The sequence below is a fragment of the Streptomyces sp. NPDC033131 genome, from assembly GCF_055578365.1.
Genome location: NZ_JBVIPA010000045.1, coordinates 12,317 through 60,912 on the forward strand (window position 1 = coordinate 12,317; position 48,596 = coordinate 60,912).

Genomic DNA, 48,596 nt, shown 5'->3' on the forward strand with positions numbered 1-48,596 from the left:
GGGAGTTGGTGGTCTGTGCAACATCTTTTTTCTCTTCTTTCCCCCCCCTCCCCCCCCCCCCCCCCCCCCTCCCCCCCCCCCCCCCCCCCCCCCACGCCCACGGACCGCCAAATTCTGACACTGGAAAGCGAGTCGCAAGTCGTTCTAGCCTTCCGTGCGAAAGGCCGTCATCCGGCGGAGGAAAAATGGGAGGGAAAGGAATATGACGAGCCCCCTGGTCGATTTCGGCATCACGAACTTCGGATACGCATTCGGAGAGGAGCGCGATGTCGCGGCGACGGCGAAGGACTACGTGGACGATCCCGAACGCGTCCTGGGATGGGGCTGCGACACCTACCACAAGGCCCCCGACGACGTGTTCGCCGTCGACCTGGCCACCGAGGCGGCGGAGAAGGCCCTGGCCGACGCCCGCCTCGACGCGGCCGATGTCGACCTCGTCGTCCTCGCCACCTCGGAGATGCCCGAGTACCTCTACTGGGACTCCTCCGCCGCGCTCGCCCGCGATCTCGGCATTCCGCGCACGAAGACGCTGCTCCTCGACAACGAGGGATGCGGCGCCGGCATCACCGCCTTCGGGCACATCGCCGGCGCCATGGCGGTGCACCCGGACATCCGGACGGTGGTGTACGCCGCGGTCAACCGGGTCAGCGAGCACCACCGCAACCGCATGAACATCAACGACTGCGTGCACAGCGACGGCGCGGCCGCGGTCGTCCTGCGGCGCGGCCACACCGGCTACCGGTGGCTGGCCACCGAGCACTTCTCCGACCCGGACGTGTGCGACTGGTTCCGCGGCGACTACGGCGGCGCCGTGGCCCCCGTGGCGCCGCCCGGGTGGACCAGCGCCGAGTCGGTGGGCTACGCCAAGCTGCACGCCCACTTCGGCAACGACCCGCGCCGCCTCGAGCGCTTCCTGTCGGCCCGCAACACCAACGTCGTGGAGGCCGTCGACATGGCCCTGGGCCGGGTGGACCTCACCCGCGAGGACATCGACCGGGCCATCTACATCAACGACGCCCGGCCCGGCGCCATCGAGAAGATCACCGGCCCGCTGGGCATCCCCACCGAACGAACCAACGCCCGGTTCGCCCGCGAGCACGGCCACATGGGTGCCGCCGACCAGTTGGTCTCGCTCGCCCTGCACAACGAGCGCGGCGACCTCGCCCCCGGCGACCTGGTGGCCCTGTGCGGCATCTCCACCGGCATGCGCTGGTGCGCCACGCTCCTGCGGGTCTGACCTCTGGGGCCGTCCAGGCGGCGTCCCGCGCTCCTGCGGGCCTGGCCTCCGGGGCCACCCCGGCGGCACCCGTGTGCCCGACCGACACCCCAACCCCCGTGGAGAGAGGACGAGGCGGCGTCACCATGACCAGTTCCCGGCACCCCACGACCATCCGACCGACCCGACCCACCCCCACCGCCCCCGACGACCGGGCCGCGGCCGACCTGATCCCGCGGCTACGGGAGGTGGTCGCCGACGGCACCCCGCCCGGGCCCCGGCTGCGCACCGCGCTCCTGGAGTGCGACGAGCCGGCCCGGCTGCAACGCGCGGGGCGTGTGCTGGCGGAGTTCACCGCGGCACCCGGAAGCACCTCGGCGCGCTCGGCGCACGAGATCGACGTGCTGGTCCTCGCCACCTGCACCCCCGGCTCCTACCCCGACCTGCTGCGCGCGGCCCTCTTCGGCGCCGGCGCGGTCGCGCGCGTGGAGAGCGGCCGGTACGGCTCGTTCGAGCTGACGCTCGGCTCCGGCGAGTACGCCGTGGAGGGCGGACCCGACCTGGTGAGCTGCCTGCTCGACGACGCCTACTTCCTGCCGGACGACTGGTCGGCGCAGGACGTGCACGGCGTCGGCGAGTACATCCACGCCCGCCTGGACGAACTGCGCGACCTGGTGCTCGGCGCCACCCGGTGCGGCGGCGCCGACGTGGTGCTGCACACCGTGCCGCTTCCGGCGCAGCTGCGCGACAGCGTGCTGGGCTGGAGGGAGCGCGCCGCGCTCGCAAAGGCGTGGCACCGGCTCAACGCGGGTCTGCTGCACCTGGCCGAGGAGAGCCCCCGCGTCGCGGTCGCCGACCTCGCCGGCGCACTCGCCGACTCCGCCGTCCGGGTGCGCGACGACCGGCTTCACCGGTTCGGCGACCTGCCCTACACCGACGCCGCCCTGGCCCTCCTCGCCGACGAGGTGCGCCGCTACGCCCAGGCCACCCTGGGGCTGTCCCGCAAGGTGCTCGCCCTGGACCTGGACAACACCCTGTGGGGCGGAGTTCTCGGCGAAGTCGGGCCGCACGGCATCGAGTTGGGTGGGCTGTACCCCGGCAACTGCTACCAGGAGCTCCAGCGCACCGCGCTCCGGCTCCGGGAGCAGGGCGTGGTTCTCGTCGCCGTCAGCAAGAACGACGCGGAGCCCGTGGACGAGGTCCTGGCCGAGCACCCCGAGATGCTGCTGCGCCGGGACGCGTTCTCCGCGGCGGCCGTCAACTGGTCCTCCAAGGCCGCCAACCTGCGCGAGATCGCCGAGACGCTCTCCCTGTCGACCGACTCCTTCGTCTTCGTGGACGACTCGCCCTTCGAGTGCGGCCTCGTCGCCGACGAGCTGCCCGGCACGACCGTCGTCCCGGCCGCCGGCGACCCCGCCCACCTGGTGCGGTCCCTGCTCAGCCGCGGTCTCTTCGATGTCGCCGAGCTGACCGGCACCGACCGGGCCCGCCCGGATCTGTACCGCACCCGGGCCGAACGGCATGCCTTCTCCGGCGGCTTCGGCTCGCCCGAGGAGTACCTGCGCGCCCTGGACATCGCCCTCACCCCGGCGCCCGCGAACCCCTACTCGGCGGCGCGCATGGCCCAGCTCTCGCAGCGCACCAACCAGTTCAACCTGACCGGTGAGCGCTTCGACGAGGCGGGCACCCGGGCCGCAGCGGAGGCCGACGACCGGTTCGCGGCCTCGTTCGCGGTGCGGGACCGCTTCGGCGACGAGGGCATCGTCGGCGCCGCCTGGGTCCGCCGGGTCGAGGAGGACACCGGTACCGGGCCGGTGTGGTCCGTGGAGAATTTCGTGCTCAGCTGCCGGGTGCTGGGCCGCGATGTAGAACTGGCGGCCGTGGCCTGGCTCGCAGAGCGCGCCCGGGAAGCGGGCGCCGTCGCCCTGGAGGGCCGCCATCGCGACACCGGACGCAACGGTGTCGCCGCCGACCTGTGGGAGCGCGCCGGCTTCGCCCGGACCAGCACCCCCGGCGTCCACCGCCTCGACCTCACCGGCGAACTCCCCGCGCCCCCGGCCTGGATCGGCCTGGCCGCGGCCGACGGGCCGGACGCCGGCACCCGCTGACCCGTACACACCCAGGGAGGAGAAACCGACCATGACCGATTCCCCCGGCATACGCGACCACGTCCTGGAGACCCTGAGCGAGGTGCTCGACACCACCGAGGGCGAGCTGCGGCTCCAGCCCCGGCTCGCCGCCCACCAGTGGGACAGCCTCAGCTCGCTGCGGGCCTTCGTCCAGTTGGAGGAGCGCCTCGGCGTCACCCTCGACCTGCGGACCTTCAACACCGCCCGCTCCGTGGACGACATCGTCCGCCTCGTCGACGCCTGAGCGACACCCCGACCCCACCTGAGGAGCAAGCACCACCATGACCGACACCGCGAACACGCCCCGTACCTTCGCCGACAACACCGCGGCCGACGCCGAACTGCGGCGCCGCCACCGGGCGGTCGTCGAGGACTACCTCAGCCGCAAGGGCGAGACCCGGCTGACCCGTTACCAGCTCTTCGCCGAGGACGGCGAGGCCGGCCTGTGGACCGGCGACACCAAGGAGCCGATCGCGTCCCGGGGCCGGGACAAGCTCAAGGCGCACGGCGAATGGTCGCTCCAGTGCTTCCCGGACTGGGAGTGGAAGAACATCGAAGTGTACGAGACGCAGGACCCGAACCGGTTCTGGGTCGAGTGCGACGGCGAGGGCCAGATCCTCTTCCCGGGCTATCCCCCCGGCCACTACCGCAACCACTTCCTGCACTTCTTCCACCTGGAGGACGGGAAGATCAAGCAGGAGCGGGAGTTCATGAACCCGTACCAGCAACTGCGGGCACTGGGTATCGAGGTGCCGCAGATCCGGCGCGAGGGCATCCCGACCTGAGAGCGTCCCCGACGACGAAGTGGCCCCCGGATCCGGTGGGCCGGCACGCGCGAGACGACCCGAGGGGTGACGCGGATGAACCAGCAGTACAGCATCGGCCGGACGGGCGCGGCGGGGACGGTCACCGCGCCACCGGCGCCCGGCGACACCGCGGAGGCGGCCGGCGCGTCGCTGGCCGGCGTGTGGCGGCTGGCCTCGTTCCACGACGTGGGCGAAGGGGGCGAGCGACTGCCCGGACCACTGGGCCCGGACCCGGAGGGCCTGCTCGTCTACTCGGCCCTGGGCCATCTGTCGGTGACGATGATGCGCACCGGCGAAGCCCCCGACGCCGCCCCGGGCGCCCGCCCGCCCGCCACGTACATGAGCTACGCGGGCGAGTGGCACCGCGAGGGCGACCGGGTGCACCACCGCATCACGCTCGCCCCCGACCCGGCCTGGCTGGACACCGTGCAGACGCGCGACCTGCGCCTGGACGGCGACACCCTCACCCTGTACGGACACGCCCTCGTCGGACGTCCGCAGCTACGTGTCCTGGAATGGCACCGCGCCGGCGCCGCCCGGACCGGCGGTGACCGCTCCCAGGGACTCACCGGGACGGCGGAAGGAGGCCGGCGGTGACCACGCCGACCCGGACCTCGTCCCCCGCGCCCCGTCCGCCCCAACAGGACGGGGCGCGGCCCTGGGCCGCCCTGGCCGCACTGTGCGTCGGTTTCTTCCTGCTGATGATGGACACCACCATCACCAACGTGGCCGTCCCGGCGCTCATGTCCGACCTCGACATCGACCTCAATCAGGTGAGCTGGGTCAACAGCGTCTACCTGCTGGCCTATGCCGTCCCGCTGCTGCTCTCCGGCCGGCTCGGCGACCGCCTCGGCCGTAAGCCGATGTACGTGACCGGGCTGGTGCTCTTCACCGTCGCGTCGCTGCTCTGCGGCCTCGCGACCGGGCCGGTGCTGCTCATCGCCGGCCGGGCCCTCCAGGGCATCGGGGCGGCCACCATGGCGCCGCAGACGATGGCGTTCATCGCGCAGCTCTTCCCGACGGACCGGCGCGGCGCGGCCCTCGGCATCTGGGCCGCGGTCGGCGGCGTCGCCACCGCCATCGGCCCGCTGCTGGGCGGCCTGTTCGTGGACACCGCGGGCTGGGAGTGGATCTTCTGGGTGAACGTGCCGATCGGCGTGGCCGGCCTGTTCCTCGCCGCGGTCCTGGTGCCCGGGGGGGTGCGCGGCGCGCCGCGCGGCGAGCGCGAGCGGTTCGACGTGCTCGGCACCCTGCTGTCCTGCCTCGGCCTGCTCGCTCTGGTCTTCGCCGTGCAGAACGGCGAGTACTACCACTGGTCCACAGTGGCGGGCCCGCTGACCGTGACCCACCTGATCGTTCTCGGCGCACTCCTCCTGGTGGCGTTCGTCGTCCGCCAGCACTTCTTCGGGCAGCCGCTGATCCCGCTCTCGCTCTTCAAGCACCGGGACTTCTCCGCGGCCTGCGTCGGCGGACTCGCCGTCGGCTTCGCCCTCACCGGTCTGTATCTGCCGCTGACGCTGTACCTCCAGACGGCCCGCGGCTACTCGCCGTTCGTGTTCGGCCTGATCACGCTGCCGCTCGCGGTGGCGGCGGGCGTGGTGGGCCCGTTCTCCGGCCGGCTCTCGGACCGGGTGAGCGGCGCGCGGGTGGCGATGGGCGGGTTCCTCGCCTTCGGCTGCGGCATCGCCGCCCTCGCCCTCACGGCGCGGGCCGCGACCCCGGTGTGGGCGTGGGTCCTGGCGCTCACGCTGTGCGGCGTCGGCACCGGCTCGCTGTTCTCGCCCCTCGCCAACGTGGCGACCCGCGAGATCCCCGGCCCGGTGATGGGCGCCGCGTCCGGCGTCTACAACACCGCGCGCCAGGTGGGCAGCGTCTTCGGCAGCGCCGCGGTGAGCGTCCTGCTCCAGCGCGGGATGGCCTCCGCCGGGGACGGCTCCGACACCGGGGCGGTGGCCGACGCCGTCTCCGGCGCCCTGTGGCTGCCGGTGGGCATGCTGGTCGTCGGCATGCTCGCCTGCCTCGCGATGCGCGACGGGACGGTGCGGGTCCGGCGGAGCGAGACCTGAGGAGCCGGGTGCGAAGAGACGTCCGGCGCGCGGTATGAAGACCGCGCGCCGGACGTGTCGTCGCTCAACCGCTCAACCGCTCGGCGGCTCCGCCGACTCCAGCTCGGGATCCAGGCGTTGGGCGAACTCCTGCCACGCCTGCGCGCAGCCGAGGGCTGCCTGCACGGTCATCCGCCTGCGGTGCGCGGGCACGCTCGCCGCGATCCGCCGCCAGCCGTCCTCGTCGATCGCCTGGGCGTCGAGCAGCCGGAGCAGGGCCCGGCCCGGTTCGCTGAGCCGCAGCGCCGGGTCGTTGCGCAGCCGCCTGAGCAGGCTGCGGCCGTGGGCGCCGCGCCGGGGCGGCACAGGCACGCGGCGGACGCCGCCTGCGCGGCGGGTCTGCCCGTCCCGGCCTGACCCGCCCTCCGTCCGTTGCGGCTCGACGTCGGAGCGGTTCACGGTCGCCCGGGGCGGCGCCGGGTCCTCGCCGCGCCGGACCCGGCTGCGCACGTCGCGCACCGTCTCCGGTGAGATGCCGGCCTCCCGGGCCACCGCGCGCAGTGACAGCTCCGGGTCCTCGGCGATCAACTCCCCGGCGATGCGGCGCCCTTCGGCGCTGCTGACCGGCCGCTCCTTGCCATCCTGGCCGATCCGCCGGGCGCCGTCGGCGGTCCCGTCCACGCCGGCCTCCCGGCGCAGCGAGGCCACCGTGCGGGCGGCGAGGCCGGTGGCGGCCGCTATCCGGCGGTCGGACCAGCGGGGATGGCTGGCGACGATGCGCGCCGCGGCGGCGCGGCGGTCGTTCAAGGAGAGCGGCAGACCGTGCGAGACGTTGGCGCGCACCGCGAGGACGAACGCGTCCGCCTCGTCGCCCTCGAAGTACCGGCCCCGGATGCGCCGCGCTCCGCGCAGCTTGGCGGCGCGCAGCCGGTGCATGCCGTCGATGACCCGCATGGTGGGACGGTGCACGATGATCGGCGGCAGCCGGTCCTCCACGTCGGTGAGCGCCTTGACGTGCTCGTCGTCCTCGCCGCCGCTGCGGGGCGTGCCCGCGTCCCGTAAATCCTCCACCTCGATGAGGGTCTCTGCGGTCAAGGGCGTTTCTGCGGTCAAGGGCGTTTCTGGGGTCAAGGGCGTTTCTGGAGTCAAGGGCTTCTCTGGGGTGGGGGTGTTCAGGGGCGGTTGGGGCTTTTGGGCCAGGTGGGACGAGCCATCGTCGTGGCACATCGTGCGTCTCCGTGGTCTCGATGAGGCTGTGAACAAGGGTGGCTGGGAACGTGGTCTCCGTGGCCGCGTCATGCCGGGCCGAAATCCACCGGACGGCATGTGCCGCCATTTCGCCCACGTCGCGTCCTCGGGCGCACCCGTCCAGCGCACCCTCAGCTGCGTCCCCCGCACACGGTTGGGTAGTCCGCGGGTCTTCTCACAGTGCGCGCGAGAAGGCCCCGGGGCCCCGCGAGCCGCACCGTAGGCAGGTCGCTCACAGCCCGGGGGCCTCACCACTCCTCGCTTGTCTCCTGAGTCGTCCCCGCCGGTCCGCTCAGCCGGTCGGCGTGACGAATTCCGGCTGGTCGAGCACGCGCAGCCAGCTTCCGTCCGGCTGCCGCCGCACCACTTGGGCGCGGGCGCCGGCCCCGTCCTTCGGCGGGCTCGAGGTGAGCGCGAGGTCGCCGCTGAGCAGGGTGGGCAGGGGTGTCTCCGGGGTGAACTCGGCCCCGCTGGACAGCACCTTCTCCCACAGCGCGCGGATCGCCTCGCGGCCCACCGTCTGCTCGCCCGGCGGGTAGGCCAGCACGGCGTCTTCCTCGTAGAGGGCGGCGACACCGTCCGCGTCGCCCGCATTGGCCCGCGCGACGAAGAGGCGGGTGATGTCCTCGGGGCGCATGGCCTTCTCGTGGTTCGACACAAAATCCTCCTCGGTTCCGTTCGTGACTTCCTCCATGGTGGTCAAACGATGCGCCAGAAGTCCAACAGCTGAAAATTCTGCGATCTACAATTACTGCTCATGAACCTGAGGCAGCTGGAGTACTTCGTCGCGGTGGCCGAAGAGGAGAGCTTCACCCGGGCCGCCGACCGGGTGGGCATCAGTCAGTCCGGCGTGAGCGCGCAGATCCGCCAGCTCGAACGCGAACTGGGCGCCGACCTCTTCGAACGCTCCGCCCGCAGCGTCACCCTGAGCGTGGCCGGACGGGCGGCCATGGGGCGCGCCCGTGCCGTCCTCGCTGCAGCCGAGGGCGTCGGACAGGCGGTGGACGAAGTGACCGGCCTGATCCGGGGCCGGCTGGTGGTGGGCATGGTCGTGGGGTGCACCGTCACGCCGCTCTTCGACGCGCTGGCCGCCTTCCACAACGAGCACCCCGGCGTCGAGATCTCCCTCTTGGAGGACCGTTCCGACCGGCTGTTCGACGCTGTGCGCGCCGGAAGCATCGACCTGGCCCTGGCCGGAACGACCGGACCCGCCGCACAGGACCTCCAGACGTTGGCCGTCGTCAGCGAGCGGCTGGTCGTCGCTGTCCCGCCCGGGCACCCCCTCGCAGTGTTGCCCCGGCCGACCCTGCGTGACGTCGTCGGCTACCCGGTCGTGTGCATGCCGCCCGGCACCGGGGTGCGCGCGGCGTTCGACGACGCCTGCGCCGCCCAGGGGCTCACCCCCACGATCACGCTCCAGGCGAGCGCCGCGAACGCCGTCGCCGACCTCGCCGCCCGCGGCCTCGCCGTCGCCCTCCTGACCGAGTCGATGGCCGCCCCGCAGCACGAACGCCTGGTGTCCCGCCCCATCGACGACGCCACGGACCCGGCCCTGCTCGTCCTCGCCTGGAAGGACACCGGCAACCCGGCAGTCCACGCCCTCCTCCGACACGCCGGACCCGCCTTCACCGGCAGCGCCGAGCGGCAGCCGGTGAAGGCAGGGGGGTGAGCGGAGGACGTGTCCGCACGGAAAAGTGGGAGCGTAACCAGATCGAAGGCACGCAGTACGGCGACGTACCGCCCTGACCGGCGCGGTCCAGATGGCCTTGCCGCTGACTGGGGCGCTATCGCGAGGCCGGTCGCCTCGCCACTGCCGTACCGGTCGTCCACAGCCGTACCGCTCGCCGGAACACCCCCGCGAAGCCCCCCTCATGACGATCGTCTGGCCCACCCCGCAGTCCCCTGTCAACGTGGGCATTCCACGTGGAGAGTGGAGAGGGGCGGGCACGCGTGCACAGCACCGTGATCGTCGCCAGGCTGGAACCGGGCGCGAGCGCGAACGTGGCCGATCCATCCGCAACGGCATGAAGGGCCCCAGCGGCGTCGTCGTCAGCGACCAGGCCGGCGGCGTCGACGCCTCCCTGTGCCCCTGGGGCCGGGTTGCGCAGCTCGCTGGCGGCCGGCTCAGCACCAGCGAGGACCCCGCCCGCGCCTACCTTCCCTTCGACCGCGACGCCTGCGGCTATGTGCCCGGAGAGGGCGGCACGATCCTGATCCTGGAGGCCGCCGAGTCCGCCCGCGAACGCGGCGCCCACTCCTTGCGCGGGTGAGGACGGGGTAGACGAGCAGGTCGGCGGCGTGCAGTACCGGGTCGTCGAGGTCGAGGTGCTCAGCGAGTTCCAGGGTGTTGAGTGCCTCTTCGTAGGAGTGGACTACGCCGCCGGGGCCGGGCTGGGGCCGGCCGATGGCGACCCGGCCGCCGTCGGTGGCGGCGTGCGCCTGCCTGGCGAAGTAGGTGAGCACTTCGTCCTGGGGGCCGGGGGCGATGCACAGCAGGCGGCCGTCCTTGGTGGTGAGCAGGATGCTGCGGTCGTCGAAGCGGGAGATGAGCGCACGCTCCAGCTGGCGGGGCACGGGGTCGCCCTCGTCGTAGGCGTCCGGGCCTTGTGCGACGGCGACCGCGTGCGCGTGGGACAGGCGCAGACCGAAGCGCTCAACGCGTTCGGCGAGGCGGCCCGGATCGCTGCGGCCGTAGAGGAGGTCGTCGATGAACTCGCGCCGGGCGGCCTCTTCCTGACGCACTGGGCGGCGAGCGAGGGGATCAGGCGCCCCCAGGTGTCCTCGCGCGCGACGGCGGGGCCGCGCGCGACGCCTCCGCCGACGCGCCACTCGACGGCGCAGCATGGCGGCCGGTGAGCGGGGCACTGGCACGGTCGCCCCATAGCGGTTCTTCCCGCTGCGGGCTGTGCGGTGGCGGGTGCCGCGGTCATCCCCGAGTCGGCTGCGGCACCCGTCCTGGCTGCCCGTCCTCGCCTGCTCGACCCGTCAGGTGAGGACGCGGGAACGTGGGTCACCCGATGGGCCAGGGGTTGAGCAGACAGCCCTTGCGGCTCTTCGCCGCCCGGTTAGGCCGGCGAAGAGCCGACTTGAGACACAGGCGCGTTCATGACCGACGCCGAAGCCGCCGACGGGCACTGCCAGGACGGCCGGAGAGATCCTGCCACGAGTCGGACACCTACGGGTCCCGGGGGGATCAGCCATGACATTCCCGGGACCCGGCTGTATGGAGTCGCGCTGTCCAACGACAGCGCGGCCCCGGTGTCACCCTGGGCAGCTGTGGCTCCTCCAGCACCCGACCCGGTCTGTGCCGGTGACAACGGGCGTCAACGCGGCGCCGCGGGACTCACTCGCGAGAATGGCGACGGGGAAGCGATCAGCACTGATTTCCCGTCGTTGTGGAGTGCCGCGAAGTCGTGAACCAACGTACGGAGGACGGTTTCTGCGCGCTGCGCCCCCCTTGCAACCGGGCCGCGAGGGCCAGATAAACCCGCGCCGCCGAAGTGGCCTGTGTGTCCTCCTGCCGTCTACCGCCCGCGCCTGTGCCGCCGCTCTCATGAGGCCGTGCCGACGGCATGTATGCCCGGCACAGTCAGTGCGATCTCCGGCGGCGAAGGAAGACACATGGCGAACGAGCTCAAGTACGGCGACAAGATCCACCTGCAGAACGGGTATGACGACTTCAAGGGCGGCTACCTCGACACCCTCAACCACCACACCTCGGCAGGGCTCAAGCACTACGTGGCCACTGCGGACTCGCCGACCCGCGCCACGGGCGCGGGCGCGGGCACGGGCACGTGGGAGGTCCTCTCCGCCTCGGGCAAGGCAGCCGGCAATCCGGTCGTGAGCGGGGACCTGATCCACCTGCGCAACCTCTACTCCGGCGACGGCGGCTACCTCGACACCGCCAACCACGCCAGCACCGACCAGAAGAACGCCGGCGGCAAGTACGACGTGGCCACCGCGGAGTCCAACGACCGCGCCCAGGGCAGCGGTAAGTGGCGGTTCTTCGCCCAGACCTCCACACCCGGCGACCAGAACGTCCGAGTGGGGGACGTCGTCCATCTGTGGAACACCTACGACGGCAACGGCGGCTTCCTGGAGACCAACCAGCACGCCGGGGGCGACACGCAGGGCGGCAAACTCGACGTCTGCACCAACGCCTACTTCAACCGCGCTTCCAGCGTCGCCGACTGGAAGATCCACAAGGCCTGACCACACCAGCGCCCTGCCCGCCCTGGTGAAGCGATATCTGGGCGAAGCCGTCGTGCGCTACGAACACAACTGAGACTCGAGCGGAGAGGGCCCCGGCAGCCGGTGGTGTGATGCGGTTGCCGGGAGCTTCGGGGGCCGCCCGGAGCCGACGGGGGAGGCGGCGCCGGGCGACGATCAGGGGGAGGCCGCCGTGGTGGTGTCCTGCGCGAGGTGGCGGTCGGCTGTGCCCGGACCAGAGCGTGACGTATGAGCCAGTCGCATAACCGGCCTGCTCGGCCCGCCGCCTGGAGGCGGCGTGCGGGTGTGAACAGTTCCTGCGGTGAAGCCCGTGGGCCGTGTGGGTGAGCTCAGCCGCCGCTGTCCCCCGGGGCGTGTGAGGGCGGGTAGAACGCGGGGGGTTGTTCCGTCGTGATGAAGGGTGGTCATGGTGAACCGAGGCTTGATCGTCGTGGATGTGCAGAACGACTTCTGTGAGGGAGGCAGTATCCCCGTACCGGGCGGCGCGCGGATCGCGGCCAGGATCGCTGACCTGGTGGAACAGACCGCGGGACGTGAGTACCAGTACATCGTGGCCACCCGCGACCACCACATCGACCCGGGGGGTCACTTCTCCGAGTCCCCGGACTTCAAGGACAGTTTTCCCGTCCACTGCGTGGCCGGAGGCGAGGGCAGCGAATTCCACCCCCACTTCGTCCCCGCCGTCGCCGGCGGAAAGGTCGATGCCGTCTTCTACAAAGGCGCTCACAGCGCCTCCAAGAGCGGCTTCGAAGGAGCCGACGAAGAAGGAACCCTCCTCGCGGACTGGCTGCGCGCCCGCGGGGTCGAGAAGGTCGATGTGGTGGGCATCGCGACGGACCACTGCGTACGTGCGACCGCACTGGACGCCGTCGCGGCGGGATTTCGTACGCGCGTACGCCTGGACTACTCGGTCGGAGTTGCCCCGCACACGACAGCGGCCGCAGTGAACGACTTCCACCAGGCCGGTATTGCGGTATCCGGCAAGGCACCGGCAACGGAACAGTCCTGACATCGGACCACGTCGTCTAGGACCAGCAGTTACTGGCAGGCCCCACAGGGCCTGCCAGTAACCTCTGCTGGCCTCTGGCCCGCAGGGCTAAAGGGGCGGACCATTTCTGCTTGCCTCGAACTCCACCCGCTGGTTCTCTTCCAGACTCCTGTATCCGTTGGTCTGGATGGCCGAGAAAGTACACGAACACGTCCGCGTCGCCATCGTCCTGACTGATGGCGATACCGCCCCCAACTACGCCACCAGACAGGCGCAGACCCTGCTGGCCCCGGTCCTGGCCGCCCACCCGACCGTGCGGGTTTCCGCCAAGGCCGGGTGTTTCACCGCGGCGACCGGCGCCGACGCGGTGAACGCCGGGGCTCTCACCGAGGACAAGGCGGTGGCCGGGCACAGCCTCACCCGGGACTATGTGCGCTGGCAGACCGGCCGCAACTAAGCCACTCAGCTCGGGCGGGGTCGGGAAGAGCGGTTAAGTGATCAGTCACGAGCTGTGTGGCCCGAACTTGAATACACCTGCTAGCTGCTCATCCGTGCGCTACTGAGATTTTCGGTTCGGGGTGACGTCGTGGGGGTGTCGTGATCAGTCCGGTCTCTGCGATGAACCCGCCGAGTAGGTCCGGCCGGTACTGCCCCGTCTCCATCCCCGTGACACCACGGCCCTGCGCCGCCGTCCAGGAGCGACGGCTGTGCGGAAGGGATCGCCGACGTGCTCCTGTTGAGCATTGCGATGTACGAGGCTGCGGTCTTCCCGCTCACCTTTGATGGGGTGAGCTGTGCCGCGGCAGTTGTGAATTCGGGTCTGCGCGACCGCAGATGGAGACCGGGTCGCGATTGCCGCTGTGATCAGCATTCCCCCATGAGTCGGGATTGATGAGGTCGGGGTGCATCAGCCGCGGTCGGAAGAGGACCTCGCGCCCGGCCTGTCCTCGGCACGCCGGCCCGGATTTGGCTGACCGGCCTTTGACTGAGGGCCGCCCAGCCGGAAGGCTGACGGTGTGGACAGCGGCTGCGCGTGGGCAGCACGACAGCCGACGGCCGGACGGTGGTGGTCGTGGCGGGCGAGGTGGACCTCCAGAGCGCGGCCCGGCTGGGAGACGAACTGGAGACCGCGGTGATCAGCGGTGCCCGATGCGTCGAGGCGGACTTGCTGCGGGTAGACTTCTGCGACTGCGCCGGGCTGAACGTCCTGCTGGCAGCCCGCAGCCGCAGCCGCAGCCGCGATGCCGGCGTGCGCTTCGCGGTCTCCGGACCGGTGAGGCCCGCTGTCGCGCGCTTGTTCCAGCTCACCGGTACGGACTCTGTGCTGCTGGAGCATGAGGCTGCCTGACGGAGATCGAGTAGGCGGTTGGCGCAGGCAGCGCTGGGGGAGTGAGACTTGCGGCGGCCGGTGCGCTGTCACCGGTGGGGCCGTGGTTACGGCCCCACAAGGCCTGCTTCCCCCCATGAGCGGGCCGCGCCCCACGGGGCGGGCAGGTGCCCCCCTGTCGCCTGCCGGCCCCGTGGCCCGCGCCCCGCCCGTCTTGTCATGACTCGACCCCCGGTCACCGGGCCTGGGCGGCAGTGCGGCCACGAGCGGACTACGGCAGGGCGGTGACGCTCCGCGACCGCTGCCCAAGATCTGTGCCAGAACCCAGGACTGACCGAGAAACCTACGACCCGGTAGCCGGGCGGCATCGGGCATACGGGCCCGCCGACCGCATCGAGGTCCTGGCCGAGGTCCGCCGGCACCTGGCGTGGGCGGAAGCCGGGTGCGCCCTGTGGCCGGGCGACGGCCTGCTGGCTCCTTTATCAGCCATGTCGCTCTGAAGCCGTGAAGGCGGTGCCGTCGTAGTCTTCCCGGCGGTGGCCATGGGCTCCTGGTCTCACTCCTCTACTCCAAGCGCCTGGGGGTGGTGATTGTTTCCGGGTCTGGCCAGATACCTTCGACGAGCGATGGTCCGATGACGTCGTTCAGTCGCTCGACAAAAGAATCCTGGTGGTTCGTGACACGCGAAGACGGACCTTAGCTAGCACCTGGTCATGCTCGCGGGCCCATAGCCAGGCCGCGCCCGCGGTGCGGGCGTATCCGGGCTTGAGGCGGCTTTGTCAGGACCGGCGGGAGGGCGGTGTACGTCCTCGGGCTGGTCATCGCGGTCGTCATCCTCTCCGCGAACACGCACGACAGCGCCGCGGGCATCATCCTGCAGGACCAGGTCGCGAGCATGCCGGCGGAACCGTCCGCAAAGCCCTCGTTGACCAGGGCTTCAAGAACCAGGTCGTCGTACACGGCGTCGGCCTGGGAATTGACGTCGAGGCCGTCGCCATTCGCCATCACCTCAGCGACCATCCACATCCGTAACTCCAAGACCTCCAGCACCCCTCACCTCACCGTCGTTTCAGCTTCTTGGACCGTTTCTCCGTATGCGCGGCCGACCTGGGGGGCGTGACGGTACCATCACTAAGTGGCAGACCTGATATGCGAGTTGAGACAGTAAAGATCAACGGACACGTGCCCGGCAGATCGGCAACAGGTCAGGTCAGTCCGTATCGCTGGCCGATTGTTCGGGCGAACTGCGCGTCACCGCACGACGCAACTCGTCGCTTGATGTGGCAGCCTATTGAGCAGGTTCAGTATCGTGTTGGTTTTAAACGGCCGAAGGAGCGCCATGCCGGAGCCGGTCACGATAGCCGTGTTGGGAGCAGCCGCTCTCACTCAGGGCATCAACTTCCTTTACGGTCAGGCCACCGAGCTCCTCAAACGTCGACGCGATCGCCGGGATGCGGCTTCGGATGCCGCAGTCCTCGACGGTGAGCTCGCCACCGATGTGGACGAGCAGGTCGTAGAGGAACGCAGCGAGCAGTTGCAAATTCTTACTGAGCAACTGCAGCCGTACGTCAACGGAGACAGCCGGGTGGGCGAGCCGCCGGATGCCGAGTTGATCGCTCGGGTCGAGGCGCTTCGGGGGATCCTGGAGCTGGCCTACCGGCAGCGGATCACGTTCGACGGTGAGGATCGGGAACCCACCGGGACCAGCATCGACGCGAAGGTGATCGCAGGCCGAGTCGATGGTGAACTCGCCGTTGTCGACGTCGATCAGCTGCACCCTGGCACCCAGGTCAAGGCGCTGGGAACCGTGGGTGACGTGGGGCCTGGCGGCAAGGTGACTGGTTTCCGCGGAAACGTGGCCCGCGGGTAACGGACGAGCGTTGGGTCGGCCGATGAGTGATAAGCAGACACGTCTGATCAAAACCGGACTGTTTACCGACTGTGGGTTGCGCATAGTCGACGACTTCACCGGTCGGCAGTGGCTGTTTGATGCCATCGAGAGCTGGCATGAGGCCGGGGTCGATCGCGTTCTGGCGGTTGTCGCCCCGCCCGGCATGGGTAAGACCTCGGCGTTTGCCGAGCTTGCCTACCGGCAGGCGATGACGCCTGCGGACCAGCGCTGGCTGTCCGCTGTGTGGAACTGTTCGGGGTACCGGTCCAGTCCGCTGTCCGCTGTGGCCGCGGTGGCCGAACAGTTCTGTGTGTCGGTCCCCGGATTTCGCGATGCCCTGCTGAATCCGGCTGGCGAGCCGCCAGGCAGCCCTTCGCGGATCGAAGTGCGAACTGATGTCCGCGTAGATCGGGCCGCAAGCGGCTCGAAGATCGTCGGTGTGCAGATTGAACTGCACGATTCATCCGTGCTGGACGCCGTGGACCGATTGCTGCGCCGGCCGCTGAGAGAGCTTGCGCCGTCTCGTCCCCTGACTGTCGCCTTCGATTCCCTCGACGAGACGGTGACGTGGGGCGGCACGCCGACATTGGTGGAGGTTCTCTTCCGGCACGCGGTTGACCTGCCGCTTCGCTTGCTCATTAGCAGCCGTAAAGATCCGCGCATTTGGCAGTCGCGCGTCGGGGTGGAAAGCGCTCACATCGATTTAGTGGAGGATGCGCCGCCAGGTACGGCTGAGGTGTCTGAGTATGTGGAAGCGCGCCTCGCCGATGTCGACGCTGCGCTACGCGAGGAGATCGCACGGCTTGTTCAAGAGGCGTCCGCAGGGAATTTCTTGTATGCCTACTACGCGGTCGAATCCCTCCGCCGTAACGAGGCGTCAGCTGCCGACCTCACCGACCTTCCCGCCGGGCTCACCGAATGGTACGAGAGGTTCCTTGAACGTGAGCTGCGGCCGCCGGGCAATGCCGCAGCGGAGACCCGGTGGTCCACCGTCATCCGTCCGTGTCTTGAGCTGATCCTGGCGTGCCGGTCTGAAGGATTCCGCGCAGGTGAGATCGCGAAGATCGTTTCCCTGCCTACCTCGGTGGTTGACGACTTTTACCGCGTCGCAGGGCAGTACTTGCACGGGGAACGCGACGGCGTATGGTCCATCTACCACCAGTCGTTCGCCCAATTCCTGAGTGAGGGACCGCACCCTCTGGTCGAGCGACGAGGAGGCGATGCCCGAATCGTCGGCGCAGCCTACCGGGCATGGCAGGGGGCGTGGGACAGGTGCACTGACTACTACGTGCTGGAACATCTTCCTTATCACCTGGTCGCGTCAGCCGCTGACAGCGCGGAGCGCCGCCGGCTCTACGAGCTGATGGCCGAGCCCGGCTTCCCTACCCGTCAGGTGTGGATGTCCACATCCAGGCCGGAGGCTGCCCTCCTGTCGGCGAGGACTTTTCATACAGTGGTACGGATCGCGGTGACGCATGCCGATTATGCGGCAGCGGCACGCCTCCTGCTGCGCTGGAGCGCTGTCCGACGACTCATAGCACTACGCACGCCAGCCGACGTCGCTCTCATCCTCGGCGCTGATGACGCACTGGAGGCGACCAAGGCTCTGCCACCGCACGACGCGGTTGTCTGGCACCTCCTCATCGGTGTTTACCTGCTCGGCTCGGGTCGCGAGGCCGAGGCTCGCCAAATCGTCCGTGCAGTGCTCGCTGGACCCCGGCATGTGCTCCCCGGTGATCGTCCGGAGTTGGCTGCCTGGTCCCTTGCCCGCCTGTCGGCCGTGCTGGACGCCGACGAGCTCAATCGCCTGATCTTGCAGACGCTTCACAGCGGCTACCAGCGTCAGTGCGTCGTGCTCCATCTGATGCGCCATGGGGAGCACAGCCGGGCGGTCCAGGTGCTGGACTCGATTCACGGAATGTTCGAGCAAGAGCGGCCGGAACGAGACATCCTCTACGACGCCCTGGCCGTTAGGGGGTGGAAAGAGTCTCGGTACCTCGCCCGGCAGATTCTCGACAGGCATCGCGGTGGCAGCTTCGTCGACAGCTTCCGGCACGAGCCGGACCCCTCCTCCGGGTACGACGAGCTGGGGGGATATCAGCACGGGGATGCCAACGAGACCATCCGGCTCTGCCAAGCGATTCTCGGTATCCGCGCGGCAACGCGGGTCGCGTTGGACGAGGATGGCGACGACGAGGACAGCTGGGACCGAAGTCCGGCGCGGCGCGCCTGGTTGCTGGCGGTTCTCGCTGCGACTCAACGGGATCTCCAGTACCGTGACGCTCTGCTTGAGTTAGTGCACGCGGCCAGAAAGCACCGTGCGTCGCAGCGCCTGGCGACCAGCGCCGGCGACCACCCATCGAACTCTGGTCTCGACCGTGAGCAGAGCAGCCAGATCCTCTACGAGTACGGGCGCTACCTGCTCTGGTCCGGACGAACCACCGAGGCCCGCCAGGTGTTCGAGGAGGTTGCCCCCAGCCTTCTGGGATCCGGCCCGGGGAGCGGGTGGCTTCACCACGACATTTTCCACGGCCAATGCCAGCAGCGATTCGAGATTGAAGCAGTCGTCCACATGGGTGCGGCAGGCTTCCTGGAGCCGGCGATCACCCTGGCCGAGCGCTACGCCGCGGAGGGCCTCGAAGACGGCGTGCGCGCTCTGTTCCGCATCCTGACCTGGACCCGGCCAGCCACCGGTAGCGAACGATGGCGCATCAGATGCGCCATCACGACCGCGTTGGACGCACTACCTAGCCATTCAGACTCCAGCATGCTGCGGGCCCTGGCGCTCTACGAGATGTACACACCCGCACCGGGTGAAACCTTGCGCGCCCTGGGGTCGGTGATGTCGGGCCGCGACGAGGTCTCACGTCAGCTACTCAAGGCGACTACTCAGACCCTGACCTATGCCGCCAAAGCGGCCACAGAAAGATCTCTGGCAGTCAATGTTTTTCGTCAGAGCTACGAAGTCGCAAGCGCCGACGTGCCGCAACTTTCCGATGGGCTTTCCGCTCTGCTCCGAAGCATCGCTCCTGCGGAGGGAGTCGAGCTGAGGGCGGCCGTACAAGCGGCGAACGGCAGCCTGGACCGCGAGCAGGCATCGGAAATCGTCCACCGGTGGCTCTGCTCGGGCAAAGTGACCGAGGCCTGCATACTCCTCGACGGGCTGTCCCTGGGCCCGGATGACGCTCCGCTACCGCAACTGAGGAATATGCTCCAGCGGCTGCGGAACGAAGAACTTCCCAGCGTGACGGAGCTGAGTCACGTACCCACCACCACGGTGGTCGAAGTGGTTGTGGCCGCCGCGCATGTACAGGCGACCGGCGCGGCGCATGACGATCTACGCCGATACGCCGCCGAACGGGTGGAACGGGAAATCGACACCTTGGAGCGGGAACACCAAGGTGAGGCCTACGGCATCATGAGCGCCCAGGAGTATTTCCGTGCAGCTGCCTTGGTGAGGTGGCACGCCGCCCTCCTCGCCGTTCTGGGGGAGGTCCGTGAAGCAAATCACGCACTCGGCGCCGCTCAATGGATGGTCCTCATGGGTGAAGGCGGCATGTCCACCGCGCTGGCGATGGGCTGGGGTGACAGCCGTGCGGATTCGCAATCCCGTGATGAAGCGGAGTCCGAATTCGGTCGCATCCGCGACACCCTCAGGGTAGCCGAACACCTGGTATGGGGTGACAGGGCAGCCGAGGCGCGAGAGCTGCTCGCGGACAGTCTCGAAGCGATCTTCGGCTTCGCGCACGCCGACCTGGCATCCGAACTCGCGGTCATGGCGGCGCAGGTTGCCGCCGGCGCAGGATGGCTACCGGAAGCTACGCAGGCCTCTGAATTCATCGTCAACGAAACCGCGTTCCATCTTGCCGCAGTGGCTGCAGAGATCGCCTGCGCGAACGAGGGCGATGAGGTGAACTCCACGCTGGCCGACCTCATCGGGCGGATAGCCTCTGACGGGCAGTACGCCCTCGCAGCCATCGGACCGATGCTTCTCGCCACCGGAACCTTGACAGTCACCTCCGACGAGATCGTTCGGGAGTTTGAAAACTGGCTCGGTCAGCTGCGCGGAACCACACCGGCCCTTCCGCACACTCCTGGGCAGGGCGAAGCAGTGGACTCCGCGACCGACTGGGGCCTGGACGCGGAGCTTCAGGAGCGGTGGAGTGACCTCGCCACGGCCAGGGCCGCCGCTCTTGAGGACGCCGAGGCGGCAATCGAGCCGGATACCGACCTGATCGTCCATCGGTGCCAGGAGCTTGCATGGGCATACCAACGTGCCGGAATGTGGGACGCGGAGGTGCAACTGTGGACGGAAGCCCTTCGGGAGGCGTCGGAGTCCGGCTGGGCGTCGATTTCTCAGCTCGACGACCTTCGCGACGAGCTGTCCGAGTCCTTGGTGGGCGCAGGACGTCACGACGAGGCCACAGCGATCTGGCGCGAAGCTCTGGAGCAGAGCCTTGGCTACGATGCCGCTGACATCGGGCGTGCCGAACACTACTTCTGGCAACTCCGATGGATATATCGCCTACAGCAGCGATGGGACGATCTGGCTGAGATGTGGCGTGATGCGCTCGCCCGATGGCGCACGCTGTGTGACTCGGAAACGGTCCGATGGTTCGAGCGGGAGCTGGTCTGGACGTATGACAGGGTCGGACAGCCGGAGGAAGGTGCTCAGGTGTGGGCGGCCGCGCTGGAGTTAGCGCTCGCCCAGGGCGATATCAATCGAGCGGACACGCTACGGCAGAAACTTGCCCGTGCTCACCACAGGGCGAACCGGCCCGACGCCGAGGCACAGGTGTGGCTGGACGCTCTGGCCAGTGCCATCGGCGCGGAGCCAGACGCAGCTGTGCGCGTCGACAAATACCGGAGTGAACTCGTTTCCGCCTACAAGCTCGCCGACGCCCACGACAAGATTGTCGATGTGTGGGCGCAGATGCTCACCGAGGCGATCGCTGCCGGGGATCTCGAAGTAGCTGACGATTACCGCGAAAAGTTGGCGAAGGCGTATCGAGACATCAGCTATGCAGACGGCAGCTATAAAGAGGTGAATGGCTCAGATTCTGAGGCTGGTGTTTGGTTGGTAGCGCTCGCCGACGCACTGTCGGCATCTCAGCCCGACCGCCGGAGAATAGTCCGATACCGGGACAAGCTGAACAGGATCTATAGCTGGAACGAGCAGGGCAGCAATCTGGTGGCGCTCTGGGAGCCGGTGCTGGCGGAGGCGCGCAACGCGCCCGACCCGAACCCGGCAGAGCTGCGATCTGCCCAGATCCATATCGCGAACGCATACGCCATCGCCGAGCGTTTCGAAGACGAGATCTCAATTTGGAGTGACTGTCTTGCCGACATTCAGCAGGACCCGGATTACTACGCTCTCGAGGCGGACAATATCCGGCGACGACTTGCCAAAGCATGCCGGAATGCTGGGCTCCCCGACCAAGAGGCGGACGTCTGGCGTGAGGCGATCGCCAAGGTACAGACTGGAACGGACAATCGCGACGAAGACCGGATCCGCCGTTACTGCGATGAACTGGCCACCGCCTACGAGCATGCGGAGCAGTGGGACAACCTGGTTGAGCTGTGGAGAACGCGGTATGACGAGATACTGAGTACCGAGAACGCGGATCCACAAGCCGCGCGTGATGCTCATCAACAGCTTCGCGCCGCGCTGCGACGGGCGCAACGATGGGACGACCTGGTCGCGTTGTGCGAGCGGCGAGTCGGTGAGTCCACCTCAAGTCCCGACGAAACCGGCCGGGACAGCGTACGTGCCGAACTCGCTGATGCGTACCGGCAGGCGGGTCGTGTCGACGATGCAGCCCAGGTGTGGAGGGAAGCTATAGCCGATGCTCCCCGGGACTCCGACGCGGACGAGAAACGTGCCCATTGGTACCGCGAACAACTCGATCAGACGCTGGTTCAAGCAGGCGCGTGGGACGAACTGCTCCAGCAGGCGGAGACGGACCTCGTCAACGCGCGTACGTCGCCCGATCAGCAGGCAGTCCACAAAGCCCGCTCACATCTTGCCGAGATGTTCCGACGTGCGGGCCGTCCTACTGAACAGGCCCGTGTGCTGGTGGGAGGCCTCGCGGAAACTGGATGGCCTGGCAACACCAGCAGCCAATGGGCCCGATCGTTCCGTGACCAGCTGATCCACCTCTACGAAAAGGAGAACCGCTGGGAAGATCTGGTTCAGCTCAGGGAGGTTGAGTTCGACTCCGCAACACCGACCGACCCGGACCAGCTTGCCACCGCGCTCCGCAATCTGGCCGCTGCCTACCGCCAGGCGAGCCGCCACGCTGACGAAGCGCGCATCTGGCGGGAGGCGCTGGCGGAAGCAGGGCCGGACGAAGAGAAGGCCGCCTACTACCGCCTGGAGCTGGCGGAGGCATATCAACACGGCGGCCTCTGGGACGAACTCGTCACCCTATGGCAGCAGCACCTGGTCGAGATACGTGCCGAGGCAGAGCCGGACGCTGCCCTGGTGGACGACGTCCGGAGCCGGATTGCCCTGGCGCACTCCGACGCCGGACACCACGCAACGGCGGCGGATCTCTGGAGCGCGGCGCTGGCGGAAGCACAGGAGGAGCCTTCGCCGGACCCCGAGCGTCTCGACCGGCTCGCAGCCGGACTGGCTGACAGCTACGGCCGCGCCCGCCTCTGGAATGGCCAACTAGAGGTCCTGCGCTCTCACACCCAGATGTTTCAAGCCCAGTTGGGTGAAGCATCGCCACTGACTCTTCGAGCGGCGGAACGCCTCGCGATCGCCGCCTTCGAGGACAGGAGGTATGCCGAAGCCGACACGCTGCTCAGGGATCTGATCGGCCGTACGCCACGCCGCCGCGCTGCCGGCGCTCTGCATTTGCGCCGCGGCTACGTCCTGATGTTCGCCGACGAGGTGAGCGACGCCGCGGCGGAGTTCAGTATGGCCGCCGAGAGCGGTGATTGGCAGATCAGCGCTACGGCCTGGGGCTATCTGGGTTTCATGCAGCTGTGGCTGGGAAAATTCGACGACGCAGCGCAGGCTTATGCAAAAGCGGGATACGGCGTGTTTCCTGGCAGCCCGACCCTTGTCAGCCTCATGCGGGGTGACTTCGAAGAGGCTCGGCGCCAGTCTGAATTCCGACAAGATCCTTCAGATGCGTGGGTACGGTTGCTGACCACCGCAGGCTCCCCACAGCTGGATACCGCGCTCGCAGAGTTGCGGAACCGGGCAGTGGACGGCCCCTGGGATGTTTACGATCTTGTTGCTTGCGCTCTTGACGGCAGGCCAATGCCGTTCGACGCAACCTCCACAGAGGCTGTCACGGCCGCAGTTCGCCCCGATCCCCGGCTCGCGCCACTCGTCTACAGTCCCCCGTTCAGTAGAGCCGAGGTCATCGCGCTGACCCTGTGCGTGGCCGGAAGGCCCACGGAGGGAGCCGGTATCCTGGCGAGTGCTTCACCGCGACGACTCCCCGGCGAGCGCTTCCGGTATCCGCTGTACGAACTACTCGGCTCGCATGCCGGCACAGACCTCGATCCCCTACTGACCGTCTGGGCGGACGTTTGCACCGACGATCCTGACGCAGCAGGCCCGTGGGAAAACGCAGACCCCTCGGGCCACCCGATAGGAAGCGATCCCATCGCGTAGGCCGATGTGGCTTCACCCTCGCTGAGCAGGCCGGTCCAGGAGCCGTCCGGCAGACCCAGCTTATGAGCACCGCTTCTAAGTAGTACAGGGCGGTGAGCCTGGGGCCCTGCCGACGGGCAGGTCCCCTCGTGCAGGGGCGGTGAGCCCCTCAGGTCGCCGTCGGATCGGTGTCGGGACGTCTGGGATACGGCCTTCGAGCAGGAAGCCCGAGCTTGATCTGCTCTCGCTCGCGACGGTTTCTGCCGAGCCGGAACACGTAGCGGTGGGCTCCGCGGTGCCGTACGTTGCGGGCGCCGACCGCGGCCAGGGCCTCGCGGAGCCAGAGCGCCGGGCTGCAGCCGGCCCGCGGCACCGGTGCTCCGAGCACGACCAGCTGGGCTTCGGCGTACCGGTGGCCCTGCTCATGGCGACGGATCTTCTGCGCTGTCCGGTCGGAAGCGCGCGAGTTCGCGGATTCTGGGAGGGGCCAACCGTTGAACCCGCGCGTTGTCGCCTGGTTGGGGACAGGAATGAGGGTGGGTTCGTCTGTGCCTGCAGGGGATGAGGCTCCGGTCAGAGCAGTGAGGATCGGCGTCGTGCGGCAGCAATGGCTGTTCACGGTGCGCTGCGCGCGGCGGCCACGCAGACGGTGGCCGAGAGGACGAAGAGTGGCTCGTAACCGCCGAGCTGAACGGCGAGGGCGACTGTGCCTGATGTCGACGACGGAGTGGTTCCCGCCTGCGTTGGCCGTGGTGATGCCGGGCGGCGTCCCCTGCGCCGATCCGCGCACCATGATCCTCGCAGGCAAGGCCCTCCGCGCCGCCGACGAGATGCTGCCCCAGGCCGACCGTGAACGCCTGCCCGGCTCACGCCGGGAAGCCGTCGCCGGCTGCCACCGCTACCTCACCTGTCACCTCGGCCAACTCCACTACGACACAGCACTCGAGGCCGCTGGCCCATCGCCACCGGCGCCGCCGAAGGCACCTGCCGCCACCTCATCGGCGACCGCCTCGACATCACCGGCGCCCGCTGGGGTCTCGAAGGAGCCGAAGCCGTCCTCCGCCTCCGCGCCCTCACCGCCAACAACAAGGCGCTCGCCGAGGGCAGCGCTCGGATCGGTGTGGTGGACGGCGCGGGCAGCCTGCAGGTGGCCGAGGGCGGGCCGCGGGTGCTCGACGCCGTCGATTTCCCGGAGGTCTACAAGGCCGAGGCAACCACGCACGCGCTATTCCTGGACGCACTGCGGGCCGCCGACACCGACGCGGACTGGTTCTACCTCAGCCCGGCCGCCGAGTTCGGCGCCTGGGTCCCCGGTGAGCGCACCGGCACCTTCCGCGTCGGCGGCGACGTGCTGCTCACTGACGCCGAGGGCAAGTCCTTCATCTCCGGCGCCGACTACGCCATCGCCTTCGTCGACGAGATCGACAAGCCGGCCCACCCCCAGGCCCGGTTCAGCGTCGCTTACTGAGCCGGGGGGTCCAGGTTCCCGGGCAGCGGCCCAGAACCCGGGCCGTCCGACGCTCGGTTCGACGGGGCGTTTTCCTCCGGCGTCGCCCGGTTTACAGAGGCGCAGTTTGAGGTGTCGCGCTTTCCAGCGGCCCAAGGGCCGCTGGTGTGCGGTAAGCAGGTGGAGTTGGACCGTGCGATGTTCCAGCAGCCGGTGACGGTGGAGATGTGGACGATCACGCAATTCCCCAGGGCCCTGATTATCCCCTGTCGCCCTCGCTGGTCCACCACAACATCGAGTGGTGGCTGGACGCCGAGGAGTACCGCGCCGCCCTTGCCGACCCGGATGTGCGGGAGTCGGCCGCGGAACTGGCCGGGATCGCCGACGTGACGACATTGCGGGCCCGCAACTTCGCAAGCGGAGCGCCGATCTCGTAGCCCCCGCAAGGCGCCGCCCCTTCCCGCCCTCCGACCCCTTCTCCACGTCGATGGAGCCTCAGTGGAACCACTCGACGAGCGCGTCACCTCGGTCACCCGTATCGAATTGCACAACGGCTTCCCTGGGTGACGAGCGGGAGTTCGCCGCGCGGTACGACGACTACCTCGCCGTCCTGGAGAAGCAGGACGGCATGTCGCGCAGGAACAGCACGCTGATCACGGCGCCCACCAGGCAGGCGAGGGCGCTCACCAGGAACCCGAGGTTGTAGCCATGTGTCAGCGCCTCCGTCACCAGAGCGCCGACCCGCGGCCCCATGGGCGCCGAGGCCAGGGCGAGCGGGCCTCCCTCGGCGGCGACGGCCTGCACCGCGTGCTGCTGCGCGGCGGCCAGACCGGCGTCGGGCAGGGCCTGGGCCAGCACGGTTCCGGCCGAGGTCAGCGCCACGGTGCCGATGATGGCCGGGCCGAGAGCCTGGCCGAAGCCGCGCATCACCGTCGTGACGGCGCTTGCCATCCCGCCGAGTTCGATCGGCACGGTGTTCACCGCGGCGGCGGTCATCGCTCCGATCAGGAGGCCGAAGCCCATGCCGATGAGGATGAGCGCCGGGAGCATGGTCAGCAGGCTGGTGTCGCTCACGGGCAGCGACATCAGCCACAGCTGCCCCGCCGCGGTCAGCACCAGACCGGCGGCGAGCAACACCCGCGGAGCGACCTTGCGGAGCAGGCGCACCAGCAGCGGTCCCATGAGCGGTGTGACGCCCTGCATCACCAGGAACGGCCATGCCGACTCCAATGGGCTCCGGTGCTGGATCACCCCCAGCCGGACGCTCAGCCCGTACGCTCCGCCGAGAGAGCCGAACATCCCTATCACCGCGACGACAGCCGCGGCGGAGAAGGCAGGGATCCGGAACACGTCCAGCTTCAGCATCGCGGACGTCGACCTGGCCTCGATGACCAGGAACGCGGCCAGAAACACGACGCCGAGCAGGAAGGCGGTGACCACAGCAGGTGATCCCCAGCCCGACGTCGGACCCTGGATGACTCCGAAGAGCAGGGCCGGGATGGCCACGGTGATGGTCGCCTGCCCGGGCAGGTCCAGCGATCTGCCCTGCGGCGCACGGGAGTCAGCGGCGAACACCAGGCTGAGTGCGACACTGACGACGGCGAACAGGCCCACCGCCACGAAGGCCCAGCGGAACGAGGTGAACTCCACGACGGCGCCGGACATCACAGGAGCGACCAGCGCGCCGAGGGACAGCGCGGTCGTCCAGGCCGCGAGCCCGCGCGCCCGCTCGGCCGTCCCGGGGGTCGCAGCTGTGATCGACGCGAGTGACGAGGCGAACAGGGCCGCGGCGCCGATACCGGAGAGGGCCTGCCCCACGTACAGGGCGTGCACCGAGACGCCGATCGCGGCGACCGCATAGCCGATCGCCATCAGGGCCGCACCGCCGACGAGAATTTTCTTGCGCCCGTAGAGGTCGCCGAGTACGCCGAACGTCAGGCCCAGCGTCGCGGTCGGCACCAGGAAGGCTGCATTGATCCAGGACAGCTGGGGGCCGGACACCTGCAGTGTCTGTTGCATGACGCCGGTGATCGCGGCAGGCAGGCCCATCCCGACCGTTGCGATGAAGACCGCGGCGCAAGCGGCGACGAGTGTGCCGGTGCTCAGTGCCGCCGGCTTGGATGTTGAGGAACGGGAAGGTGACGACGCGACGTTGGGTATCAACTACATCAGTCCTCGATAGGCCGGTGACGGCATACACCGGCGAGATGGTTCATGCGGCGCCTGCGTCCGCACAATGCAGAGTGGGCCGAGCTCGCACGCGGCCCGCGTCCGCGACGCGCCCGGGGCGGCCTCTGACCGGCCGCCCACGCCTCGGCTGCGGTGCCGCCGGTCAGGTGCCGGACGCGAGGCATGCAGGAGGCCCCCGCCCTCGTAAGTCCAGGAGGCATGCAGGGGCCTCCTGGACTTACGAGGGCGCGCGCCACGGACGTCCGTCGTGGACCTGACGTCCGTCGTGGAGCTGCCGTGTCAGTCCGGCACCGGTGTGGCGGTAACCGGCGGTACTAAGGAAGCAGGGACTCCGAGCCGTCGAGCCAGGCCGCCCCTCGGGCGTACAGTGCCTCGACTTCGGGTCCGGTCAGTCCGGGCATGTCGGGCTTGACCGGGTAGCCGATCCTGCTCTGGAGGTAGGCGAGGTGCCGGTAGCCCTCGGGGAAGGCAGCGAGCAGGTCGGGGTCGAGATCGGGGCTGGTGCCTATGCTGACGGGGTCCAGCCGGTCCTTCTCGTAGATGGGCTGGCGCAGCACGATGGTCCAGCGTCCGTCGTGCTTGGCGAGGAAGTCGTAGAAGCGGCCGGTGCACACCACGTCGCACGCGACACCCTCGACCTCGCCACGCTGGGAGATGGTCATCTTGGTCTGTGCCACCGCCCGGCTGCCGCCGACCTCGACGGTGGTGCCGCCGAGGAAGTGCAGGATGCGCACGCCTCGGTCGAAGCCCTCGCGGCTGACGTGGATGAACTCGTCGCCGGTGCCCTGGAACCAGGTGGCCATCATCCGGCCCGTGGGGTGCCACACCTCTCGGAAGCGGTCCCAGTCGGCCGCGTCCCGCCACAGCACCCAGTTCTCGATCAATTCGCGGATCGCCAGGCGCTCCGCCATCTCAGGACCGATCAGATTCTTCACGTGCGAAATCTCCTTCCTAGATCGGGTAGTGGCGCGGCTGCTGGGAGACGGTGACCCAGCGCAGATCGGTGAACTCGTGCAATGCCGCGCGCGCGCCGAAGCGGCCCCAGCCGCTGTCGCCGACGCCGCCGAAGGGCATCAGCACCTCGTCGTGAACGGTGGCGCCGTTGATGTGGACGACGCCGGTGTGCAGCCTTCCGGCCACGGACGTAGCACGGGATTCGTCCTTGCCGAACACTGCGCTGGACAGGCCGTAGGGGGTGTCGTTCGCGATGCGGACGGCGTCGTCCACGCCGTCCGCGACGACCACACTCACCACGGGGCCGAACGACTCCTCGTGGTACAGACGCATCTCGGGGGTGACGCCGGTGACGACGGTGGGCTGGTGGACCAGGCCGTCGAAGCCGCCACCGGACGCGATCAGCGCACCGCGCTGCACCGCGTCGTCCAGGAGTGCGCGCAGGTGGGCGAGGGACCGGCGGTTGATGACGGGGCCGACCTGGGTGTCCGGGTTCCTCGGGTCGCCGGTGACCAGGGCCTTGGCACGGGCGGCCAGTCGCTCGGTGAAGGCACCGGCCACGGACCGGTCGACGACGATCCGCTCGGTCGACATGCAGATCTGGCCCTGGTACATGAAGGCACCGAAGGAGGCCGCGCCCGCGGCGGCGTCGAGATCCGCGTCGTCGAGGACGATCAGCGGCGCCTTGCCGCCCAGTTCCAGCAGCGTCCGCTTGAAGTGGGTGGCCGCCTTCTGGGCGATGATCCGGCCGACCCGGGTGGAGCCGGTGAAGTTCACGGCGCCGACGCTCGGGTGGACGACCAGCTCTTCGACGATCTCGGCGGCGTCCTCGGGGGCGTTGGTGATCAGGTTCACCACGCCGTCGGGCATGCCGGCGTCACGCAGGACGGCGACGATCGCGCCGTGTGTACGGGGCGACTCCTCGGATCCCTTGAGGACGACGGTGTTGCCGTAGGCCAGGGCCCACGCGATGGCGCGGACACCGAGGATGAGCGGGGCGTTCCACGGCGCGATGCCCACGACCACACCCACGGGCTGGCGCACGGCCGTGGCCCGCAGCCCGGGGACGTCGGAGGGCAGCACCTCGCCGATCAGGCCGTAGGCCTGCACGGCTGCCTCGCGCATGATTCCGACGGCGACGTGGACGTTGAAGTGGCCCCAGGAGGCCGCGGCGCCGTTCTCCTCGGTCATGGTGGCGGCGATCGAGGGAGCGCGTTCCTCCAGCAGGTCCGCCGCGCGCGACAGGATCGCTCGCCGTTCGGCGGGAGATGTGTGCGACCAGCTGTCGAACGCCGCGCGGGCCGCCTCCACCGCTGCGGCGGCATCGGCCCGCGACGCCGCCGCGACGGGTCCCAGCGGCTCCTCGGTGATGGGGCTGAGGGTGAAGGTCGTGCGGCCGCCCTCGGCCGCCCTCCACCGGCCGCCGATCAGCAGCCGTTGGGTGCCGTCGTCCGGCTCCGACGCGACCGCGGCCGGGGTGACGGCTTGAAGTTGGGGGTGGTTGCTCATGGTGTCCATCGGTGCTACTGCTCCTTGATGGTGGTGGGTTGCGAGGGCCGCGACCGTGTCGGGACGAGGCCGTATTCGACCGAGAATTACGGGCCGCAGACGCCGGCGGGACGGCCCGGGCCGTCGGCCGTGCGGGAGATGAAGGTGCGGACCGCAGACGACGTGACCGCGAAGAGCGGTGTCCGAGTCGAGGTGGTCGCCGTCCTCGCCGAAGATGCGCGTGGTCGGCGACTGGTATCCGAAGGCGTCCACCTTCGAGTGGATCAGGGCGGGCCGCCACGGCCGGCGCACCGGTGGCGGCCGGCATCCTGCCGACCGGCCCGTCACGCGGGATGAGGTTCACGGCCAAGAACGCGGAACCGGTTCCTCACAGGCGCGCACGCAAGCGGCCCCGCGGGTAATGCTCGGGTGCGGCGGGTCCTGGACCGCGTGGAGACGGTCGTCGCCGTCCCGCCAGAGTGAAGTCGGCTCCCGCGATGGGGGCGCATGTGGTGTCCGGGACGCGGCCGTCAACACCGGCCGACGGCCACGCCGGACGCCCGCGGACGATGGACCTGGCTGTCAGCTCAGTTGGTGCCTCCTGCTGGAGGTCAGCCGGCCTGGACGAGGTGCTCGGGGACCCAGGTCCCGTGGATGCCGGCGCGCAGGCGGAGGGGGAGGTGGAGGGTGGCCACGGGACCGGCGGCCAGATCGGCGGTGTCGAGGATGAACAGGTCGTTCAGCATCGTGGTCCAGTTGTTGGCCAGGGCCAGGAGATAACCGTCGCCTTCAGGGGCGTCGTCGCCGCGGGGCACGAAGACCGGCTCCTGGAAGGTGAAGTTCTCGGGCGCGACGTACTGGCCGGTGGCCTGCTGCTTGTCGAAGTCATAGCGGATGATCGTGTTGAGGGACTGTATGCCGTCAGCGCTCTTGTACTCGTCACCGATGACACGCGCCCCCGTGAACCCGATGCGGTGCCGGCCCGTTTCCACCCGGTCGTCGATGAGCGGGAATTCGGCGAACTCCGGCTGAAGTACGTGCTCTTCGAAGCCCTTGCCGTCGTCGGCCGCGTAGTCGGCCGTCCAGCGGGTGATCCTGGACACGCCCTTGGTGACGTCATATGGGACCGTGTCGGGGTACAGGAACGGGGCCGGCTGAGCCTCTGCGACACAGCCGTCGATGTGGATCGTGGTGCCTTCGTTGTAGGCGTTGAAGAAGTGGTAGGTGAACCGGGCCGGGCCGCGGTACCAGCGGATCTGGTCCGCGGTGCCGTAGCGCGGCATCACTCCCAGGCAGGTTTCCTTGGACGGGTCCCACTGCCAGTGCGGCCCGCCCGCCTTGATCCGGTCGAGGTCGGCGGCGTTGGGCATCACCGGGAAGATCACATAGTCCTGGGTGACGACGAAGTCGTGGATCATGCTGGTGTACGGGGCCTGGAACCACACCTCGTGCAGGACCTTGCCGTGGGCGTCGAGGACGTAGTACGCGATGTCCCGGCTGGCCAGGCCCTTCGCCTCGAACCCGAAGGCGAACATCTCACCTGTCACGGGATCGACGCGGGGGTGGGCGGTGAAGGTCGGACTGCTGACCCCACCGTCGAAGTCCCATTCCCCGCAGGTCTCCAGGGAGTCGGTGTCGAGTCGCGTGGGGCGGGCGTCCTCCTTCAGGACCAGGAGCTTCCCGGCGTGGAAGACGACGCTGGTGTTCGCCGCCCCCCGGTTCTTGCCCGCCACGGTGACATGGTCGGTGTAGGGGTTGCGGTAGGCGCCGAACAGCGAACGGCGGGCGGCGCGTTCCAGCTTCAGCTTCTCGGTCTGCACGTAGCGGCTGCGGTAGTCGACGTGGCCGTCGGCGAAGGTGAACATGCGCAGCATGCCGTCGCCGTTGAAGGGGAGGTCGTCGCCGGTGCGGTTGGGGAAGGCCGGGTCGGGAGCGATCTGGTAGTAGCGGCCGCGCAGGTCGCGGGGGATCTCCCCGTCGGCCTCGATCTCGAAGATGTCGGCCTCGACGCGCGAGGGGGTCGACCAGCCTGAGTACACCGGCTGGTCGGGGAACCGCATGCCCGTGCGGCTGGGGGAGGGCGTGGACGACGCTGTCATGGAAGACCTCCGGGGAGATTGCTAGGCTTCTAGCGACTTGGTGCAGTAGAAGGCTCCCGAAACCGATATGTCAAGACACTGGCGGGCAGGAAATGAACTGTGAGTCCCTTGTGAGGGCGCTGATGACGAAGGCGGGGTGGTCTCCGTGACACAAGATCCGGCCCCGCGGAACCACGGCGAACGTCTGGCCGCCGCCTCCGGCTTCGACCTGCCCGACGCCGACCCGCACCTGGCTTCCGCGTCCGTGGGCTTCAACCTCGTCCGGGTCGCCAAGAAGCTCGAACGCGACATCGAAACCAACTTCGCCCGCCCCGCCGGGCTGACCTTCGCCGGCTTCCGGCTGATGAGCACGCTCAAGTACGAAGGTCCGACGTCCCCCCGCAGACTCGCCGACCTGCTGAGCATCTCCACCGCGAGCGTCACCTCGGCACTGCACACCCTGGAACGGGCCGGCCTCCTCACCCGAACACCCCAGCCCGACGACGGACGCATGCTCATCGTCACCCTCACCGAGCAGGGCGAGACCGTCATCGACGAGTTCCTGCACTGGTGGACGTCGAACCGCGAGAAGAGCTGGCTGGAACACCTGACCCCCGACGAGGAGTTCACCCTCGCCCGCCTGCTCGCCAAGGTCTCCCGACACGAGCCCCAGCCGCTCGCCGAACGACAGCGACGGCTCGTTCCTCCGCGCTGACCGGCCCGGTGCCCTGCAGGCCTTGGGAACGGGGAACGGGTGCCCTTCGGTCAGGCACTCATTGACTGATAAGTGAACGCGATAGTGCCGCCAGGAATATCGGCGGAGCTGATGATTGGATACGATGCCTGCCGTGAGCCGAAACTTGGATTTCAACCTGCTGAGAGCCCTGCAGGCCTTGCTGGAAGAGCGCAGCGTGACGCGCGCCGCCGGGCGGCTCGATCTCAGCCAGCCGGCCGTAAGTGGCGCCCTGAGCAAACTGCGCCGCCACTACCACGACGAGCTGCTCATCCGGGTCGGCAACACATACCAGCTCACCCCGCTGGCCCACCAGCTGCTGAAACACGTGGCAGGCGCGGTGGCGATGGCAGACAGGGTCTTCTCTCTGCAGGCCGACTTCGACCCGGCGTCCTCCGAGCGCGCTTTCACCGTGGCCGTCTCCGACTACATCGCTACCCTGCTGGGCCAGTCCCTCTCCCAGCTGTTCCGCGACCGCGCCCCCCGAGCGCAGCTGTACCTGCAGCAGCTGACCCCGGATGTCACGGACCGGGCACCGGAGTCGTTGCGCTCCCTGGACGCCGTCGTGCTGCCGCACGGCGTTTTGACCGACGTGCCCTACCAGGACTTGCTGCGCGACGAGTGGGTCTGCGTCACCGCCCGGGACAACACCGCCGTAGGTGAGGAGCTGACGGTGGAAGACCTCAACGAGCTGCCGTGGGTGTTCACCTACCGCCGTCCGGGTGCCCTGACCACCGCCACGCAGGAACTGCGCAGCCATGGCGTTGAGCCGCGGCCGCAGATCGTCCTCGACAGCTTCACCGCACTGCCCTCGTTCCTGATCGGCACCAACCGGATCGCGCTCGTCCAGCGTCGCCTCGCCGAGAGCGCACCCGTGCGTGTTCTGCGCTGTCCCGTTCCTCTGTCGCCCCTGCTGCTGGCCCTGTGGTGGCACCCCTCGCACACCGCCGACGCGGGCCACCAATGGCTGCGCAAGCTCTTCGCCGACGCGGAGGCCGCCGCCGGCCACCAGGCGTGAAGCACATCCGTGCGGTCGATGCGCTCATCGCAAACTGTGATGAACCAAGCGGTTCCCTCCCACGCGGCTCGTCCTCCACAGTGACGGGGCACACCCCGAGCCGAACAGTTGACCTGTTCTGGTGTTGACAGGGGTTCCCTTCCCTTCTACCGCCTGGAGTCGCGCCGTGCCGCATGCCCGCTTCACCCTCCCCACCGCGCTGGGCCTGCCCGAGCTTCGCTCGTCGGGCTCCGTAGCTTCCCTCGTCGCCCGCCTGGCCGCCGGAGTGATCATCCTCGCCCATGGCCTGGACAAGCTCGTCGACCCCCAGGCATTCCTGGTGATAATGCGCGACTACCTCGGCTTCGCCGCACCCGGGCCACTGGGCTGGATGGTCATCGTGGGTGAACCCCTCGCCGGCCTGGCGCTTATCGTGGGTCTGTTCTCGCGCGCCGTAGCCATCGTGATGACCTTCCAGATCGGGATGGCCATCGCCATGGTCGCCCGTTTGACCGGCTTCATGACCCCGCACGACGGGAGCCAGGTCCAGGCCCTGGGCGCCGGGTACGAGTTCCACATCCTGCTCATCGCTGCGCTCTTCATGGTGATGTCGACCGGCCCTGGCCCCGTGTCCCTCGACCGCCTCCTCGGTCTGGAGCCCGCTCCTGGGACAAAGCGTCGGCTCAGCCCCGCGCAGGTCGCCGCCACCTATGCGCTGGCCTGCGCGGCGGTGTGCACGATCGTGGCAAGCCTGGTGGGCGGGCCCCTCATCGGAATGCCGTCGGGGGAGGGTGGCAACGCCCTCCGCCACGCGTTGACCGGCCTGGTCGCCGGACTGCTGGCCGGCTTCACCGCCCTGTTCGTCCACCAGGTGCTCGCCGCCCGGAAGGCGACAGACACCACGCGGGCGAGCCGGCTGCCCGCCGCAGTGAAGGCCGCACTCGCCGGCGGCATCCCGGGGGCCGTCATGAGCGGCCTGGTCAATTACCTGGTCGTCGGCATGCCCACCGCCTCGGACCAGAACACGGCGAACCTCGCCATCACCGCGCTGGTCAGCAGCTTCCTCGCCGCCTTCGGCGGAGTCCTCTCCCACCAGCGCGCCACAGCGCGCGCCGCAGCACCCGCCGCGGCGCCCGCCACAGTGGGCGCCGCAGTGTAGCCGGGGTACGGCGACGGACCGGGCCCCGACCGCCCGCAACGAAGCACGCTGCCACCGCAGACAGGTGTCCTTGGTGCTCTGGGACGACTGCGAGCTGCTGAAATGCGAGAAGGTACGTGACCGTCCCCGACGTCAGCGATGACCATCCGCACATCAGAGGTGGGGAATCTGCCCGGCGCCTGCCCACGAATGTGGGCAGGCGCCGGGACCTCGCCGAAGTGCGCCGCCGTCCACTTCGTGATCCCTGCTCCTCCAGTACGTCCCTGATGAACGTCGGCGAGTCCGACGGGGACAGCGCCAGATCCCGGAGCCGATCGTAGGACTCCGCGTGGACCACGGGCCTGGCGCCCCCCGATGCCAGTCAGGAGCCCAACACGGCCGGGGCCAGGCGCGCGTAATGGTCCGTCACGGCCACCAGGTCTCGGGCCGGTGCCGAGATCACGACATGGTCGGCGCCGGCGTCGAGATATTCGTTGACGCGCTTGGCGATCACGGTCTCGTCGCCGTAGACGGCCAGAGCATCGAGCACCCGGTCGTCCAGGCTTGTGACCTCTTCCTCGGTGAAGCCCAGCCGGCCGAGACTGTGCACGTACTGTGATTCGGCGCGTTTGATGATGGCCCGCACGATCGTGCGGGCGATGTCCCGCGCACGCTGCCGATCGGTGTCGGGCACGGTCGCCAGCATATGGATCAGCAGCTTGTCCGGACCGAGGGTCTCCCTGGCGGCGGCGATCTGTTCGGGCGGTACCGCCGCGGGCAGCGCGCCATCGGCGCGCTCGCCGGCCAGCGCGAGCATCTTTCGGCCCCACCGCCGTCAGTAGCCGGGGGTACCGCGCGTCCGGAGGCGGTGCGATGGTCAAGGGCGGCGCCTCCATCTGGTCGAGGTAGCCGCGCAGTTGAGCCAGCGGCCGATCGTAACGCAGGCCGACCGCGGCCGCCTGATCCGCTTTGCCGGTTCCGATGCCGAGCACGAAACGCCCGGGACAGCCGTCGGCCAGCACGGCCGCGGCGCCGTGCATGGTTCGCCCGGGTCGTGCCCACATGTTGGCGATGCCGGAACCGACCACGATGCGCTCGGTCGACGCGAGCCAGATGCCGAGCTGCGCGAAGACGTACTTGCCGCCGATGGCGCGTTCGTCCACGCCGAGCCTCAGCCCAACTCTTCGATCCTGGCCAGCATCTGCCGCTGGACCTCCGCAGGCGGCAGGGGACCGCCGAGGCGGGTGTCGAGGTATATACGGAGGCGGCCGAGGCGTTGGCGGGTGGAGTGGATCACGTCGGTTGCGGTCATGTCACCTTCTACGGGAAAGGGCGTAATCGCTTCCCATTGGTCCTATGAGACACGCACCCGGCCCTACCGGCCACAGACCAGCGGCAAGGTCGAATGCTTCGACCGCACCCTGCTCGACGCGTGGGCCTACGCCCGCCCGTACCGCTCAGAGACCGAACGACGTGAAGCGTTCCCCGGCTGGCCGCACACCTGCAGTCACCACCGCGGACACAGTGCGCGCGGGGCCAGCCGATCTCGTACTTCTCCCGGGGTGAACGGCCTGGCCAGGGCCGCGTTCACGTCGGCGGCCGGGCGGCCGTCCGGGTAGCGGATGGCGACGGCCACGCCGCGCAGGCCCTGGGCGAGTTCGCCGTCGTTCACGGCGTAGCCGCTTCTGCGGATCTTCGTGATGAGGGACCGCAGCTGTTCGGGATCGGTGACCGTCCGCTCGGTCCGGGAGACGAGATCGGCCGTCGCGAGGAAGGCGTCGAGTTCCTCCGCGGGCAGTTGCGCGAGCATCACGCGTCCCAGGGAGGTGCAGAACGCCGGAAGTCGGCTGCCGACCTGCAGTCGGATTTCGAGCAGGCCGGGACCGCGAAACCGCATGACGTAGACGATGTCGTGACCGTCCGGGATCGCCATGTTGACGGTTTCGTTCAGCTCGGCCTGGAGCCCGAGGAGCGTGGGACCGGAACCCTTCTGGTGCGTCGACTCACCGCTCACCATCAGTCACCCCTCACGAGTGATCCCGGGCGGCCCGCCAAGGGGCAGCAACCGCCCGTCGTTCCGGGTGTCCTGATCCGGGACACCTGGGTCCATGACCCCGGGAGCGGCGACCTTACGACCCTCCGTCGCCTGGTCCGCGGAACACTGTCGGTCCTCACGACCCACCCGCTCGACGACGAGGAAGGCCTTGCCGGTCTGCTCGCCAGGAGCGTCCCGATGCTCCACCGCTTCCTTCACCTCGACGACCTCTTGGCTCCGGAGATCGCCGCGAGGCTGGACATCTCGCGCGACGAGTGCTGGGTCGTACGCCCTCACGGGCACATTGCCGCCATCCTCGACCGGGCCGACAGCGACGGAATCGTGGGTGCCGCGGAACGGGTCCTCGGACGGTGCTGACACACGAGCACCGGGCGGCCTGTGACCAGGCCGGGTAGCGACACACTGCTGGATTACTGGGTGCGCCCCTGGCCTGACCGACGCCCCTCCTCATGGGCGAGGACGGCGTCGAGGGTGTTGGACCGGTGATGGCGGGCGGCGAGCTCGATCGTGAGAGGGTCACTGTCTGTTTCGAGGAGACAGAGGAGCTCCTCATGCTCCCTGACCGAGTCATGGGCCCGGCCGGGCACGAAACCGAAGACGGAGTCGCGTAGCAGGGACAGCCGCTTCCAGCCTCGGTGGACCAGATCGAGCAGGTAGGGGTTCGGGCATTTCTCGAACAGCAGCTCGTGGAACTCGGTGTTGAGCCGGGTGAACCGGTCCGGGTCGAACTCCTTGAGGGTCTCGCGGAGTTGCTCGTTGATCGCCCGGGCCCGGGCGATCTGATCGGCGTCGAGGGCCGGCGCCGCGAGCGCGGTGGCCGCTCCTTCGACAAGGGCGAGTGTCTGCATGGTGTGGGCGTATTCCTGCTCGTGCAGGAAGGCGACCTGGGCACCGACGTTGCGCTCGAAAGTGACCATTTGCTCGGCCTCCAGGAGCCGGACGGCCTCGCGGACGGGCACCGCGCTGACCCCGACTTCCTTGGCGATGCGGTCGAGGACCAACCGATGGCCAGGCGAGTACCGGCCGTCCTCGATCCGGGCCCGGATGAAGCGATAGGCCTTTTCGGTCTTGCTCTCGCTCATCGCGGCGCCTTTCGCCATGCGTCGTAGCGTGCACGCCAGGTGGCGTCCGGAGGGAATAGACCGTCTACCGGATGCCCCTCGGCGACCCGTTCCGCGACCCAGCTGTCCTGTGCCTCCTGCTCGGCGGCGGCGACGGCCACTTCCCCGACCAGGTGGCGGGGTATGACGACCACGCCGTCGTCGTCACCGACGACCACGTCGCCCGGCTGGACGGCCGAACCACCGCACGTGATGGTCGTGTCAACCTCCCACGGCACGTGCCGGCGACCGAGCACGGAGGGATGCGCGGCCTGGACGAAGGCCGGTATGCCGATGTCCATGACCGCGACCGCGTCACGCACCGCTCCGTCGCTGACGATGCCTGCCGCCCCCAGCGTCCTCGCCCGCAGCGCCAGGACGTCGCCGACCGTACCGGCCGAGGCGTCGCCGCGGGCCTCGATCACAAGTACATCACCCGGCCGGAGCGAGTCGAAGGCTCGCTTCTGGGCGTTGTGACCACTGCCGAACTGGTCGAACAGGTCGGGCCGATGTGCGATGAAACGCAGGGTGCGCGCCTGCCCCACCATCCGCGTGCCCGGCTTCAGCGGGTGCACCCCGTCGATCGAGGAGTTCGGGTAGCCACGCTTGCGCAGCTCGGCGCTGATCGTGGCGACCGCCGTCCCGGCAAGCAGGGCACGCACGTCGTCCGTGAGTACGGCAGGCGTGGTGACCGCGACACCGGCGCGCTCGGCGTCACCCCATGCTCTGATCCGTTGGGTGTCGTCGACCTCCGGCTGGGCGCTGTACTCGGGGAAGGGAGCCGTCCCCTGGGTGACGCGGGTGGTGAGCCGCCCGGTGCTGGGCGTGCCCGGTGCGGTCGGGGCGTCGACCTCCACCTCCACCACGTCGCCGGGAACGGCCACGGAGGCGCCCGCCGGAGTTCCGGTGAGAATGATGTCGCCGGGCTCCAGCGTCATCAGTTGGGACAGGTCCGCTACCAGGATGCCGAACGGGAACAGCAGTCCGTCTGTGGTGTCCTCCTGGACGAGCTCCCCGTTGACCCACGTACGCAACCGCAGCGCGGCCGGATCGAGTCCTGACGCCGGGATGAGGTCCGGTCCGAGCGGGGTGAACCCGTCACCCCCCTTGGATCGCACGTTGGAACCCCTGTCGGCCGTCCACAGGTCATGGACCCCGAAGTCGTTCGCGGCGGTCACCGAGGCCACGGCGGCCCAGCCCTGATCGGGCGGGACCCGGCGCACCCGCTCACCGATGACCAGGGCGATCTCCCCCTCATAGGCCAGCAGTTCGGTGCCGGCCGGCCGCTCCAGCGCGTCCCCGCTCGCGGCCACCGAGCTGGAGGGTTTGAGGAAGTACGACGGCTTGGCCGGCTTCCGGCCGCGCTGTGCGACGCGTGAGGCGTAGTTCAGGTGGACAGCGATGATCTTTCCCGGGCGCTGCATCCTGGTCACGGGACCTCCTCGGGGTCGGGCCGGGGGATGAATTCTGCGGCGAGGCGCTCACTGCCCCGCGCCAGGAGCTGGACATCCGCGCCCACGCAGACGAAGTCCGCACCCGCCTCCAAGTAGCGCCGGGCGAGGGCGGGAGCGAAGGCATTGAGACCGACCACGGCCTCGGCGCGGGCGGCCGCGTCGACGCAGTGCAGTACCGCCGCCACCACGTCCGGATGGTCCTGCTGCCCGAGCAGGCCCATCGACGCGGCCAGATCCGAGGGGCCGACGAAGATGCCGTCAATACCCGTAGTGGCCAGGATCGCGTCGACATTGCCGACGGCTTCGGCGCTCTCGATCTGGACGTAGACCGAGAGCGTCTCGCCGGCCCGGCGCAGGTAATCCTCCACGCGGTTCCAACGGGAACCGCGTGCGAGGGCACTGCCCACGCCACGGACACCGGCCGGCGGGTAGGCGACGGCCCTGGCGACTGCCGCGGCCTGCGCCGGCGTGTCCACCATCGGTATCAGCAGGTTCTGTACGCCGAGATCGAGGTACTGCTTGATCAGGACGGGGTCGGCGACAGGAGGCCGTACCAGCGGGATCGCCGGACAGCCGTGGATCGCCTGCAACTGCGCGAGAAGCGACTCCAGACCGTTCGGGCTGTGCTCGGCGTCGACCAGCAGCCAGTCCACGCCGCTGCCGGCGCAGATCTCCGCGACCAGCGGGCTGCCGCTGCAGACCCACATGCCGACGAGCGGCCGGTCGCTCCCTGCGAGCGCGTCCCGGAGTGTGCGATCTAGGTGAAGCGGCATGTGACAGCCCCCAAGGTTCCGTAGTCCGCGTGGACGGTGTCGCCCCGCTCGACCCACATCGGTCGCGTGAAGGACCCCGCCAGGACGATCTGGCCGGCCTCAAGGGCCCCGCTGTGCCGAGCAAGCTTGTTGGCCAGCCAGGCCACGCCGTTCGCGGGATGATTGAGGACGCCGCCCGCAAGACCTGTCTCCTCGACACTCTGATTGCGGTACAGCATCGCCCCTGCCCAGCGGAGGTCGACTTCGCTGACCCCCACTGGCCGGCCGCCCAGGACCATGGCGCCCATCGCGGCGTTGTCGCTGATCGTGTCCACGATCGTCCGACCCTGGAGTTCGATGTGGGAGTTGAGGATTTCAAGGGCCGGCACGACGTACTTCGTCGCGGCGAGCACGTCGAAGAGCGTGCAGCCGGGCCCTTCCAGCGATCGGTCGAGTATGAATGCCAGTTCGACTTCGATCCGCACGTTCGAGTAGGCGTCGAAGGGAACTGTGGCTCCGTTCTCGAAGACCATGTCGTCGAGGATGACGCCGTAGTCGGGCTCGGTGATGCCGGTCGCGGCCTGCATCGCTTTTGAGGTCAGGCCGATCTTGCGCCCCACGACCCGCCGCCCCGCTGTGACGCGTTGTCGCGCCCACGCCGCCTGGACCGCGTAGGCGTCCTCCACCGTCATGCCGGGATATCGCGCCGTCAGGAGGGGCACGACAGCGCGGGTGCGGTCGGCGTCGAGGAGTTCCTGGACGATCCGCTCGATCTGTGCGGGATCCAGCATCGGCTACCCCTTGCTCATAGGAGAACCGGCCTGCTCGCGGCGAGGACCGGCGGCGATTCGTTGCGGCCCGACGATTGCATCGGCGGCGCGCGGAACGCGGGCGGGAACCGCGCGTCCGCTCGCATGCCCGGACACAGCAAATCATATATGATTTTATATATCACTAGCGATGCGATGACAACTAGACGCCCGACGAGCACTACTTGCCCACTACCGCGAATGGCGTTCGGCCCCAACACGGAAGCACAGGTCGCGGATGCCTCGGCGCTGCGGGTCAACCGAGCGTCCGGCTGGTGGCCACCGTGACATGGTGGTGCTCACCGGGCCCTACGAGTGGAGCGTGCCTGTCCAGTCCAGCCGGAACAGAATCGGGCTCGCTGGTCCGCGAAGGCACGGCGAAGCCATCCACCAAGCGCCTTAACCGGGTGTCGACGACGGCAACGGTGAGCAGGCGCGGGGCCCGCACCGGGCCGGAGCCGGTGAAGGAGGCCTTGCGGACGCCGCTGTGGCGCACCAGGGCCTGACCGGCGTCCGCCCGCCGGTAAGGACGTTGACCACGCCCGGTGGGATGCCGGCCTCCAGCCAGCCGCACCAGCCCCACCGAGTTCGGAGGAGTCTGCTCCGCCGGCTTGAGGACGACCGTGTTCCCGGTGGCCAGGGCGGGCGCGACCTTCCAGGCACCGAGCACGAAAGGGAAATTCCACGGAGTGATGAGGGCGCAGACTCCGAGCGACACGTGTTGGGATCGAGACCGGGACTGTGGAGTCCTCGATCTTCGTGCACCGGCCCGCTTAGTACCGGAATATCTCGGCCGGGAAACCCGATGTTGGCCGTCGTCGAGATGCTGAGCGGCTGGCCCTGGTCCGTCGTCTCGAGCCGGGCCAGTTAGGGGTCCTTTCACTATGAGCGTCCGATCAGGTCGCGTGGTCTGGTGCCGTGCATCGCAAGGCGCCGGAGCGGCCGCGATGGGGGTCCCCCCGCGCGAGGTTGTTCGAGTGTGGGGGAGGAGCCACGTGGGCGTTTCGGCAACGCGGCGAGGTGCGGTGCCAGACCACGCGACCCGGACGGGCATAGTGAAAGGACCCCTTAGTCGAAGTGCTGGTCGATCAGATCCGCGATCCGCCACAGATGTCTTCCCGAGCCGCAGGCTTGAGCTCGCTCCAGGCCGGGTCGACGAACGCGTTGGCCGCCTCGACCGCTGCGTCGACATCCTCCGGGCCCGCGTCGGCTACGTGCCAATGGGCCGCGCGGTAGCCGTATCAACCGTCGTTACGCGACGGCCCGACCGAGCGGGCACCCACTTCCCACCGATGAGCCTCAACCGCGTGGCACACCCTCGCCAGAAACGGCTGCCAGACGACTGCACGCGGACGTCCCGCCCCACGACGGACGCCTCACCTCCGCGTACTCACTTACGCCGACGCCCGTGCGCGCATGTTCATTGAATGGCAACGCTGCCTTGGAGATTGTCGAGCGGGAGGCGCAAGATGCCTGTGCCCGGCTGCCCTGTCGAGGCGGCGGAGCCCAATCCGCGGACGAGTATGCGAAAGCGACTCGACAGTGTCACGAACGGCTCGAACGGTGGGTTCGCAGGGCCTTGGCAATGATCGCGGCGAGGCAGCAACGTTCAGAGGGAGCGAGATGAGCATGCAACTGCGACGCTACGAGGTCGCGGCGGGCGGTATCGACGACGTGGTGAAGTTCTTCCACGCAATCGCCCCAGTACGGGAGAAGTACGGATTCACGATCGAGTTCGCCGTGGCCGACCGCGCCAACAACGAATTCATCTGGGCCTTGAGTCATCCCGACTGGGAGAACGCCTCCGCCCGGTTCGAGCAGTCCCCCGAACGGACGGCGGTCTTGGAACAGCACCGCAGTCCGGTCGTCCGGCGCCATCTCGCCATGGTCGAGCCGATCGGACGGGTGTCGGCGTCATGAGGGGGTCGACGACCTTCGTCCTGGTCCACGGAGCCTGGCACGGTGGCTGGTGCTGGTCGAGGGTGGCTCAGCGGCTGACGGCGCTGGGGCACCGTGTATTCACGCCGACGCTGACCGGTCTGGGCGAACGCAGTCATCTGCTGAGCAGGGAGATCGATCTCGACACGCACATCTCCGACGTCGTCAACGTGCTGCGCTGGGAGTCCCTCGACGATGTCGTCCTGGTCTCCCACTCCTACGGGGGTTGGGTGGCGTCGGGAGTACTCGAACGCACGACGGCGGTTCGCGCGTCGGTCTACGTGGACTGCTACCTCCCGCAGGACGGTGAGCTGCTGCTCGACCACGGGGCGAACGACGCGAAGAAGTCGGTCGACCATGCGCTCGCGACGGGACAACTGGGCCGGCCGGCTCCACCCGCGTCGTTCTTCGGGGTCCGGGATGCCGCAGACCGGGAGTGGGTCGACTCCCTCCTCACGCCGCAACCGGTCGGCCCTTCACTCACCCCGATCAGGCTCACCGGAGCGCGCGACCGAGTGCCCGTGAAGGCCTTTGTACGGGCGCCGTCGTATAACAAGCCCAGCTTCGACAGGGTGTGGGACAGCCTGGCGGGTGACCGTGACTGGACCCGGCACGAAGTCCCGGGAGGCCATGACGTCATGGTCGACGAACCGGACCTGCTTGTCGACATCCTCCTCAAGACGGCCCAGACCGACCCGACGACGCGGCATTCCAAGGTGATCCGGTGACGGCCTACACCCTGCAACGGGCCATTTTCGACTTCCTGAGAGCCCGTGAGAACGGCTTGCAGGCCGACCGCTTGGACATGGCACACGACCTTTCGCCGGAGGAAACAGCGGCGCTGCGCGACTGCGATCTCGTGGCACTCGTCGAACTCGGTGTCCATCGGGTACTGGCGAGTGGGTTCGCTCGCGAGAACGGTGTCCGGCGTGAGGACTACCGGAATGTGTTCAAGAGCAGCCGCGAGACGGCTGCCTCCCCGGAAAGGTCCCTCCCATGGCGTCCATAGTCGCGCGGGTCTGCGCATCGCACGCCCCGATGATGCTGGCCGAAGCCGACCAGGCGAATCAGGGTAAGAGGACTCGGTTCATGAATGCGCTCGACTCGGTCGGCGGGCGTATCCGCGACACGGGGGCCGAGGCGATGGTGGTGGTCTCCAACGAGCACTTCACCAACTTCTTCCTGGAAAACATGCCGCAGTTGTGTGTGGGGCTCGGGCCGGAACACATCGCGCCCGTGGAGCGGTGGCTCGGCCTCGAACCGGGAACCGTGCCCGGATCACCCGCCCTCGGCCGGCAGCTGACGGAGTCGCTGGTCTCCGACTTCGATGTCGCGTTCTCCGAGCAGCTCAGGCTCGACCACGGCGTTATCAGTGTCTATGCGAAACTCAGTCCGGGCATGGGGCTTCCGCTTGTCCCCATACTGCAGAACTGTGCGGTGAGTCCGATGCCGACGCTGCGGAGGTGTTTCGACTTCGGAGTGGCGCTCCGCAAGGCAATCGAGGCTTCGACCGCTGTCGAGCGTGTGGCCGTCGTGGCGACCGGCGGTTTGTCGCACTGGGTGGGCCACAGCCGCTCCGGCGAGATCAACTCGGAGTTCGATCTATGGTTCCTGGACCGTTTCAAGCGCAAGGAGTTCGAGGAGATCTTCCGCCTCTCCGACGACGACATCGAAGAGGCCGGCAACGGTGCGCATGAGATACGAAGCTGGCTGACGCTGGCCGGCCTCTCCGAGGACAGTCCGGTTGAGGTACGCGCATATGAACCCGTTACCGAATGGCTCGTCGGGATGGCCGTCGCCGAATTCGTCTGATCGGCTCACCGCAGGCATGCCGGTACATCTCGCGGAGAGCGATCGGCGAACCGTCCGTCAGGAGCAGCACGTAACGGCCCACATGGGGCCCGATCGTCGGAAGAACCCGACGATCGGGCCCCATCATGTCCGCCACGGATCGAGGCGAGCTCGCAGAACACTCGACGTGACGGAACCGCGTGAGTTCCGAACCCCTACCTGATCGTTTCAGAATGATCTCCGGAGCGGGTCGAGGCGGATTATGCTGGCCGCCAGTTCCAGCAGTCCCTGGTCGAGGTCAGCTCTGAGCTCGTAGCGGGGGCTTGGCCTTGGATGTTGGACACCAGAGACACTCGGACCTTGATGGTCTTGGTGGAGTCCCGCACCGATGGTGATGAAGCACTACCCGCCGGAGTTCAAGGCGGTCGCGGTCGCGTTGTACGAGTCGCGGCCGGGAGCGACGGTCAAGAACTCGTCGGCATGCCCACTGGCGAAGCGACCGTCAACATCACCCGTAGCCGGCTCGGACGCCTCACCCGCCAAGGCTTCCTCACCCAGCCCGGACGAGGCCGCCGCACCAAGCTGCCGCATGCAAGCGCGGCTCGGATTCCGGTCATCACGCTGCTGGCCGTCCCTGCGGATGGGCCCGCTCGGAGGCGGCACGGCAGGCGGGGATCAGAAGGGGCAGGCAGAGATTCGCTCTGGGCGGTGACCTCCACTGCGGGTCTGATTCTAGTGAAGTCCGTGATGACGCGGCGCTGAACGGCTTGTACGATATAGATCAGAAGTAACGGCAACGTTACGAGTCCAAACCGCGCGTCGGCGATCGCAGACGCACGACGTCATTCCTCCCGCGCCCGCCGTATCCTCCATCGGTGGCGGTCAGGCAGGCTGTTCCACCGCGTCCCGAAATCGGGGGATCCATGACCGGTAAGCGGCAGGAGCCGGGGCGATCGGTTACGAGCAAGCTCTTCGCGGTCCTCGAAGCATTTGATGATCTGCATACAACGCTCAACCTGACCGGGGTCCAGGCGCGCACCGGGTTGCCGATGTCGACAACGCTGCGCCTGCTACGCGAACTCGTCGAGGTCGGCGCGCTCGAGCAGGACCAGCGTGGGTACTACGGCATCGGTCTGCGGCTGTGGGAGCGCGCCGCGCTGGCCGGCCGGGCCCGGCGGCTGCGAGAGGCGGCCCTGCCGATCATGCACGACCTGAGCTCGGCGACCGGCGGCCATGCCATACTCGCTGTCCCCGGTGGAACCGCCGTCGTTGTACTTGATCTCATTGCCGGGTCAGGCGCGGGCCGAATCAAGGCACGACTTGCAGGTCGCCTCCCTTACCATGCGACGGCGATCGGCCGGGTCCTTCTGGCAGCCATGCCGCCGTCCGAGGCCGTCGACCTACTGACGTCCGGACTGGACCCTTTGACGCCTTACACAACCTTCCTGCCCGGCGCGGTCTTGCGTGAATGCGAGAAGGCCCGGAAGGCCGGATACGCGGTCGTGCGCCAAGAGATCCAGCTGGGGCGCGATGGCCTCGCCGTACCCGTCGTTGAGCACGACATCGTGGTTGCTGCCCTCGGCGTCAGCTGCTACACCCGGCGGTTTTCGGAGCAGACAGTACTGCCGAGGGTTCGCGAGGCGGCTCGCATGATCGGCGCGACGCTCGATGACCAGAGCACGCTCGAGCGCAGGAGTTGGGCTGGCTAGTTCTAGACCAGTCCAGGGTCTGTTGCGAAGGTGGATCCTGAGTAATCGGGTGCTGTGGAGCCGGACGGACTGACATACTCCGCGCCGTGAGGACTGACCACAACTCCGGCCCGACTCTGATCATCGGCGAGCGCGACACCGACCTCAACGACCGATTGACCGAAGAACTCGGCTGAACTGGTCGGCGGGCTGGCCGCGTGGACTTGGGGCTGCCCTCTGCGGCATCGAACTGCTGTGGGTTCGCGAGGACAGCCGCAAGAACGGGTGGGGTAGCAGGGTTGGTCGGGCGACCGCCGCGGGTCCGAGTTTCATGCGGTTGTGCGGTTGCGGACCTGGTCGGCATTCTCCGGGTGCAGCCCATCCCGCGTCTGCGCCGGTAGGCCCGGTTCGCGCGGGAGCCGTAGGCCCTGTCCGTGCGGACCTCGTCCGGCTTGGTCCGTGGCCGGCCCGGGCCGATGCGGGGCACCCGGATGCCTTCCAGGACCGGCAGGGACCGCGGGCCGGCGTGCCGCTGCCCCGGCGGTGACCAGCAGCGACAGAGGTTTTCGGCCCTGCTCCACGGCCAGGTGCAGCTTGGTGGGCAGCCCGCCGCGCGACCGTCCGAGGCCGTGGTCGTCGAGCTAGGTGCAGACGCCGCCGGGAGCTCCGTATGGAGTGCCCTGAACTGCATCGATCACGCCGCCGGTGTCGGACGGTGCGTCATCCTTCGTCCCAGGTGACCGGGAGGGTCGTATGGCCGCGGGTCACCCACCCGTTCCAGCTCTCGCTCCGTCGGGCATCTGTTCGGAGGCCCGGGAGGGCTTCGTAGAGCAGCGGCACGGCAATCTCACCGATCGAGATTCGCGCGGCCCAGTGACCTGCGCACAGATGCACGCCGCTGCCGAAGCCGAGGTGGGGGCGCGTAGTGCACGATCAGACCTGGCAATCGGGTATGTCGACGTGAATCTCCGCCAGTTCCGCCGTGACGGCGAGCTGGCACCCCAGCCGGCTCCGGTCGTGGCGTGGAGCGGCGGTGCAGTCGAGCATCTCGCCCTCGTCGCCGCCGATCGGCGGAAGCCGCGGAAGGTGATCGGCCCGGACGTATACATGGCATGTCGTCGGTGTCACCGGCGCCGCGGTGGAAGTAGACGATCTGGCGTTCTCCTCGCTCTGTGCCCGTCCGGCGCCCCCACTGTCCAAGCCACGCGAGCTTCCATAAAGAAGAGGTTAATCAACGCTGTGATGAGAAAAACTCACGTATGGCCTATATTCGCGACATGGTCGGAGTCGTATCGCGACTGACGCTGCGTCAGTTGGAGTACCTCGTCGCAGTCGCCGAGCTCGGAACGATGGCCGCTGCGGCCGAGCGACTTCGGGTGTCGCAGTCGGCCGTCTCCTTGGCCATCGCCGACCTGGAGCGCGTGGTGGGAGTACAACTCTTCATGCGCCGGAAAGCACGGGGAGTGACGCTGACGGAAGCCGCGCAGCGCATCCTGCCGGAGGCCCGCAATCTGCTCGCCCATGCCGCGGAGGTGCAATCCATTGCGCAGAGCCTCGGCCACTCGGTGGACGGGACCCTTGTGCTCGGCTGCTACCCGGCCCTGACACCGTTTCTCCTCCCCAGGGTCCTGAGCTTGTTTCCGCGCCGGTACCCATCCGTCGATGTCGAGCTCTTCGAGGGCTCGGTCGGCGAGCTGCAGCAGCGGTTGCTCGACGGAACGTGCGAGGTGGCTTTCATGTACGACCTCGGCATCGCCCCCACCGTCACGACCCGCCTCCTGTACTCGCTGCGCCCCTACGTCCTTCTTCCGGCCGATCATCGGCTCGCGGCCGACGCCGGCCCGATCGCGCTCTCCCAGCTGCGACATCAGCCGATGGTGATGCTGGACGTGCCCGCGAGCGCGACGCTGGTCCGCGAGGTGTTGGAGACCGCTGGCGTGGATCCCGAGGTGAGGTTCACGACCGTCAGCTTCGAGTCCGTGCGCTCACTGGTCGCGAGTGGCGCCGGCTACTCCATGCTGCTCCAGCGGCCGCCCTCGCCCACCACCTACGCCGGCCCACCAGTCGTGCAACGGGAGATCCTCGACGACGTGCGCACCGTAGACGTCGTCCTCGCCCGAGCACAAAAGGCCCGCCCGACGCGCCGCGCTCGGGCGTTCCTGGAGTTCGCTCACGAGGCGCTGCGGTCATAGAGGTTGTCCCGTAACTGCTGTGTGAGTGGTGTGATCACGGCGTCGGAGTCGTCCTGGACAGCCCCGTTCACCGGGCTGAGCCCGCGGCGGCTCGGCAAGCTGATCACCGCGCTGCGGCGTGAGGAAGCTGACCCGGTCCGCAGGGGCCGGCCGCGGTCAATGCCGCTGGAGGATCGGGTCCTGCTGGTGGCGGCTTAGGGGTCCTTGCACTATGCCCGTCCGGGTCGCGTGGTCTGGCACCGCACCTCGCCGCGTTGCCGAAACGCCCACGTGGCTCCTCCCCCACGCTCGAACAACCT

The 48,596-nt window shown here is 68.7% G+C and carries 40 protein-coding genes and 8 pseudogenes; 31 read left to right on the forward strand and 17 right to left on the reverse strand.

What is annotated here, in order from left to right; genetic code table 11:
- Positions 1-202 precede the first annotated feature (202 nt).
- From ACZ5XS_RS38070 to ACZ5XS_RS38095, 6 genes are all read left to right on the forward strand, one after another.
- Positions 203-1,237, forward strand: coding sequence for a 3-oxoacyl-[acyl-carrier-protein] synthase III C-terminal domain-containing protein (locus tag ACZ5XS_RS38070; RefSeq protein WP_468659271.1), 1,035 nt, complete (start codon positions 203-205; stop codon positions 1,235-1,237).
- Positions 1,238-1,362: 125 nt separating this feature from the next.
- Positions 1,363-3,324 (forward strand): HAD-IIIC family phosphatase, encoded by a 1,962-nt coding sequence (locus ACZ5XS_RS38075; RefSeq protein ID WP_468659273.1) that lies wholly within the window; start codon positions 1,363-1,365, stop codon positions 3,322-3,324.
- A gap of 31 nt (positions 3,325-3,355) precedes the next feature.
- The gene (locus ACZ5XS_RS38080) at positions 3,356-3,589 is read left to right on the forward strand and encodes an acyl carrier protein (RefSeq protein ID WP_468659275.1); all 234 of its coding nucleotides are present in this window, start codon (positions 3,356-3,358) and stop codon (positions 3,587-3,589) included.
- Between the two features lie 37 nt (positions 3,590-3,626).
- On the forward strand, positions 3,627-4,130 hold the full coding sequence (locus tag ACZ5XS_RS38085; RefSeq protein WP_468659277.1) for a PhzA/PhzB family protein: 504 nt from the start codon (positions 3,627-3,629) through the stop codon (positions 4,128-4,130).
- 75 nt (positions 4,131-4,205) lie between these two features.
- Positions 4,206-4,748: a lipocalin-like domain-containing protein gene (locus ACZ5XS_RS38090; protein WP_468659279.1), complete on the forward strand. Its 543-nt coding sequence runs from the start codon at positions 4,206-4,208 to the stop codon at positions 4,746-4,748.
- Positions 4,745-6,217, forward strand: a complete 1,473-nt coding sequence (locus tag ACZ5XS_RS38095) for an MFS transporter (protein WP_468659281.1) — start codon at positions 4,745-4,747, stop codon at positions 6,215-6,217. Before ACZ5XS_RS38090 ends, ACZ5XS_RS38095 begins: the two co-directional genes overlap by 4 nt.
- Before the next feature lie 72 nt (positions 6,218-6,289).
- On the opposite strand, the gene ACZ5XS_RS38100 is transcribed toward ACZ5XS_RS38095, so the two are convergent.
- A complete protein-coding gene (locus ACZ5XS_RS38100) occupies positions 6,290-7,291 on the reverse strand; it encodes a ParB/RepB/Spo0J family partition protein (RefSeq protein ID WP_468659283.1) in 1,002 nt (333 codons plus the stop codon).
- A gap of 445 nt (positions 7,292-7,736) precedes the next feature.
- A complete protein-coding gene (locus ACZ5XS_RS38105; RefSeq protein ID WP_468659285.1) occupies positions 7,737-8,102 on the reverse strand; it encodes a YybH family protein in 366 nt (121 codons plus the stop codon).
- 99 nt (positions 8,103-8,201) lie between these two features.
- Here ACZ5XS_RS38105 and ACZ5XS_RS38110 point away from each other — a divergent pair, with 99 nt between their 5' ends.
- Positions 8,202-9,113, forward strand: coding sequence for a LysR family transcriptional regulator (locus ACZ5XS_RS38110; RefSeq protein ID WP_468659287.1), 912 nt, complete (start codon positions 8,202-8,204; stop codon positions 9,111-9,113).
- 340 nt (positions 9,114-9,453) lie between these two features.
- Positions 9,454-9,696 (forward strand): annotated as a pseudogene (locus ACZ5XS_RS38115) (beta-ketoacyl synthase N-terminal-like domain-containing protein); the annotation flags it as partial.
- 4 nt (positions 9,697-9,700) lie between these two features.
- On the opposite strand, the pseudogene ACZ5XS_RS38120 reads toward ACZ5XS_RS38115, so the two are convergent.
- Positions 9,701-10,195: pseudogene (locus tag ACZ5XS_RS38120) on the reverse strand (PucR family transcriptional regulator); the annotation flags it as partial.
- 870 nt (positions 10,196-11,065) lie between these two features.
- Between ACZ5XS_RS38120 and ACZ5XS_RS38125 the strand changes: the two are divergent.
- Together ACZ5XS_RS38125 and ACZ5XS_RS38130 are read left to right on the forward strand one after the other, a co-directional pair.
- Entirely contained in the window at positions 11,066-11,656 is a 591-nt protein-coding gene (locus ACZ5XS_RS38125; RefSeq protein WP_468659289.1) for a hypothetical protein, read from the forward strand.
- Positions 11,657-12,083: 427 nt separating this feature from the next.
- Positions 12,084-12,683, forward strand: coding sequence for an isochorismatase family protein (locus ACZ5XS_RS38130; protein WP_468659344.1), 600 nt, complete (start codon positions 12,084-12,086; stop codon positions 12,681-12,683).
- A gap of 87 nt (positions 12,684-12,770) precedes the next feature.
- Here ACZ5XS_RS38130 and ACZ5XS_RS38135 read toward each other — a convergent pair.
- Positions 12,771-12,939 (reverse strand): annotated as a pseudogene (locus ACZ5XS_RS38135) (cold shock domain-containing protein).
- Between the two features lie 36 nt (positions 12,940-12,975).
- Here ACZ5XS_RS38135 and ACZ5XS_RS38140 point away from each other — a divergent pair.
- From ACZ5XS_RS38140 to ACZ5XS_RS38175, 8 genes and pseudogenes are all read left to right on the forward strand, one after another.
- On the forward strand, positions 12,976-13,119 hold the full coding sequence (locus ACZ5XS_RS38140) for a hypothetical protein (protein WP_468659291.1): 144 nt from the start codon (positions 12,976-12,978) through the stop codon (positions 13,117-13,119).
- A 576-nt stretch (positions 13,120-13,695) separates the two neighbouring features.
- A complete protein-coding gene (locus tag ACZ5XS_RS38145; protein ID WP_468659293.1) occupies positions 13,696-14,010 on the forward strand; it encodes an STAS domain-containing protein in 315 nt (104 codons plus the stop codon).
- Positions 14,011-14,770: 760 nt separating this feature from the next.
- Positions 14,771-14,985, forward strand: a pseudogene (locus ACZ5XS_RS38150) (IS5/IS1182 family transposase); the annotation flags it as partial.
- A gap of 343 nt (positions 14,986-15,328) precedes the next feature.
- Positions 15,329-15,859: a hypothetical protein gene (locus tag ACZ5XS_RS38155; protein WP_468659295.1), complete on the forward strand. Its 531-nt coding sequence runs from the start codon at positions 15,329-15,331 to the stop codon at positions 15,857-15,859.
- A 22-nt stretch (positions 15,860-15,881) separates the two neighbouring features.
- Positions 15,882-23,513, forward strand: a complete 7,632-nt coding sequence (locus ACZ5XS_RS38160; RefSeq protein ID WP_468659297.1) for a hypothetical protein — start codon at positions 15,882-15,884, stop codon at positions 23,511-23,513.
- Positions 23,514-24,268: 755 nt separating this feature from the next.
- Positions 24,269-24,576, forward strand: a pseudogene (locus tag ACZ5XS_RS38165) (ISKra4 family transposase); the annotation flags it as partial.
- A gap of 39 nt (positions 24,577-24,615) precedes the next feature.
- Positions 24,616-24,960, forward strand: coding sequence for an NAD(P)-dependent oxidoreductase (locus ACZ5XS_RS38170; RefSeq protein WP_468659348.1), 345 nt, complete (start codon positions 24,616-24,618; stop codon positions 24,958-24,960).
- Between the two features lie 206 nt (positions 24,961-25,166).
- On the forward strand, positions 25,167-25,376 hold the full coding sequence (locus ACZ5XS_RS38175; protein WP_468659299.1) for a hypothetical protein: 210 nt from the start codon (positions 25,167-25,169) through the stop codon (positions 25,374-25,376).
- A 160-nt stretch (positions 25,377-25,536) separates the two neighbouring features.
- Here ACZ5XS_RS38175 and ACZ5XS_RS38180 read toward each other — a convergent pair whose 3' ends face one another.
- Positions 25,537-26,958: an MFS transporter gene (locus tag ACZ5XS_RS38180; RefSeq protein WP_468659301.1), complete on the reverse strand. Its 1,422-nt coding sequence runs from the start codon at positions 26,956-26,958 to the stop codon at positions 25,537-25,539.
- Between ACZ5XS_RS38180 and ACZ5XS_RS38185 the strand changes: the two genes are divergently transcribed.
- On the forward strand, positions 26,957-27,121 hold the full coding sequence (locus ACZ5XS_RS38185; RefSeq protein WP_468659302.1) for a hypothetical protein: 165 nt from the start codon (positions 26,957-26,959) through the stop codon (positions 27,119-27,121). The genes ACZ5XS_RS38180 and ACZ5XS_RS38185 overlap by 2 nt on opposite strands.
- A 322-nt stretch (positions 27,122-27,443) precedes the next feature.
- On the opposite strand, the gene ACZ5XS_RS38190 is transcribed toward ACZ5XS_RS38185, so the two are convergent.
- From ACZ5XS_RS38190 to ACZ5XS_RS38200, 3 genes are all read right to left on the reverse strand, one after another.
- The gene (locus ACZ5XS_RS38190) at positions 27,444-28,064 is read right to left on the reverse strand and encodes a nuclear transport factor 2 family protein (RefSeq protein WP_468659304.1); all 621 of its coding nucleotides are present in this window, start codon (positions 28,062-28,064) and stop codon (positions 27,444-27,446) included.
- 16 nt (positions 28,065-28,080) lie between these two features.
- Positions 28,081-29,601 (reverse strand): aldehyde dehydrogenase family protein, encoded by a 1,521-nt coding sequence (locus ACZ5XS_RS38195; protein ID WP_468659306.1) that lies wholly within the window; start codon positions 29,599-29,601, stop codon positions 28,081-28,083.
- 581 nt (positions 29,602-30,182) lie between these two features.
- Entirely contained in the window at positions 30,183-31,670 is a 1,488-nt protein-coding gene (locus tag ACZ5XS_RS38200) for a carotenoid oxygenase family protein (protein ID WP_468659307.1), read from the reverse strand.
- Positions 31,671-31,815: 145 nt separating this feature from the next.
- On the opposite strand from ACZ5XS_RS38200, the gene ACZ5XS_RS38205 reads away from it, so the two are divergent.
- The 3 genes from ACZ5XS_RS38205 (at position 31,816) to ACZ5XS_RS38215 (ending at position 34,538) form a co-directional block, all read left to right on the forward strand.
- Positions 31,816-32,364, forward strand: a complete 549-nt coding sequence (locus tag ACZ5XS_RS38205) for a MarR family winged helix-turn-helix transcriptional regulator (protein WP_468659309.1) — start codon at positions 31,816-31,818, stop codon at positions 32,362-32,364.
- Between the two features lie 133 nt (positions 32,365-32,497).
- The gene (locus tag ACZ5XS_RS38210) at positions 32,498-33,400 is read left to right on the forward strand and encodes a LysR family transcriptional regulator (protein ID WP_468659311.1); all 903 of its coding nucleotides are present in this window, start codon (positions 32,498-32,500) and stop codon (positions 33,398-33,400) included.
- A gap of 166 nt (positions 33,401-33,566) precedes the next feature.
- A complete protein-coding gene (locus tag ACZ5XS_RS38215) occupies positions 33,567-34,538 on the forward strand; it encodes a DoxX family protein (protein ID WP_468659313.1) in 972 nt (323 codons plus the stop codon).
- Between the two features lie 361 nt (positions 34,539-34,899).
- Here ACZ5XS_RS38215 and ACZ5XS_RS38220 read toward each other — a convergent pair whose 3' ends face one another.
- The 3 genes and pseudogenes from ACZ5XS_RS38220 to ACZ5XS_RS38230 all read right to left on the reverse strand — a co-directional run bounded on the left by ACZ5XS_RS38220 (position 34,900) and on the right by ACZ5XS_RS38230 (position 35,829).
- A complete protein-coding gene (locus ACZ5XS_RS38220; RefSeq protein WP_468659315.1) occupies positions 34,900-35,334 on the reverse strand; it encodes an LLM class oxidoreductase in 435 nt (144 codons plus the stop codon).
- Positions 35,335-35,422: 88 nt separating this feature from the next.
- Positions 35,423-35,680: pseudogene (locus ACZ5XS_RS38225) on the reverse strand (LLM class flavin-dependent oxidoreductase); the annotation flags it as partial.
- Positions 35,681-35,688: 8 nt separating this feature from the next.
- Positions 35,689-35,829: a hypothetical protein gene (locus ACZ5XS_RS38230; RefSeq protein WP_468659350.1), complete on the reverse strand. Its 141-nt coding sequence runs from the start codon at positions 35,827-35,829 to the stop codon at positions 35,689-35,691.
- Between the two features lie 52 nt (positions 35,830-35,881).
- Between ACZ5XS_RS38230 and ACZ5XS_RS38235 the strand changes: the two are divergent.
- Positions 35,882-36,136: pseudogene (locus tag ACZ5XS_RS38235) on the forward strand (integrase core domain-containing protein); the annotation flags it as partial.
- Here the strand turns inward: ACZ5XS_RS38235 and ACZ5XS_RS38240 are convergent.
- Positions 36,025-36,534, reverse strand: coding sequence for an IclR family transcriptional regulator (locus tag ACZ5XS_RS38240; protein WP_468659317.1), 510 nt, complete (start codon positions 36,532-36,534; stop codon positions 36,025-36,027). The pseudogene ACZ5XS_RS38235 and the gene ACZ5XS_RS38240 overlap by 112 nt on opposite strands.
- Positions 36,535-36,750: 216 nt before the next feature.
- Between ACZ5XS_RS38240 and ACZ5XS_RS38245 the strand changes: the two genes are divergently transcribed.
- The gene (locus ACZ5XS_RS38245; protein WP_468659321.1) at positions 36,751-36,930 is read left to right on the forward strand and encodes a hypothetical protein; all 180 of its coding nucleotides are present in this window, start codon (positions 36,751-36,753) and stop codon (positions 36,928-36,930) included.
- A gap of 53 nt (positions 36,931-36,983) precedes the next feature.
- On the opposite strand, the gene ACZ5XS_RS38250 is transcribed toward ACZ5XS_RS38245, so the two are convergent.
- From ACZ5XS_RS38250 to ACZ5XS_RS38270, 5 genes are all read right to left on the reverse strand, one after another.
- Positions 36,984-37,673: a GntR family transcriptional regulator gene (locus ACZ5XS_RS38250; RefSeq protein ID WP_468659324.1), complete on the reverse strand. Its 690-nt coding sequence runs from the start codon at positions 37,671-37,673 to the stop codon at positions 36,984-36,986.
- Entirely contained in the window at positions 37,652-39,097 is a 1,446-nt protein-coding gene (locus tag ACZ5XS_RS38255) for a fumarylacetoacetate hydrolase family protein (RefSeq protein ID WP_468659346.1), read from the reverse strand. The genes ACZ5XS_RS38250 and ACZ5XS_RS38255 overlap by 22 nt, the downstream gene beginning before the upstream one ends.
- A gap of 5 nt (positions 39,098-39,102) precedes the next feature.
- Complete coding sequence (locus ACZ5XS_RS38260; RefSeq protein WP_468659326.1) at positions 39,103-39,834, reverse strand: HpcH/HpaI aldolase family protein; 732 nt, start codon at positions 39,832-39,834, stop codon at positions 39,103-39,105.
- A gap of 50 nt (positions 39,835-39,884) precedes the next feature.
- Positions 39,885-40,670 (reverse strand): 2-oxo-hept-4-ene-1,7-dioate hydratase, encoded by a 786-nt coding sequence (gene hpaH / locus ACZ5XS_RS38265; protein ID WP_468659328.1) that lies wholly within the window; start codon positions 40,668-40,670, stop codon positions 39,885-39,887.
- A 274-nt stretch (positions 40,671-40,944) separates the two neighbouring features.
- Positions 40,945-41,880, reverse strand: coding sequence for an aldehyde dehydrogenase family protein (locus tag ACZ5XS_RS38270; RefSeq protein WP_468659330.1), 936 nt, complete (start codon positions 41,878-41,880; stop codon positions 40,945-40,947).
- 437 nt (positions 41,881-42,317) lie between these two features.
- Here ACZ5XS_RS38270 and ACZ5XS_RS38275 point away from each other — a divergent pair, with 437 nt between their 5' ends.
- The 7 genes and pseudogenes from ACZ5XS_RS38275 to ACZ5XS_RS38305 form a co-directional block, all read left to right on the forward strand.
- Positions 42,318-42,608, forward strand: coding sequence for a hypothetical protein (locus ACZ5XS_RS38275; RefSeq protein WP_468659332.1), 291 nt, complete (start codon positions 42,318-42,320; stop codon positions 42,606-42,608).
- Complete coding sequence (locus ACZ5XS_RS38280; protein ID WP_468659334.1) at positions 42,605-43,354, forward strand: alpha/beta fold hydrolase; 750 nt, start codon at positions 42,605-42,607, stop codon at positions 43,352-43,354. The genes ACZ5XS_RS38275 and ACZ5XS_RS38280 overlap by 4 nt, the downstream gene beginning before the upstream one ends.
- Positions 43,351-43,635, forward strand: coding sequence for a hypothetical protein (locus ACZ5XS_RS38285; RefSeq protein ID WP_468659336.1), 285 nt, complete (start codon positions 43,351-43,353; stop codon positions 43,633-43,635). The genes ACZ5XS_RS38280 and ACZ5XS_RS38285 overlap by 4 nt, the downstream gene beginning before the upstream one ends.
- The gene (locus ACZ5XS_RS38290) at positions 43,623-44,438 is read left to right on the forward strand and encodes a DODA-type extradiol aromatic ring-opening family dioxygenase (protein WP_468659338.1); all 816 of its coding nucleotides are present in this window, start codon (positions 43,623-43,625) and stop codon (positions 44,436-44,438) included. The genes ACZ5XS_RS38285 and ACZ5XS_RS38290 overlap by 13 nt, the downstream gene beginning before the upstream one ends.
- Positions 44,439-45,292: 854 nt before the next feature.
- Complete coding sequence (locus ACZ5XS_RS38295; RefSeq protein WP_468659340.1) at positions 45,293-46,126, forward strand: IclR family transcriptional regulator; 834 nt, start codon at positions 45,293-45,295, stop codon at positions 46,124-46,126.
- Positions 46,127-47,418: 1,292 nt separating this feature from the next.
- Positions 47,419-48,297 carry a LysR family transcriptional regulator gene (locus ACZ5XS_RS38300; protein WP_468659342.1) on the forward strand — a complete coding sequence of 293 codons (879 nt, stop codon included), beginning with the start codon at positions 47,419-47,421 and terminating at the stop codon, positions 48,295-48,297.
- A 21-nt stretch (positions 48,298-48,318) separates the two neighbouring features.
- Positions 48,319-48,492 (forward strand): annotated as a pseudogene (locus ACZ5XS_RS38305) (IS5/IS1182 family transposase); the annotation flags it as partial.
- Positions 48,493-48,596: the final 104 nt, after the last annotated feature.

Bases quoted from the DNA above. Each gene is read 5' to 3' on its own strand.
- ACZ5XS_RS38075 (WP_468659273.1), top strand. From the start codon at position 1,363: ATGACCAGTTCCCGGCACCCCACGACCATCCGACCGACCCGACCCACC.
- ACZ5XS_RS38080 (WP_468659275.1), top strand. From the start codon at position 3,356: ATGACCGATTCCCCCGGCATACGCGACCACGTCCTGGAGACCCTGAGC.
- ACZ5XS_RS38275 (WP_468659332.1), top strand. From the start codon at position 42,318: ATGCAACTGCGACGCTACGAGGTCGCGGCGGGCGGTATCGACGACGTG.
- ACZ5XS_RS38280 (WP_468659334.1), top strand. From the start codon at position 42,605: ATGAGGGGGTCGACGACCTTCGTCCTGGTCCACGGAGCCTGGCACGGT.
- ACZ5XS_RS38260 (WP_468659326.1), bottom strand. From the start codon at position 39,834: ATGTGGGTCTGCAGCGGCAGCCCGCTGGTCGCGGAGATCTGCGCCGGC.
- ACZ5XS_RS38185 (WP_468659302.1), top strand. From the start codon at position 26,957: ATGACGCCGGTGATCGCGGCAGGCAGGCCCATCCCGACCGTTGCGATG.
- ACZ5XS_RS38240 (WP_468659317.1), bottom strand. From the start codon at position 36,534: ATGGTGAGCGGTGAGTCGACGCACCAGAAGGGTTCCGGTCCCACGCTC.
- ACZ5XS_RS38160 (WP_468659297.1), top strand. From the start codon at position 15,882: ATGAGTGATAAGCAGACACGTCTGATCAAAACCGGACTGTTTACCGAC.
- ACZ5XS_RS38180 (WP_468659301.1), bottom strand. From the start codon at position 26,958: ATGCAACAGACACTGCAGGTGTCCGGCCCCCAGCTGTCCTGGATCAAT.
- ACZ5XS_RS38245 (WP_468659321.1), top strand. From the start codon at position 36,751: ATGCTCCACCGCTTCCTTCACCTCGACGACCTCTTGGCTCCGGAGATC.
- ACZ5XS_RS38090 (WP_468659279.1), top strand. From the start codon at position 4,206: ATGAACCAGCAGTACAGCATCGGCCGGACGGGCGCGGCGGGGACGGTC.
- ACZ5XS_RS38155 (WP_468659295.1), top strand. From the start codon at position 15,329: ATGCCGGAGCCGGTCACGATAGCCGTGTTGGGAGCAGCCGCTCTCACT.
- ACZ5XS_RS38220 (WP_468659315.1), bottom strand. From the start codon at position 35,334: ATGCTCGCGCTGGCCGGCGAGCGCGCCGATGGCGCGCTGCCCGCGGCG.
- ACZ5XS_RS38085 (WP_468659277.1), top strand. From the start codon at position 3,627: ATGACCGACACCGCGAACACGCCCCGTACCTTCGCCGACAACACCGCG.
- ACZ5XS_RS38290 (WP_468659338.1), top strand. From the start codon at position 43,623: ATGGCGTCCATAGTCGCGCGGGTCTGCGCATCGCACGCCCCGATGATG.
- ACZ5XS_RS38125 (WP_468659289.1), top strand. From the start codon at position 11,066: ATGGCGAACGAGCTCAAGTACGGCGACAAGATCCACCTGCAGAACGGG.
- ACZ5XS_RS38250 (WP_468659324.1), bottom strand. From the start codon at position 37,673: ATGGCGAAAGGCGCCGCGATGAGCGAGAGCAAGACCGAAAAGGCCTAT.
- ACZ5XS_RS38070 (WP_468659271.1), top strand. From the start codon at position 203: ATGACGAGCCCCCTGGTCGATTTCGGCATCACGAACTTCGGATACGCA.
- hpaH (WP_468659328.1), bottom strand. From the start codon at position 40,670: ATGCTGGATCCCGCACAGATCGAGCGGATCGTCCAGGAACTCCTCGAC.
- ACZ5XS_RS38270 (WP_468659330.1), bottom strand. From the start codon at position 41,880: ATGTCGACGCAGCGGTCGAGGCGGCCAACGCGTTCGTCGACCCGGCCT.
- ACZ5XS_RS38255 (WP_468659346.1), bottom strand. From the start codon at position 39,097: ATGCAGCGCCCGGGAAAGATCATCGCTGTCCACCTGAACTACGCCTCA.
- ACZ5XS_RS38195 (WP_468659306.1), bottom strand. From the start codon at position 29,601: ATGGACACCATGAGCAACCACCCCCAACTTCAAGCCGTCACCCCGGCC.
- ACZ5XS_RS38200 (WP_468659307.1), bottom strand. From the start codon at position 31,670: ATGACAGCGTCGTCCACGCCCTCCCCCAGCCGCACGGGCATGCGGTTC.
- ACZ5XS_RS38110 (WP_468659287.1), top strand. From the start codon at position 8,202: ATGAACCTGAGGCAGCTGGAGTACTTCGTCGCGGTGGCCGAAGAGGAG.
- ACZ5XS_RS38230 (WP_468659350.1), bottom strand. From the start codon at position 35,829: ATGACCGCAACCGACGTGATCCACTCCACCCGCCAACGCCTCGGCCGC.